Raw genomic sequence first — 41,806 nt, 5'->3', positions numbered from 1 at the left:
GTAATGAAGTTTGCTTACGGGCAAGTACTTTAAAATCTGTCTTTTTTATATGCTCCATCTTTGAGTCACTTTAATCGCAATAGATAACTCAATTAGATCATATTTTTACTTAGATTGGTATGACACCTTTCGAGAGGTTAACTTCGTTAACCCTCTATCGGCAGTAGTAAGTAAAACAGTTTAATACTTTAATGGCTGTTCCCTTTAGGGCATCTAAAAAATAAAAGTCTAATGAAGAAGTGAGCTGTTTTAGACAATAAAATAGATAAGCTATTTATCGTGATTGGTATTAGCAATATCAACGTAGTTGATAGCCTAACATTCGTTAGTAGGAGAGTATCGCGGTAGCAATGTACGACGACTTTTAAGTGGGTCTTATCTCTATGCTAGAGAGAGCTTTGTATTAAATAGTAAGTATATTTTGATATTGGTCTCTCCACAGGGACTCGAACCCCGATCATCCGCTTAGGAGGCGGGTGCTCTATCCTGTTGAGCTATGGAGAGATCGTTGCCACTATTTAATGAAAAATAGTAGCTTCCATATTATATCGTTATTGTAGTGGTTTAATAAGAGCAACATCATCGATTTGAATATTACTTAATGGATAATCGTTTAAAGTTGAAAGAATGGCACTATTCTCATGTACTTGCGTTACTTTCATCTCTTGCTCTGATAATGAAAACGAGCTGCGATCTATTCCAAATTGATCCTTAAAATTACTTGAATAAGACAAGTTAAGCATAGTGCCTACTGTTAATCCATTTTTTCTACCCAGATTAATTTGAATTTTGTTGCTATCTACCGCAATGATCCTAGCTCTAGGAATAATACATTCCATTTTTTGTGCAATATCGATATTTGCTTGATCTAAGCTTTCAATAATTGCTTCACCATAAGGTGATTCCCAAAACTGCTTGCTATTGGTATTAACATGCTCCGTTATACCATATTTCCATGGTGCTTTTTGGCGATATTGTTTACTAAAAACTAGATGACCTTGGAAAGCATCGTATAAGTAGATAGTTAAATAGAAGTAGCGATCTGTATTATCTGCTTGAAAATTAACTGATAGATCGTTTACTTCACCATAGATAACGAATTGGCTGTCTTTTTCAACAGAAAGACTACGTAAACTGTCTGATAAGTTTTTGTCATTATATTTTTCACCTAGTTGTAATGGAGTGTCAATATAACCACGCACATTAAATAAATAAGGATTCAGTGATAACTCATTAAAAAAGATACGACTAATTTCTTTATGTAAATTATATATTTGCCCGTGTACAGTCTGCTCTGGCACATTCATCGCAAAACGGCTTATTACCATTGATTTAGGAAATTGGTAACCAATACATTGTTGTACATTAGGAACAATATCAACTTTGATATTGACTGTTAACCTTTGTTCTTCTTGTTTTTCACTGCTTATTTGTATTGCTTTTATTTCACCATTTGAACTTAACGTTAATTGTTTTCCTATTACCTTACTATTACTAAGTTGCTGTAAATTAGCGATAGACATGCCAGAAAAAAGTAGCGTATCTTTGACTGCCTTTTTAATTGCCTGTTTACGAGCCTTATCGATGTTGCCATCTGTAATTGAAGCCGTTGCAGTGGCCTGGAACCATTGTGCATGAAGGTTACTTGATAGCAGTAAAAATATAAAAATCGCGACTATTCTCATTCATTATCCCGTTCGTTAACATTATAAATAAAATTGTATATTGAATATTTTTATAAATGCGTAATTAGCGTTATGAGTATAAAGCAAAATTTAAACCAACTTTAATTTATATTTTTTTACCTTGTTTATTAAAATAGTATTAAAGTTTTTATCGTATTGACCGATAACGTTTTTAGGATAAAAAATTTATTACGAAGGCAGGTTTCTATGAAAGCTCTATTTATTGTTTCTACACTAATTCTTATGCTGCAAGGGTGTGTTGTTATGACTCCTCAAGAAGCACAAGGTTCTCGAAATTCTTGGGCTAGTAATAAAAGTCCTTCATCTGCAAGCTCTTGGACTAGAAATACAAGTTCTGCAAGAACTGGGTATGAAAATACTAATCGCAGAGGTGATGATTACCTTTATTATTATGTTGCTCATTCTTTTAGTCGAGCAAATTTAAATAATGAAGGGACTAGCCAATATGGTAATAGTTCAGAAGTACAAACTGAGTCTAGTGGTTTTGGACATAGATACGAATTTAATGGTGAAAAATCACTTATTTTGTCGGATGTTGTCAGTAAAATGGCAGAGCAATTACTTTTTAACTATGCGGCACAGTATCACAATGAAGCGATCGCATTAACTTCTCTTGTTGATTTAAATGATCATAAAACAACAAGCTGGTTAGGTCAGACTATCTCTGAGCAATTTATTCATGAATTGCATATTAGAAATCTACGCGTAGTTGACTACAAGTTAATGGGCAGTATTCAAGTTACTGAAAAAGGGGAGTTTGGTATGTCGAGAGATTGGACTAAGCTCAACAAGAATGTAGATGTAACACGCATTTTAACTGGTACTATGTCTCGCAATGAAGAAGGTCTGATTTTAAATGTTCGTATTGTAAATGCGAATAACAATATCGTTGAGTCAACAAGTAGCGCATTTATTCCACACACATTATTTGTCGGTGGCATTTATGATTACAATCAGAAGAAATATGTTTCTCGTACTACTAGCGTTAAAAATAAATCATTAGTTCGTTTGGTAAAATAATATTCGAGTACTAAATTTGATTGAAAATTATTGACAAAAAAACAGGCTTTGCCTGTTTTTTTATATCTAAAATAAAATATTTTTTCATATTCTGTTTCTTTTAACTATTTTGGTGTACTTATTGCTTGTATTAAATTTTAGAATCAATATTTATAAAAAGGCATATATTTGCCTCTTTTAAACTATCAATCATCAAGGAGCGCCTGATGCTTAAATTAAATCAGTATGGATACAGGGCTAAAATGGGTACCATGTTGCTGCTAGGGTTATTCATCTTATCGGGTTGTTCACAGAGACTAATGCAGAAAACGCAAGAGAAAGCCGAAGAGAAGGCAATAAGTAAAGAATATCATGAATTTGTTGCCGTTGGTTATGCCGCTGTTGCCGCTCAAAAGGGAGACTCTGATGATATTAAAATGCTTAACGCGATAAAAGCGTCAAAAATTGATGCTTATAAAGAGTTAGCTGAGCAAGTTTATGGTGTTATGTTAACTTCTGAAAACTCAGTCGAAAGGCATCAGTTACAAGATGAAGTACTAGAAGTGAAAGTGGTAGGGTTAGTTCGAGGTGCCAAGGTGTTAAGAACTTATCATGAAGGTGATTTATATATTACTGAATTAGGGTTAAAGCTAAAAACATTGCCTAACACTGATTATGCAGACTTCTCTTCCACAGAAACTGGCATACATGTGCAACCACAAATTTATTATTAAGGAATAGGCTGAAATATTTCTTACTGAGAGAGTGTTGGTAAAACTGATAATGCAGATTGAATATCTGCATTTTTTTATGCTTCTATATCCTTACCTAATAAGCTGCCTCTATTTAATACTCCTTTCTGATCATAAGTCACTGTGTTTTGACCTTTTGTTTGGGTTAATATTTGCATTAAATGCTTATTACTTTTCATGCTCATTTCAATTAATTGACCATTAATTTCATTGTTCTTTTTACATTCTCGTAGGCGATCTTCAATATCTTCTTTTAAATGAGATAAAGTTTGGTCACTTTCAATAATGGTTAGATTTTCTTCGGTGCTAATAGTCTTGTCACTAGCACCTATTTTTTGCAATAACTTTTGTTTGTTAAATAGAAGAGTATTTAATTGGCCGAATGACTTTACCGTTAAGCATTGCTTTTCTTCCTCTAGCAATGCTTGTAATGCTTGAGTTGTTTCTAATAATTCTGATAGCTTTTCTAATAGCATTTTTTACTCTTTAGGTTGTTAATCTAACTTGCAAATGTTTTATTGAAGTCAGATTCAAACTTCCCTATTTTCTCTGCTAGTTGTTCGCTATTGATTTTGTAATCTCCATTTAATATTGCCGCTTTGATCGACTCAACGCGCTTCGTATTAACTTGAGATTCACCTGCATTTGTTTTTTGCATTTTATTTAAGTTCATTGCTTGTTCAGTTAGCTGTACAGAGTCGCTATTTGAACTTGCTGCCTTAGTATTATTACTTTTCCCTGCATCTTCTTGTTTTTGAACTTTATTTTGTTCAATAACTAGGTTGCTTTTAGTCGTTGGGCGGTTGACATTTATACTCATAATCGTATTCCAATTAATCTACATAATAATGTATCGGCAGATACTTTAATAACTTTAATAAAAAATAATGACTTTTAGAAAGTCACATAAACTTCATTTAATGCATGTACTGTACCTATCACAACGCGATCTGTACGTGAATTTTTAACTTTTACACTGCTACCTATATTACCATCTGTTAATGCAATTCCTGAAGCTTTTATTACAAGTCCATTTTGGTTTGCGCTAAGCGTCACTTTATCACCTTCGCAGACATAACAAATGTCCCTATGTCGTATGCTTTTTTTTGATGTGACATTTTTTTTCAATCTAGCGCCCTTTAATACTTCTGCGTTAGCAAAAACTCTACCTCTTACCTGTGACTTCGGTTTATAAATTAGTTTGATGTTATTTTCATTCAGTACTTCGCCTTTATTTAATGATTTTTCTGCTATCACGACGGGGATTAATACTTGTACCTTTACCCTAATATAAATATCCCATTTATCAATATCTTCACAAGAAACTTTCACAGATGTTTTACTTTTTATTTTATCGCCTACAATATAACCTTGTAATGGAGTTGTGCACTGTTTGAATTTTAGCCTATCTGATATTGGAGTCGCTTTAATATCTAACTTTTGTTCTGCTCTTAACTCGAAATCTTGGTTATATTTATCAAAAACTAGAGTTTCAGCAAACTTTTCTATATCTTTTGAGTAATTAGACTCTGCAAAAGTGTAAGAAGCGCCTAAACTTATTAAAAATAAAATAAATCTAATCAATTTGATCACCTTGTTTAAATGCATGTTTTTTCATTGTGATGTAAGCTAACAATAACAGAACGGTTTACTAAATAATAACCATAAAAAAAGGAATAGGATATGGCAGGTGTTTTAGACTCAGTTAATCAGCGTACTCAATTAGTAGGCCAGAATAGACTTGAGTTACTGCTTTTTAAATTAGGTGGTATCCAACGCTATGGGATCAATGTATTTAAAGTAAAAGAAGTTTTACAATGTCCTCCGTTAACAGCTATTCCTAAATTGCACCCTGCAGTTAGAGGCATTGCTCATGTTCGTGGAGAAACTATTTCAATTATAGATTTAAATTTAGCGACGGGTAGTAGTCGACCGATTGATAATATTGAAGAGCGTTTTATTATCATTACCGAATACAACCGATCCATTCAAGGCTTTTTAGTCGGCTCTGTTGAGCGAATTATCAATATTAACTGGGAAGATATTCTTCCTCCGCCAAATGGTGTTGGTCGTTATAACTATTTAACGGCTGTAACTGAAATTGATGGTGATCTTGTTGAAATACTAGATGTAGAGAAAATCCTTGATGAGATTGCGCCCGTTAACACTGAAGTTGCAGCAGAGGTTATTGCACAAGTTCCTGCTGAAAAAATGGCGAATAAACGTATATTAATCGCCGATGATTCATCTGTAGCACGTAAACAAATTCAACGTGCTATTACCGCTTTGGGTATTGAATGTGATGTTGTGAAAGATGGTAAAGAAGCGCTTGACGTATTACTTGAGTTATCTAAAACCCAGCCGGTTATAGAAAAATACGCATTAATGATTTCTGACGTAGAAATGCCTGAAATGGATGGTTATACATTAACGGCAGAAGTTAGAGCGAATCAAGATTTGAAAGATTTACATATTATTTTACATACTTCTTTAAGTGGTATTTTTAATCAGGCCATGATTGAAAAAGTAGGCGCGGATGATTTTATTGCGAAATTTAATCCTGATGAATTAGCAACAGCAGTTCAAAAAGTGATTAATTTACAAGGTTAATGTCAGTTTAGCGAGAAGCATTATTTTATATGAGTAATACTTTATAGTGATTGGTATAACGATCAATTCACTATAAAATATACTCAATTTTTTATCTTTATATAATTATAAGTGAGTAACGATTAGTGAGAACTCTTTCTGATGACATTTACAAGCAATTTTCAAGCTTTCTCGAAGCACAATGCGGCATTGTGCTAGGTGAGAATAAACAATACCTTGTAAAAAGTCGTTTGATCCCTTTAATTGCTCAATTCAAATTAGAAAGTTTAGCTGAATTAATCGAGCAAGCGATGGGAAACCGAAATCGTCAATTGCGAACAATGGTTATTGATGCGATGACTACTAATGAAACATTATGGTTCCGAGATAGATATCCATTTGAGTTATTAGGTAGCAAGTTATTTCCTGAATTATTACAAGCGAAAAAGAGTATTAAAATATGGTCTGCTGCTAGTTCATCAGGTCAAGAAGCTTATTCTATTGCCATGAGTGCATTGGAATATAAAAAGTCCAAATTGAATGATTTAAATGTTCAAATTGTGGGGACTGATATTTCAGATACCATGCTTGAACAATGTAAAGCTGGAGAGTATGACTTATTAGCTTTATCTCGTGGTTTATCTGATGAGCGTAAAAAACAGTTTTTTACTGCAATGCCTGATGGCAATAAAATGCAAGTTAAACCGGAAGTCAAAAAGTTGACTAGCTTTAGAAATCTAAATTTATTAGATAGCTACGGCTCTGTTGGAAAGTTTGATATTATTTTTTGCCGTAATGTACTTATCTATTTTTCTAATGATGTTAAGTCAAAAATATTAAATCAATTTGCAGGCGCGCTTAATCCTGGTGGCTATCTTATTTTAGGGGCTTCGGAATCATTAAGCGGTTTAACGGATAAATTTGATATGGTACGTTGTAACCCTGGTATTATTTACAAACTAAAATAACGGTTTGATCACCTCCTTAGAGGCTGTATTCATAAAAGAGGCAATACTTGCCTCTTTTTTTATTTCTTACTCTTTTAATGGGTATTATTGATCCATTTTTGTTTATCTCCTTTTCACTTTAACGCTTCGTAACCTCCTCAAGCCTTTAATCCATTTGTTTTTATATTAAAAATTCCATTATTAATTTTTCTGGCACATGCTTTGCATTGTTTATACAAAGGAGAAAATTATGGCAATTAACTTTGAAAAAGCATTAGGCATACACCAGCATACTATAGGTGTTCGCTCTCGCCGTACTGAGATATTAGCGTCTAATATTGCAAACGCTGATACACCTTATTACAAAGCCAAAGATCTTGTATTTAAAGATGCTTTAAATGCGGCGAAGTCTGGTTCAAATATATCGCTTTCTCGAACGGATCGTCAGCACAATTATGGCGAATCAACTTCAATGGCACAAAGTGGCCTGCTATATCGTAATACTAATCAACCAGATACGGGTGATGCTAATACAGTTGATGTGGAAGTTGAACGTAATTTATTCATGAAAAACAATTTAGAATATCAAGCTAGCTTAGATTTTTTAAACAGTAAAATATCAGGGCTTCGCACTGCGATTAAAGGCCAATAATAGACTGTCAGGGGAACGATTATGAGTTTATTAAAAGTATTAGATATATCAGGGACAGGCATGAGCGCACAATCTGTGCGCTTGAATACAACTGCCAGTAACTTAGCTAATGCAAACAATGTAAGTAGCAACTTAGAAAAAACTTACAAGTCTCGTCAACCTGTATTTGCGGCAGAGTTAAATCGCGCAAGAGGTGGTCTAGATAGTAGCGTTGGAGTTAAGGTATTAGGGATCGTTGAAAGTACTGCTGAATTAAAAAACGAATATGCACCCAATCATCCAAAAGCAGATAAAGACGGTTTTATTTATCACTCAAATGTGAATGTGATGGAAGAGATGGCCAATATGATCAGTGCATCTCGTTCATATCAAACAAATGTTCAAATCGCAGATGCAGCTAAACAAATGCTAAGTCGTACACTACAAATGGGCAAAGGATAAGGATACTTAAATGACTACTATCAATGCAGCATCACTTAACTTAACCAAGCCATTGACGCCTGAGCAAGTTGAAGCGAATAAAAAAATAGATGAAGAGCAACAGCTGACACAAGATGACTTTTTCTCATTGTTATCTCAACAGCTTGCTTATCAAGACCCTTTCTCTCCGGTTGATAATTCAGAAATGATTGCACAAATGGCATCATTTACAACGGCTGAAGGTATTTCTACTTTAGGCAATGAATTTTCCGGTATTAAAGAAGTGTTAAATTCAAGTCAAGCATTAGAGGCATCATCTTTAGTGGGTAAAAAGGTATTAATTCCAAGCAGTGACACTTATTTGACAGAAGGTGGTACCGCTTCAGGTTCATTAACAACTGATACTGGTGCTTACAATGCAACGGTTTCAATTGAAAATGAAAATGGTAGCGTTATCCGTACACTTACCTTAGGTGATATCGGTGTAGGTAATCAACGTTTTGATTGGGATGGATTGGATTCAAACGGAGAACCAGTACCTGAAGGTAAATATACTTTTAATGCAAATGGTACGGTTAACGGATCTGGCGAAAGATTGGCAACAGCTACTTATGCTCATGTACAGAGTGTGAGCTTAGGTGGGGGAACTGCAAGTGTTCACCTTAACTTAAAAGGCTTAGGTGGAATTGAACTTACTGATGCAATTGAAGTTGCAGAGAACATATAAATAAGAGGGCGTTATTATGTCATTTAATATAGCATTAAGCGGAATCGCAGCTGCGCAAACTGATTTAAACACAACGGCAAATAACATTGCCAATGTAGCAACTGTTGGCTTTAAAGAGTCTAGAGCTGAGTTTGATAGTGTTTACGCTAACTCATTGTTTTCTAATGTCGCAACTAAGGTTGGTGACGGTGTGGCTGTCTCTGCTGTTGCGCAACAATTTCATCAAGGTAGTTTGAAGTTTACTGAAAATCCATTGGATTTAGCTATTACAGGAAGTGGTTTCTTTGCCACTGTTGATAATATCGGTGATCAAAACTTAAGTTATACACGCGCAGGTACATTTAAACTAAATAACGAAGGCTATATTGTTGATAATGGCGGCAACTTTTTACAAGGTTTCCCTGTTAATGTAGACGGGACTTCTGCATCAGTAAGTTTAAGTACAACTGAAGCAATCCAAATTCCAGAAGTCGCCGGTACTCCTCAATCAACTGAAGAAGTTACCATCAGTATGAATTTACCTTCAAGTGATGAGCCATTAGACCCCGCTGAATTTGATCCTAAAGATCCTGAAACATACAACAATGCTACATCAGTAACAATTTATGACTCACTGGGTGAATCTCATATATTAACAACTTATTATGTGAAACCTGAAAATGCGGCTGCTGATACAAAAAGCCAGTGGTTATCTTTTGCCACGATTGATGGTGAACCTGTTGACCCATGGAGCGAAGATTTAGTTACCGATACAACGACTGGCGAAATTAGTGTGAGCTATGATGTCGATAATGATGGCGATGGTGTATTTGAAGCAACACGTGATGCAAGTTATACGGATGAAGATGGTAATGTTCACCGCGGTATTTTATTAGAATTTAATAATACAGGTGCATTTACAGGTACAGTTCCGGCAGAATTAACCTTTGAACCTTTAGGTAACACTGGGGCTAATGTATTAGGTCCTGGAACTGATGGCTCTCAAGCTTTAACCATTAAATATGAAAATCCTACACAATATTCATCTTCATTTGAAGTGACAACATTAGAGCAAAATGGCTTAACAGTTGGCCGTGTAACCGGGATTCAAATTGATGAGACAGGCTTAGTAGAAGCAACTTATAGTAATGGTACAACTGACGCATTATCACGAGTGACTATGGTACGTTTTAAAAATGAACAAGGCCTACGTCAACAAGGATCTGATTGGGAAGCAACCAAACAATCTGGTGAAGCGATTGCTGGTGAAGCCTCTGCGGGTTCATTTGGTAGTATACGTTCAGCGGCTTTAGAGCAGGCAAATGTAGATTTAACAACTGAGTTAGTTGACTTAATAAGCGCGCAACGTAATTTCCAAGCGAACTCCCGAGCATTAGAAATTAATAACACCTTACAACAAACTATTTTACAAATTCGATAATATTTAGTTTTAAAGTAGTACCTTTAACGCACCTATTTAGGTGCGTTTTTTTATATTTAAATTTTTATCCCTATTCAAAATCCTTCTTTTTAGTTTCTTGGCACAGCACTTGCAAATATTTACTTACTTATTAATTAAAAATATCAGCCATTATCGTTCAGTTATTTAATATCTGTAATTAAACGGTTAATAGTTAAGGAAGTAAAAATGGATAATTTTCTTTATATATCAATGTCAGGTGCTAAAGAGACAATGAATGCGTTGGCTATCCACAGTAATAACCTTGCTAATGCCAATAAAACAGGTTTTAAATCAGACTTTGAACAAGCTCGCAGTATGCAGGTGCATGGGCATGGTTTGCCAACCCGTGTGTTCTCTTTAGCTGAGTCACCAGGACAAAATTTTGACAGTGGCATTGTTTATAGTACTGGACGAGATCTTGACGTCGCCATTGAAGGTGAAGGTTGGTTTGTTGTCAAATCTGAAGCAGGTGATGAAGGGCTTTCACGTAGTGGTAATTTTAAAATTGATGTTGATGGTTTTTTAATTGATCCTAAAGGTCAAAGAATTGTCGATGACCAAGGTGAAGATATTTTTATACCTATGCCTATTGAAAAATTTAATATTCGTAAAGATGGTGTGATTGAAATTCGACCTGAAGGAGCTCCTGCAGATGGTATGGAAGAAATCGCGCAATTAAAGTTAGTGAATCCTGATGTTAGAGACATCATGCGTGGAGCCGATGGTTTATTTCGACGTATTGATGGCCAACCAACACAGTTTTCCGATGATGTCGTTGTCAGTAACGGTACATTAGAAGCTTCAAACGTAAATTTAAGTAGTGAGTTAACCAGTTTAATTAACTTACAACGTGGTTTTGAAATGCAAATTAAAATGATGAAAAACGCCGAAGAAATCGATAAGAGTGCAGAAACACTTCTGCGGATGTCTTAAGTTATTTTCTACCATATTATTAAAAATATTTAAGGAGAAGGGTTATGCATTCCGCTTTATGGATTAGTAAAACAGGGTTAGATGCGCAGCAAACGAACGTATCAACGATTTCAAATAACTTAGCTAATGCAAGTACTGTTGGCTTTAAAAAGAGCCGTGCTATTTTTGAAGATCTACTTTATCAAAATGTTAACCAACCTGGTGCGAATGAAACACAGAACACTAAATTACCTTCAGGTTTAATGACAGGATCTGGTGCTAAAGTGGTCGCTGTACAAAAGAACTTTACTCAAGGTAGTGTATTAACAACAAACAACTCTTTAGATGTAATGATTGACGGTAGTGGTTTCTTTGAAATTGAAATGCCAGATGGTACTTCATCTTATACACGTAATGGTCAATTCATGCTAAATGAAGAAGGTATTATGGTAACGCCTGGTTCAGGTTACCCATTATTGCCGCAAACCCAAATTCCACCTGAAGCCTTATCTATTAGTATTGGAGCTGAAGGTGAAGTCTCTGTTAGAATTGCAGGTCAGGCTGAAAACCAAGTAGTAGGTCAGTTAAATGTAAGTGGCTTTATTAATCCATCTGGTTTAGAGCCTTTAGGACAAAATTTATATGCTGAAACTGGTGCTTCTGGTGCGCCTATTGAAGGAGTTCCGGGTGCAGATGGTTTAGGCTTTATACGACAAGGTATGCTTGAAACATCAAATGTTAATGTAACAGAAGAGCTGGTTAATCTGATTGAAAGCCAACGAGTTTACGAAATGAATTCAAAAGTAATTTCAGCGGTAGATGAAATGCTATCTTACATTAGTCAACAACTTTAATCGGTGATTGATATGAAAAAAATTCTTATATTGCTTTCGATTTTTAGTATTACCGGGTGTACCTCTTTAATTAACCCGAATTTAGCTCAAGGTGAAAACTCAACTAATCCGTTACTTTCTTTGTTGGCAGGTACTGCTGGTGCAGCCGTCGCAAATGAAGTGTTAGCTGATGAAGATGGCGAAACTAACCCTATTGTCCCAATTGTTGCCGGCATTGCCACTGCTGCTGCTGTCGATAGTATCCTAGCGCCAAAAGAGTGTACTGGAGAAGGGTGTAGAAAAGACGATGAGCAAGTTAAAAATGATCCTGTTTTTGCGCCTATTGAGCCTGTTGAGCCAGCTGTAAATGTGATCCCAACGGGGTCGTTATTCCAAGATAGTTATGCTAATAACCTATACTCGGATATTAAAGCACACCGTGTTGGCGATATTATTACTGTATATCTAGAAGAATCAACTTCAGCATCGAAGCAAGCTGGGACAACTTTTGATAAAAATAATAACTATAGTATTGAAATTGCAGATATTACTTTACCAAGCGTTACTGAAAATGGTGTCACTGTATATGGTGGCGGTGGTGAAGGCAGTCAAACAAGTAGTTTCTCCGGTGACTCTGGTGCTGATCAAAGTAATAGTCTTCAAGGAAGCATCACTGTTAATGTGACACGAGTATTAAGTAATGGAAATTTAGAAATTCGTGGTGAAAAATGGTTGATGTTAAATAACGGCGAAGAATTTATCCGAATTAAAGGTGTTATCCGCTCACAAGATGTCGGTGCTGATAATTCAATTTCATCAACACATATTGCTAACTCTCGAATTCAATACGGTGGTACTGGTGATTTCGCAAGTACACAAAAACAAGGTTGGTTAACGTCATTCTTCAGTCAGAATTGGCCGTTATAGCTTTTGCTAACTAGCTAAGGAAATACATATGCTATTTATATCGAAGAAAAAACATTCCATTATACTAAGCCTCTCATTGGGGGTGTTATTCACTCTTTTTGCTAATGTTGCTGATGCTGCTCGAATTAAAGATTTAGCAAGTGTGCAGGGGGTTCGTAGTAACCAATTAATTGGTTATGGTTTAGTCGTTGGTTTACCCGGAACAGGTGAAAAAAGTAGCAAGTTCACTGAACAAGCTTTTGCGACTATGCTCAGAAATTTTGGTATTAACACTGAACAAGGGCAAGCATTAAAAATAAAAAATGTTGCGCCTGTTGCCATTACTGCAGAACTAAAGCCGTTTACTAAGCGCGGTCAGAAAATTGACATTACGGTTTCTGCTATTGGTGAAGCTAAAAGCTTACGTGGCGGGCAGTTATTACAGTCCTTCTTAAAAGGGGTTGATGGTGAAGTTTATGCTCTTGCACAAGGCAGTTTAGTGGTTGGTGGTCTAGGTGCTGAAGGCGCAGATGGCTCTAAAGTCGTTATTAATACACCTACCGTTGGTCGAATATCTAATGGTGCGATCGTTGAGCGTGAAGTTGCGTCACCGTTTTCTCAAGGTGATTATATTACTTTTAACTTATACGAATCAGATTTCAGTACTTCTAAAATATTAGCTGATACCATTAATAATTTAGTCGGGCCGAATACTGCCACTATGGTTGATGCGACATCTGTAAAAGTATTAGCGCCACGCAATATTTCACAACGCGTTTCTTATTTAGCAACGTTAGAGAATTTAGAGTTTGAACCAGCTAGAGCAAGCGCTAAAATTATTGTTAATTCACGTACTGGTACCATAGTGGTAGGTCAAGATGTGCGATTATTACCAACAGCCATAACTCATGGTGGAATTAGTGTCACCATCGGTGAGAATGCAGATGTAACACAGCCTAATCCATTTGCTCCTGGTGAGACTGCTGTCGTTCCAAATACAACGATTAATATCACTCAAGAAGACAGTCGTATGTTTAAATTTGACCCAGGTGTTAGCTTAAATGATTTGGTTAGAGCGGTTAATGAAGTCGGGTTAGCACCTGGTGATTTAATGGCGATATTGGAAGCACTTAAGCAAGCAGGTGCTTTACAAGGTCAGTTGATTATTATTTAAGTTCTATTATCAGATTATGGCTCAGATAAGTATTTCAAGACAATAAAAAGGGAAAGCATAATGCTTTCCCTTTTGTTTTTCATTTAAATGAAAAGTACTCGTAATAAAATTAAGTGACGTTTTATTGCCGCTTATAAAGTCATCGCCGCAATCCAACCAAACACAATTAACGGTAAGTTATAGTGTAAGAAAGTAGGTATTACAGTATCTTTAATATGATCGTGATTACCATCAGCATTAAGACCAGATGTAGGGCCTAATGTTGAATCAGATGCAGGAGAACCCGCATCACCTAAGGCTGCCGCTGTACCCACTAAAGCAATAATCGCCATTGGTGAGAAACCAAAGTTAATCGCTAATGGTACATAAATCGTTGCAATAATAGGAATAGTAGAGAAAGAAGAGCCAATACCCATAGTCACTAGTAATCCGATTACCAACATTAAAATGGCTGCTAGCGCTTTGCTTTCACCTATACCTGATGATAACGCTTCAACTAAGGTTTCAACACTACCAGTTGCTTTCATTACCGCTGCAAAACCTGCTGCTGCAATCATAATAAAACCAATCATCGCCATCATATGAACGCCTTTAGTAAATACATCGTGTGTTTCTTTCCAAGCGATAACACCACCTAAAGTAAATACACTGAAACCGATTAGCGCGCCTGCAATCATTGAGCCTGTTATTAATTGTGCTGTTAGCGTTGCAACAATAGCGATTAATGCGACAACAATATGACGTTTATTAATTGTTTTAAATTGTTTAACTTCAACTGTTTCTAACTTCTCTTGGTAAACACGTGGTTTGCGGTAGCTAACGAAAATAGCAATCAATAAACCGACTATCATACCTACCGCTGGCAATATCATTGCACTCGGAACTTGGTTTGCTGTTACATCTAAACCGTTATCATGAAGGTTTTTTAGTAAAATATTATTTAAGAAAATACCACCAAAACCGATTGGTAATATCATGTATGGAGTAACCAACCCAAAGGTTAAAATACAAGCGGTTAAACGTCTATCAACTTGTAGTTTATTAAACACGCCTAATAGAGGTGGAATTAAAATAGGGATAAATGCGATATGTACAGGAATCACGTTTTGAGATGAAATTGTCATTAATAAAATAACTGAAAATACAGAATATTTTATTGCACTTGATACTTGATCCGGATGCTCACCATGTAAGCGCTTAATAATAGCTTGAGATAATAAATCGGTAATACCTGATTTAGAAACGGCAACAGCAAAAGCGCCAAGCATTGCATAACTTAATGCAATCGTCGCACCGCCGCCTAAACCACTTTCGAATGCTGAAATGGTATCGGCAAGAGATAGTCCTGCGGTTAAACCACCAATTAGCGCACTTAATGTTAATGCAATAACCACATTAATACGCATCATCGATAGGATCAGCATAATACATACGGCCAGTAAAACTGGGTTAGTCATAATTATTCCTTTTGAGTGGGGTAAAAATCGTAGGCATTCTACTTGATGCTCATATCTTTTAAAGAACAAATCGTTAGCTCTCTTATTATGAATCAGTAAATGCTTGGTTATTGATTTGTTTTTGTTTGTTGGCACCTATTTTGCTTTATCTAAAGTAGGAACATAAATGGAGGTTGTTAATGGACAATCGAACAGTAACAGAGGCGAGTAATTACTTTGATCTACAAGGGTTGGAGAGGTTGCGTCAAAAAACCAAAACAAATGATAAAGAAACGATCCGTGAAGTCGCGAATCAGTTTGAATCAATGTTTGCAGCGATGTTAATCAAATCGATGCGCCAAGCCAATGAAGCGTTTGAAACAGAAAGTCCTTTTAATAATCAACAAACCAAATTCTATACCGATATGCAGGATAAACAACTTGCATTAGATATCAGTCGTCATGGCACGTTAGGCTTAGCAGATGCATTGGTGAGACAATTAGATCCTACGTCAATTCAGCGTCCTCAAGCGATTCCTGAAGACCAATTAATGATGCCAAATGCTGATAAATCTAAAGATTTTTCTCTAAAAGAAGAAGTGAAAATTCAAGAGTTTAATAAACCGGATCAGTTGCAAGTTTCTGTGAAGGGAAGCAAGCAAGAAACAGATATGCTTGAAAAAGCCACAAAAGCCGATTTCAGTTCGCCAAGCTCGTTTATTCAAACCTTGTTACCGTATGCTAAAAAGGCCGCTCAGGCACTTGGTGTTTCTCCTGAAGTTATTATCGCTCAATCTGCTTTAGAGACTGGTTGGGGACAAAAAATAATAAAAAAATCAGATCAAGAAAGTAGCTTCAACTTATTTAATATTAAGTCTCATCAAGATTGGCAAGGTGAAAGTGTTAATAAAAGCAGTTTGGAAGTAGAAGATGGCGTTGGTGTAAAACGTAACTCGAACTTTCGTGTCTATCAAAACCTACAAGAAAGCTTTAAAGATTACATCGATTTTATCACTAATAACCAACGTTACGATCAAGCTTTACAGCAAAGCGATAATGCTGAGCGTTATATTGAAGAGTTGCAACAAGCTGGTTATGCAACAGATCCTCAATATGCAGAAAAAGTAAAAACAATCATGAACAGCGATAGCTTTAAATCAGTTATAGCTGGGGAGAATAATAATGGCTGATTTAATGCAAATAGGGCTTTCGGGAGTTCACACCTCGCAAGCGCATTTATCAACAACGGGTCATAACATTAGTAATGTTAATACCGAAGGTTATTCTCGCCAAGAAGTTGACACGGCTAGTATTGCAGGACAAAAGCACGGTACTTATTTTGTCGGTCAAGGTGCAATGATTGCGAGCTTAGATAGAGCTTACGATCAATTTGCTTTTAGCGATAACATTATGAATACCTCAATTAATGCCTATAGTGCAGAATCTTATACGCAAGAAAAACAACTAGATATGTTGTTATCTAATGAAAGTACAGCTGCTACAAGCACTGTGCTTAGTACTTTTTCATCGTTGAATAACGTTGTTGATAACCCGAATTCGTTAGAGGCGCGAGCCGTATTTTTAGAAACTGCATCCAATATGGTGAGTCAATACAATAGTTTATATAAACATTTAGAAGTGCAATACAACAGTATAAATGTTGATATCGAAAACTCAGCAGCTTCAATTACCGAGTTAGCGGAAAGTATTGCGCAATTAAACTTAAAAATATCATATCTAACGGACAAAAAAGGAATTGATAACCCTAATGACTTATTGGACAAACGTAACGAAGCTATCACTAAACTAAGTGAGCTGGTTGATGTTTCTGTCATTGGTACAAAAAATGACATGGTTAATGTTTATATTGGTAGCGGCCAAGGCCTGGTTATGGGGGATTATGCTCAGAAAGTTGTCGCTGTTAATGGAGAGCCAGATCCTTCTCGTAAAGAGCTTGCATTAAGCATTAAAGATAAAAATATCGTTATCAATGGTAGTAAGTTAGGCGGTAAAGTTTCTGCTTTATTAGATGTTCGTGAAAAAGATATCGAATTAGCTTTTAATCAATTAGGGCAAAATGTAATTGGTTTAACGCATGCGATTAATGAACAGCATGGACAAGGTGAAACATTAAGCGGTGAAATCGGAGAAGTAATATTCAATGATATTAATAGTCTCGAGACAATGCAGAGTCGCGTTTTAAGTCATTCTGATGGCAAAGGTACAGCTCAACTTAGCTTACAAATAGACGATCTTGCTGAATTGAGTGCTGATGAATACAACTTAGTGATTGATCAGTATGATGCCGTTGAAGGAACTTTAGCATTTACTGTGACCAACCAAAGAACAGGTGAAAAAGAAAGTGTTGCACTGAGTGATTTATCAATCAGTAAACGTATTGATATTCCCAATACAGGTTTTAGCATTGGTTTTGACTCAATATCAACAACCGATCCTATGGTAGCTGGCAAAGAATTTACATTACGCCCAACTCGTTTAGCCGCTCAACAAATGACATTAGAAGAGAGAGACCCAACAAGAGTTGCAGCCGCTGACGCTGAAATTAAAGCTATAACTGATCCTAATAATACAGGTGGCGCAAAATTTCGTATTACCGAAATTAATGATAAATTAGATCCTCTTTATATGGACGAAGAAAATCCATTAACGATAAAAGTCACTAATGTAACAGGCAATATTATTACTTATGATATTGTCGATAGTAACGGCATTGTGGTCACAGACCCTTCTAACAATAATACATTGGGTGGTTTAACTGTCACTATTGATCCGTTAACTGGCAAAGCTCAGTTTAATATTGGCGGTGTTGTGATGGATTTAGAAAAAGGGATCCCTGCCGTTGGTGACCAAGTTTCATTAAATTACAATGAAACGGGAGAAGGTGATAACCGTAATATGCTTGCAATGGCTGATTTGCAAAATGCTAAAATAATGAAAAACAACAAAGCAACTATTCAAGATATTTATAGTGGGATGGTATCAGAGTTAGGTACTAAAACTGAAAATTCAGATATCGCGATGCAATCTTCTGCTATTTTGCTAAACCAATCATTTGAGCGTATTCAAGAAGTAAGTGGTGTAAATATGGATGAAGAAGCCGCTAATTTATTACTTTATCAACAACACTATAGTGCTGCTGCACGTGTTATTACAGTTGCAGGTGAACTATTTAATACTATTTTACAATCAGCCCGTTAACCAAAGCCCTTGTTACAGGGCTCTATTTTTACTTTTTTAAAAATCCTAGTAAGTTATCTTCTTTCTTTTTCTCCTTCTCTAGTTACTTTTTGGTTATTCTTAGTTACTTTTACTAACTTGGCTTAATTATTGCATTTTTATTTCTAGCAAGCTTAGGCTTAAAAGAATAAAGGAGACCGTATGCGAATTTCATCACCAACATTTCATGCACGTAATACTACTGTATTGATGGATAAACAATCAGATCTCAGTCAAAAAAATATCCATTTAGCAGCTAGTAAGCGTGTTATACATGGTAGTGATGATCCGGTTGCTATCGCAACTATTCAGCGCTTGAAGCAAGACTTATCAGTGGGTGAGCAATTCATTAAAAATGGTGAAATGGCCGAGTCTGCTAACCGATTATCTGACGTTTCTTTAACGCAAAGTACAAATATATTACAACGAATTCGAGAGTTATTAGTGAGTGGTAGTAATGGAACGTTAAGTGAAAAAGATCGTGAAATAGTCTCCGTTGAATTAAAAGCATTACGTGAAGGGTTAATCGGGGCTGCTAATACTCGAGATGGTAATAGTCAGTATATTTATTCAGGCTTCAGTGTTGATACTCTACCTTTTCAACAAAATGAATTTGGTGAAGTTGAATACCATGGTGATAGCGGTGAACGTGAATATCGAGTTGGTAGTAGTTTGACAGTAAAAGGTAATGATGCGGGATCTAAAGTGTTTATGGGGATCCCTGAAGGTAACGGTATCTTTGTCTCTGAATTAGGATCTAACAATAGAGGGTCTGCAGTTATAACAGAAGGTATTGTTACTGATAAAGTCGCTGCACGTGATTTTTTAAAAGAAGACTATGTGGTTGCTATCAGCAAACCTAATGAAATAGATAAGCCTACCTATTCTGTGTACGGTTTAAAAGAAGATACTGTGGCAGGTAATGCCGATGTTAAAATTGCTAATATAGATTTATCTGATTTTAGTATTAATAATGTTAACCCTTCTGGGGTTTATCCTGCTGATGGAAGCAATGTTAAAATTGAATTTGTAGAAACTGGAGGAAATCAATTTACAGTAAAAGTAAATGGGGTTTCTTCTTCTAATGCTTATGATGCTAATAATACTAATAGTCAAGAAATTAACGTCGGTGGCATTACTTTAGAAGTTGATGGATTACCTGCAAATGGTGATAGCTATGATTTTATTAAATACATTCCTCCAACGGCTTATGAAGAAGAGGGGCAAGGAATTTCCTTCAATGGGATTAAAACTGAAATAAAAGGGGAAGTAGAAAATAAAGATACTTTCACACTACGCCAAAGTGGAGAAAAAGATATTTTTGCTACTATCCAAAGTGCCATTGATGCTTTATTAATTGGAGATAAGGAAAACGAAGCAAGTGCAAAACGAGTGATTGCTTTTAATATGTCACTATTGCAAGTTGATGCCGCAATGGAAAATATAACGAAAATACAAACAGATACAGGTTCTCGTTTAAGAACAATTGATAATCAGCGTGAATCGATTTTAGATTTTAATTTAACCTCAAAAACAACACTATCAAATTTAGAAGATTTAGATATGGCTGCTGCTATTAGTGATTTTCAACAGCAGAAAGGCATGTTAGAGGTTTCACAAAAAGCCTTTGTTCAATTACAACAACTTAGCTTATTTAACCTGTTATAAAAATAAAGCGGCAAGTTTTAGCCATGATTAACTAAATCATGAATTAAATCATTAAAAAAAAAGAGGTAATTTATTACCTCTTTTTTTTTTGTCTAAAAAACAGTCAGTAAAAAAACAATGTCATTTTTTTGATGATCTTGCTTGGATCTTTTCTTAACTAGTTGATTATTATGTCTTATATGGCTTTTCTAAAAGTTGGCATGTTAATCGCATTAATAACTCTGAGAGTAAAAAATTGACGGCAATATTTTATTTTTAATACAAATTTTGCCGATCTTCCCTAACCGGGGTAGCCAAGAAATGAGGAGTAGATCATGGCTCAAGTTATTAATACAAATATCATGTCGCTAAACTCGCAGCGTCAGTTGAGTAAAAGTCAGAGCGTACAAAATGAAGCGATGGAACGTTTATCATCAGGCCTTCGTATAAATAGTGCAAAAGATGATGCTGCAGGTCTTGCTATTTCAACGGCAATGCAATCACAGATCAGAGGTATTAACCAAGCGGTTCGTAACTCAAATGATGGTATCTCAATGTCGCAAACAGCTGAGGGGTCAATGGATGAAATGACCAATATCTTACAGCGTATGCGTGAACTAGCGGTACAAGCAGCTAATGATACAAACTCGGCGGGCAATAAAGCTTCTATTCAACAAGAAGTTAATCAACTTTATGATGAATTAGATCGTATTGCTGGTACAACACAGTTTAATGGATTAAATTTACTAGATGGATCAAATGGATCTACAACATTACAAATTGGCGCAAATGCTGGCCAAACATTAACTTTTGCTGTCGATTCAGTAACAACTGCTACATTAGGGTTAGATGGCGGCGTTAATAAAGGTGATTTAAATGGTGGGCGAGTAACCTCTAGCGGTTTACCTGCTGGCTCAGTAAGTATCAATGGTATTGATATTTCTACGATTGAAGTAGGCGAAGGTGCTCTTGCAATGGAAAGAGCCATTAATGTTGAAACCGCTTTAACGGGGGTTGTGGCAGATGCTTATAACGTCGTTAAGGGTAAAGCTTTTGATGCAACAGGTAGAGCATTAACAGGTATTACTACGGGTTTGCAATTCTCTGTTGGTGAAGAAGATCCTATTACTTTGGGTGCTACTTCTTCAATGGAAAACCTTGCAGAATCGATTAATCGTGATGTTCCTGGGTTAACTGCCGTTGTTGGTGAAGAAGGTGGGTTAATCTTAAGTAATGACACTGGTTTGGCAATTACTGTTGCTGGAGCTAATGTTGCTGATGCAGGTTTAACGGCAACAACTTATGAAGGTTATTTAGGCTTAACAAGTCAGGTAGATAGCCCTGTAAAAATAGGAGCTGGTAGCAAAGGTGTTGAAGCTGATACGAAAACGATAGGTTTTATGCTTACAAATGGATCTGCGGTAACTGGTGAAGCTATTTCTGGATTTGCCATTGAAGAAACAGATGCTATTACAATTAATGGTGTAGAATTAGAGTTATCAGCAACGGAAACACTTGAAGATAAGATTTTTGCTATTAATCGATTAACTGAGGAAACAGGCGTTGTTGCTTCTGAAGGTGCAGCGGAAGGTACTATCTTATTTTCTAATCCAAATGGTGGCGATATTCTTATTGCCAGTGATGCAGATACAGAAGATCTTAAAATGGCTGCATTAGCTAAATTAGGTGTGATTGATATTGGTGGTACGACAGTTAACGAACTAGGTTTAGGCGTTGCAACAACTAAAACTGCTGTGCGCAGCCTTAATAAAATCGATAATGCGCTACAACAGATTTCAGCAACACGAGCAAGTCTAGGTGCGATACAAAACCGTTTAGGTTCAACGATTTCAAATCTTGAAAACGTATCGCAAAACTTATCAGCATCGAATTCTCGAATTCAAGATGCAGATTTTGCGGCAGAAACATCGAAATTGAGTAAAGCACAAATCCTGCAACAAGCTGGTACATCAATGCTTACTCAAGCGAATGCGAGTACACAAAACGTTTTATCCCTATTACAGGGATAACGTTACCTAACAGTCGTTATAACATAAATTATGTTTTAACTGCTTAAGGCAAAATGGGTGAAACAGTCTTGGTTTTTACTCTCATTCTCTCCTTTGTTTCCACCCATTTAAAGGCAGCCTCGGCTGTCTTTTCCGATTTCTGAATACAAGAAAAGCAGTTTACCTCTTAACTTTCATCAAATAATCTACTTTAATATCCGATCTCTTTTATTAATATGTTTTATTAATTCATTCTTCTTTTGAGAGGGAACAAACGGCAAGTTTTTGCCGTTAATGTATAAGCGACGTTTTTTATAAAGCACTATGATAATATCTGCCGCAAGTTTAAATATGCTATTTATGCGAACGGTTAAACTTTCTGTCAAAATAATAGCGCTAGCCGCCAATTAAACAGTACGTGTCAAAAGTAAAAGAAGTTGAAGTAATCAATGAGTAAAAGACCTTTTTGCCAGCAATGTAATAAAGCATTATCAGCCTGTATTTGTGGATTTATTCAGCCACTTGAGAATCAATATTTTTTATATGTTTTACAGGATCCGAGTGAACAGAACAAAGCGATAGGCACCGCTCGTATTTTAGGTTTGTCACTGTCTCAAGTAAAAGTGACTGTGGGTGACCATTTTAATCAATCAGATTTTGATTTGGATAATACATTTTTAGTTTTTCCCGATGAGCAAGCTGAATCCATTGATGAATTAAGGAGCAAACAAAAAATTAACCGTGGATCTCAATTTATAATTTTGGATGGTAGTTGGAAAAAAGCTTATAAGTTATTAATGAGTAATCCTTTTTTACAGGCTTTACCAAAAGTGATGATTAATGTAAGCGATAAAAGTGAATATCGGATCCGTAAGTCTCCAAGAGAAGATGGTTTATCAACGGTTGAAGCAGGCTATTATTTATTATCTGAACTTGAAAATAATAACGACAAATTTCTTCCCTTATTAGATGTATTTAATAAAATGATTGATTTTCAAATTAAGCGTATGCCTGCTGACATCTATAATAAAAACTACCTAAATAAACAGCAATCAAGCTTATCCGCTACAGATGAGGAAAAAAAATAATGGCATTGCAAATATCTGCAGGAGTGGAGATTGCTGACTGGCAAATACAATTAACAGCAATTCGATCGCAAGGGCCTGGTGGGCAGAATGTCAATAAAGTGAACTCTGCGATTCATTTACGCTTTGATATTAAAAGTTCGACCTTACCTGATTTTTATAAACAACGATTATTAGGTTTATCTGATCACCGTATAACTGAAGATGGCGTGATCATACTAAAAGCTCAAATACATAGAACACAAGAAAAAAATCGAGATGAAGCGTTAGCTCGATTAAAGGAATTGATTTTAAATGCAGTTAAAATCCAGAAATCGAGGAAAGCAACAAGACCAACACGTAACTCTCAAAAACGCAGAGTGGATAATAAAAAACGTAATGGCAACACCAAAGCATTAAGAGGAAAAGTAACCGATTAATTAAGGTGAAATTATTTTAAATACTGTTTCTAGATTAAAGGATTTCTAGGCTAGAATTACGGTAAGTGAATGCTGCATTAAATGATAAAGGCTTTTTCTTATCCATTTAAAAACAATAATAGATAACATTGTTGCTAGCATAGACTGTTTAATTTGGATTATTAATAAGTGAAAAAGAGGTAGTTATGGCGTTAATGGGTTTTTATTCTATGCGTAATGAAGAAACGGAAGAAGAATATACATTAGATGCGGATGATTTTATTTGGGAAGATGCAAGCCAATCCGGTGAGCAATATCGATTTATACACATGGGAACGGATGAATTACCAGAAGTGGTTGCCACTTTTAATATCGATTTAGAAGAGTTCGAAATACAAATGCCGCCAGACTTTGAAGAGCTAGAAAATGGCTTGGATATTAACTCTGATGGCGACGATTATGATTCAGATATTGACTACGGTTATGGTGATGACTACGAAGACTAGGCTTTAATTATTTATGATTTGATAGAATGACAAAGCAAGATGCTTTGTCATTCTTAATGCTTTTTCTATTAACTAATACGTATAAACGAATGTGTATTTTCATCTAAAGCACATAATTCAGAGCTATAAAGATCGTAACGCCAGCCATGAAGTTTTAGCGTCCCTGATTCAACACGTTCTTTGATCCAAGGGAAAGTCATTAGATTATCTAATGATTGCTGTACTCCTTTCTTTTCGCAGCAACTATATCGGCTTTTTTGATCGGTAAGGCGCTTATCGGCAATAATCTCATCACGCACGCTCTCAAGCTGCATCATCCACTTTGAAATAAAGCTTTTATCTACTTTTTTATTTGCATTATCAATCAGTGATTTAATACCGCCACATTGGGTGTGGCCTAGGACAATAATGCTTTCAACTTCTAATGATGTTACTGCAAATTCTAATGCCGCGCTGGTGCCGTGATAATTTTCAGTATCTTCACATGGCGGTACTAAGTTCGCTACATTACGAATAACAAATAGGTCTCCCGGTTCACAATCTAAAATAACAGTGGGATCAACACGTGAATCTGAACAGCTAACAATGGCTATTTTAGGAGATTGCCCTTCTTTGGCTAGTTTAAATAATTGCTCTTGATTCTTTTGGTAATATCCTTCGCGAAAGCGCTGATAGCCAGCAAGTAACTTATCTGTAGCAGACATGGGGTTTCCCTTATTATTGACATACAACAGATAATATAGGATAAAAAGCATTAATAAAAATTAATATAATTTATTTTTACTATAAACAAAGGTTAATGCCAAGTTATGCGCGCAACGTTACACCAACTCAAGGTTTTCCGCCAAGTGGCGATCTCAATGAATTATACCAAAGCAGCCGATAAACTGGGATTATCACAACCAGCTGTTAGCATTCAATTGAAACAATTAGAAAATAATTTAGATCTTTTCTTATTTGAAAAAATCGGTAAAACACTTTATCTCACCAACGCTGGTAAAGCGTTAAAGCAGTTTTGCGACGAATTATTTGTCAGTTTCGATAATATTGATATGACTTTAAGTGGTTTAAAAGGCGAACTAACGGGGGATTTCTGTTTATCAGCGGTCACCAGTGCCAAATATTTTACCCCGCATTTACTCGGGGCTTTTCATAAACGACACCCCAAAGTGAACTTACATCTTGATATTGTCAATCGAGAACAAATCATAGAGCGCTTACATGAAAATAAAGATGACCTCGTGATCATGGGGTTGCTGCCTGAAAATATACCGTTAACTAAACATCCTTTTGTTGAGAATCCAATTATTTTGATAGCAAGCCCGCAGCATGCTTTAGCAAAGCGTGACAATATAGCGCTGACTGAATTATCTCAACATGCTTTTATTCATAGGGAAAAAGGCTCTGGCACTCGAAAAGCAATAGAAGAGGTGGTGAAAGCCGGTGGGGTAGAATTATCTGTCAATATGACCTTAGGAAATAGTGAAACCATTAAGCAAGCGGTGATGGCTGATTTGGGGATCTCTGCTGTGTCTCGTCATAGTGTTGCACTTGAATTAGCGACGAATACGCTGGTGGAGTTAAAGGTGGAAGGTTTTCCATTAGTAAAAACATGGTACGTCGTGCATCATGAAAGTAAGCATTTATCGCCTATTGCTAAAGCCTTTGTTGAATTTGTATTATCAGAGGAAGAAAATGTTGCTGCATTATGTAACCGTTTTTTAGAGCATCATTTTGTATCAAAGAAACACTCAGTTTAAACGCTAAAGGTAGCTTTTTATTAAATCCTAAGCCACACTAGCGACTTTATTTTTATTGTAACTTATGCGATTGACTCAATGACTTAATTTATTAAATGTCATTGTTGATCGCTTTTTAACATAGTGGATACTATTTGAGCATTATATTAGGCATTGACCCTGGATCTCGTATTACTGGATATGGCGTTATTCAACAAAAAGGCAGCCAATGTATTTATTTGGCGAGCGGTTGTATTCGAACAAAAGGGGATACGTTAGCACCTAAGTTGAATATGATTTTTAACGGTATCGCAGAGATAATTCAGCAATACCAACCAAGTGAATTTGCTATCGAACAAGTGTTTATGGCTAAAAATCCAGATTCAGCATTAAAGTTAGGTCAAGCAAGAGGTGCTGCAATGGTCGCTGCCACACAATCTGATTTATATGTTTGTGAATATTCTGCAAGGCAGATTAAACAAGCCGTTGTTGGTACCGGTGCTGCAACCAAAGAGCAAGTACAATCCATGGTAATGCAAATATTAAACTTATCTGGTCGTCCACAAGCTGATGCTGCTGATGGGTTAGCAGTCGCAATTTGCCATGCTCATACCGCACAATCATTGGTTGCTATGGCTGGACAAGTTAAAAAAACAGTAAGAGGGCGCTTTCGCTAACTCTATTTTTATTCACTTTCATATCGACCTTTATCTCTCATGGATGAGTCTTAATCGGGTGGAGATAAAATGTACAAATTACCAGATTCACAGCTCGGTATCTTTTATGCTTTAGGTGCTTATTTAATGTGGGGTATTGCTCCACTTTATTTTAAATATCTGGAAGCGATTCCTGTTTACGAAATTTTGGCGCATCGAGTTATTTGGTCTACTTTAGTGACCGCGCTTTTTATTAGTTATTTAAAAGATTGGCCTAATGTATTGCAAGTGCTCCGATCTTTTAAAAACTTGTTCATGTTAACAATTACTTCGTTGTTGATTAGCGGTAACTGGCTAGTTTTTATTTGGGCTGTTAATAATGATCGGATGTTAGAAACGAGTCTAGGCTACTTTATTAACCCATTATTTAATGTTTTACTCGGTTTTGTTTTTTTAAATGAACGTCTTTCTCGTTTAAAATGGTTCGCCGTGAGCCTTGCTTTTATTGGGGTTGCAGCGCAAGCATGGCAACTAGGTGAATTGCCTTGGGTCTCATTAGTTTTACCATTAAGTTTCGCTTGTTATGGTTTGTTACGAAAAAAAGTGAAAGTAAAAGCGATTACCGGTTTATTCCTTGAAACGCTGGTGGTGCTGCCCATTGCCCTTGTTTACGTATTAGCCTTTGCTGAGAGTAGCACTTCTAATTTTTTAAATAATGATTTGTCGTTAGATCTATGGCTAATGTTTGCTGGTGTTGTGACAGCATTACCACTTATCTTTTTTGGTCAAGCCGCTTTAAGATTATCACTTTCAACTTTAGGTTTTTTTCAATACCTTGCACCTTCCATCGTATTTTTTATTGCGGTGTTAGTTTATAAGGAGCCGATTTCTTTTATTAAACTATTTACCTTTGCCTGTATTTGGACTGGGATATTAGTATTTGTTTTCGAAAATAAAATTAAAAAATGGCTTAGATAAATATTTGCGCTTCAAAAAAGGACTGGATATTTAATCAGTTGTTTCTTATGCTTAGCATCATTAATTTTTAGTTTGTTTAAATTTTGTGCCTAAGTGGAAAAAATAGGAAGTGATATGATTGGATTGTTACGCGGTATTTTATTAGAAAAGCAACCTCCAGAGATTCTATTGGATGTGTCTGGTGTGGGTTATGAAATTCAATTACCTATGAGCTCTTTTTATCCTTTGCCGGCAGTCGGTGAGGAAGCCATTGTTTATACGCATTTTGTTGTACGTGAAGATGCACAGTTACTATATGGCTTTGCTGATAAACATGAGCGAGCAATGTTTCGTGAACTAATTAAAGTGAATGGGGTTGGGCCTAAGCTTGCCTTAGCTATTTTATCAGGTATGTCTGCGAATCAATTTGTACAATGTATCAATAATGATGCCGTAACAACTCTAGTAAAATTACCAGGCGTAGGTAAAAAAACAGCTGAACGTCTCGTCGTTGAAATGAAAGATCGTCTTAAAAATTGGGGGGGCTCTGATCTATTAACACCAGAATCAGATAGACTTTCATTAATCAATGATTTTGAAAGCACTTTTGTGAGTGGTAATGCAAAAGATGAAGCAATTAGTGCTTTGATCGCATTAGGCTACAAACCTGCTATTGCAGAAAAAACAATCCAACAAGTTTATCAAGAAGGCATGGACTGTGAAGCGCTTATCCGCAGTTCCTTAAAAAATATGATATAAATATTAATCATAAAAACACTTATTTTAGTAATTAACAGAGTCGCTAATGATTGAAGAAGATCGCCTTATTTCAGGCACCCAAAAAGTTGATGATAGTTTTATTGATAGAGCCATTCGGCCTAAATTATTAGCTGATTATGAAGGGCAGCCTCAAGTAAATGCACAAATGGAAATCTTTATTGAAGCAGCTCGACAGCGTTCAGAAGCCTTAGACCATTTGCTTATTTTTGGACCTCCCGGTTTAGGTAAAACAACGTTATCGCATATTGTGGCTAACGAACTTGAAGTGAATATTAAAACAACTTCTGGACCAATCTTAGAAAAAGCTGGAGATTTAGCGGCTTTATTAACCAACCTTGAAGAAAATGATGTTTTATTTATCGATGAAATACATCGCCTAAGTCCGATAGTTGAAGAAATCTTATATCCCGCAATGGAAGATTATCAGCTTGATATCATGATTGGTGAAGGCCCTGCTGCGCGTTCTATTAAACTAGATCTACCGCCTTTTACCTTAATTGGTGCAACGACACGCGCAGGCTCATTAACCTCTCCGTTACGTGACCGTTTTGGTATTGTTCAACGTTTAGAATATTATGATTTAAAGTCATTAACTAAAATCGTCATGCGTAGCGCCACGCACTTAGAACTAGAAATGGATGAATCAGGTGCCATTGAAGTTGCTCGACGTTCTCGTGGTACGCCACGTATTGCGAATCGCCTGCTGCGAAGGGTGCGTGATTTTGCTCAGGTGAAAAAAGCGAACGTAATTAACGATGATATCGCAAAACAAGCACTTGATATGTTAGAAGTGGATCAAGAAGGCTTTGATTATATGGATCGTAAATTATTAATGGCAATTTTAGATACTTTTCAAGGCGGGCCTGTTGGTTTAGATAATTTAGCCGCAGCCATTGGTGAAGAAAAAGAAACCATTGAAGACGTACTTGAGCCTTATTTAATTCAACAGGGTTTTTTACAACGTACACCTCGAGGGCGTATTGCCACTAATCGTACTTATCTACATTTTGGGTTCGATAAACCTGCTATCTGATCGATTTGTTTGTTAACTTATTGAGTCATTTAAAGATAAGTTAACAACTTCGTTCCTCGCTTTACAACATCTTTTCTGTTTACATTTTTTAATTTAACTTTTTAATTTAACTTTTTAATTTAACTTTTTAATTTCCATCATTTTTAACAAAGAGTATAAAAACATTTTTTTAATGCCTTTTTATTCTTGATCAAGATCAAGATTAGCAGTATAAATAAACAACAACTGGCCTGTAAGTTACTGATGTTAAAGGTTAGTTAAGTGTCTGTTAATGATCGGTTAACTGTGAATTGTTGTTTCAGGGTTATTGTTACATCGAGTTAACACTTGTGTCTTTTCATTGTTTTTTAGTTCATTTATTTTAAGGAAGTGAAAAATGCCTCAAAAATTATTAGCAATTAAAGGCATCTTTTTTACTCCTCTAGTGAACATTATTTTTTGCTGATTGTGAAAACTATTTAGGCTGCTTATCCGTATATTTTACATAGCTTCAACCTATGACTCTTTTTAACAATTTAAGCTAACAGCGAATACTAAGTAATAAGAAATATGATCGTTTTGATTTTTACCATTTTGTAACTTTAGGAGAATACAATGGAAGAGATTGTTGATTTATCGCGGTTCCAGTTTGCTATGACTGCAATGTATCACTTTTTATTTGTTCCTTTAACATTAGGCCTCGCTTGGATCCTTGTGATAATGGAATCACTTTATGTAATGACAAGTAAAGAAATTTATAAGGACATGACTAAGTTCTGGGGTAAATTATTTGCGATCAACTTTGCCATTGGTGTTGCCACAGGCCTAACCATGGAATTTCAATTTGGTACAAACTGGTCATATTATTCTCATTATGTAGGCGACGTATTTGGTGCTCCTTTAGCCATTGAGGGCATGATGGCCTTCTTTTTAGAATCTACTTTTGTTGGGTTATTCTTTTTCGGTTGGGATAGGCTTTCAAAACTACAGCATCTTATGGCGACATTTTTCGTCGCATTCGGCTCAAGTATGTCGGCTCTATGGATATTAGTCGCTAATGCATGGATGCAGAATCCTGTCGGCGCAGAGTTTAATTACGAAACGATGCGTATGGAAATGACAAGCTTTGCTGAGTTAGTGCTTAATCCGGTTGCACAAGTTAAATTTGTTCACACTGTTGCCTCTGGTTATGTCGCTGGTGCAATGTTCGTCTTAGCTATTAGTTCATATTACTTATTAAAAGGGCGCGATCTTGCTTTTGCTAAACGTTCTTTTGCGATTGCCGCTGCTTTTGGTACAGCAGGTATTCTATGTACTATTATTTTAGGAGATGAAAGTGGTTATGAAATCGGTGATGTACAAAAAGTAAAACTAGCTGCAATAGAGTCTGAATGGGAAACGCATCCAGCTCCTGCATCTTTTACTCTTATTGGTATCCCGAATCAAGAAGAGCAAACAACAGATTATGCAGTAAAAATACCTTACGCATTAGGTTTAATAGCAACACGCTCTCTTGATAAAGAAGTGAAAGGCTTAAAACAGTTAATGGATGAGCACGAAGTGCGTATTCGCAACGGTATGCTAGCTTATGGATTACTCAATCAATTAAAAGCTGGTGAGCAAACCCCTGAAAACATCGCTGCCTTTGAAGAAGTAAAACAAGACCTTGGTTATGGGTTGTTGTTAAAGGTTTATGCTCCGAATGTTGTTGATGCAACTGAAGAGCAAATTCAATTAGCCGTTGACGATAGTATTCCTAGCGTTGCACCTTTATTTTGGTCATTCCGCTTAATGGTTGGCTCTGGTGTGGCAATGCTGTTTATTTTTGTGTTTGCTTTTTATCAATCAGCTAAAAATAAAATTGGAAGCAATAAACTATTCCTTAAAATATGCCTTTATAGTTTACCGTTACCATGGATAGCAATAGAAGCAGGCTGGTTCATTGCTGAATTTGGACGTCAACCTTGGGCGATTGCAGAAGTCCTACCTACTCATATAGGCGTGTCTTCTGTTTCGGTTGAGCAGCTATTATTTAGTATTGTTTCAATTGTTGTTTTCTACACCGTATTACTCGCTGTAGAAATGTTCTTGATGTTCCGTTTTGCTCGCTTGGGTCCAAGTAGTTTAAAAACAGGTAGATATCACTTTGAACAACTTGAAAATAAACAAGGATAAGGACTAATTATGTTTGATTACGAAGTATTAAAAGTCATTTGGTGGGTCTTAATCTGCGTTTTACTTATCGGATTTGTTGTTACTGACGGCTTCGATATGGGAGTGGGTGCGTTATTGCCTGTGATTGGAAAAACTGACGATGATCGTCGTATTATGATAAATAGTATTGCGCCGCATTGGGAAGGCAACCAAGTTTGGTTAGTATTAGCTGCGGGAGCTATTTTTGCAGCTTGGCCAGCGGTTTATGCCACTGCATTTTCAGGTTTTTATGTTGCGATGATGCTTACCCTATTCGCCTTATTCTTTAGACCTGTTGGTTTTGATTATCGTAGTAAAATTGCAGATCCTCGCTGGCGTAAAAGTTGGGATTGGGGAATTTTTGCAGGAAGCACTGTTCCGCCGCTTATTATTGGCGTTGCCTTTGGTAATTTACTGCAAGGTGTTCCATTTCAACTTGATGAATTTTTACGTTCAACTTATGAAGGCAGCTTCTTCGAGTTATTAAACCCATTTGGTTTGCTCGTAGGCATTTTTACTGTTCTCTTATTTGTATTGCAAGGGTCCACTTGGTTACAGATGAAAACAGAAGGTGAAGTAAGAGAGCGTGCTCGTAAGGTTTCGCTTATTCTTGCGCCTATCGTTGTTGCCATTTTTGCTATTGCGGGTATTTGGATAGCAAAGGGTATTGATGGTTATGTCTTAACTTCGGTTATTGATACTAACGGTCCTTCTAATCCATTATTAAAAACTGCGGAATTACAAACGGGGGCGTGGTTAGTTAATTACGATAAATATCCATTATCTATAATTGCACCGGCAATCGGTTTGCTATTTCCTTTATTCGCTTGGGTTGCGAGTAAAAAGAACTGTAGTGCATTGGCTTTTACCAGTACGAGTATTGCGATTGTAGGTGTGTTGATGACATGTGCATTTAGTATGTTTCCTTTTATTATGCCATCAAGCCTTAACCCAAATGCGAGCTTTACGGTTTGGGATGCAGTATCGAGTGAAATGACGTTAAATATTATGACTTTTACTGCGGTTATCTTTATTCCATTAATTTTGTTATATACAAGTTGGGCTTATTTCAAAATGTTTGGTCGAATTGGCAAAGTGTTTATGGATAAATATAAACATTCTGCGTATTAATTAAGGAGTTTTATATGTGGTATTTTGCGTGGATTTTAGGCATTTTGTTAGCTTGCTCATTGGGTATTATTAATAGCCTTTGGTTAGAGCAAGTGGAAACAAATGAGCTTGAAGATAAACAAGAGAACGAAGAATAAGGTTATAGAAGGACGATAATGAAAGTATTAAATGAAACAATTGATTTGTTACATCGTCCTTTTTCTTATTTTTTGGCGCGTCTAGTTTCTTTATTTGCAGGAATCTCCATAAGTTGCATGTTGTTGTTTAACTTTCAACGTGTTTCAGATGACGCTGTAACATTAGGATTAGGGTATTTAAGCTTACTTATGTTGGCCTTAAGTACCTCTTTTATTCACGGTTTAGGCTTTTACCCTCGTTTCTGGTTATGGAAACTGTTGTTTTCCCCTTATTTTTTCTGGTTAATATTATTGACTTTTACTGTTTTTATTTTTAGATAAAAAAGATATAGTAGAATTATTAAGCAAAAAGGAGCGATGCTCCTTTTTTTTGTGATTGAAAAATAGCAATTACAAGGACATTATCGACAATCATAGAGACTTGTAGTAGCGTTTAATTAATAATTAACTGATGGAAAGCAATGTGTTAAGTTCAATTTTACCCGTTCGTATATATTATGAAGATACAGATGCTGGAGGCGTGGTATATTACGCCAACTATTTGAAGTTTTTTGAACGAGGTCGTACTGAGTTTTTGCGTGAAGGTAATATTCAACAAGATACTCTGTTAGAGCAAGGCATTGCTTTTATGGTAAAAAAAGTCGATATGGATTGCATTAAGTCCGCTCGATTTAATCAATTATTATCTGTTAAAACCGAAATCCTTTCGCAACGAAAAGCGAGTTTGACATTTAGACAGAAAATATTTGATGAAAATAAGGAACTTCTTTGCCAAGCGGATACTCTAATCGCTTGCGTAAATTTACAAAAAATGAAACCAACCGCTATTCCAACTGAAATAATTGAGGTAATAACCTGTGCAAGCTGATATGTCATTTTTAGGATTATTTCTACAAGCAAGTTTGCTTGTAAAATTTGTTATGTTGTTACTGTTAGGCATGTCTATTTATTCATGGACTATTATTTTGTCTCGTTCAAGAATGCTTAAAGCGGCTAAAAACGCGTTAAGCCATTTTGAAGAGCGCTTTTGGTCTGGTCATGACTTAAGTCGTTTATTTAAAGAAACGGCTGCTCGTAGTGAGCGAGTTAATGGCGGTGAAAAAATATTCTATATGGGATTCAAAGAATTTTCTCGTTTACATCGTATGCCTGGACGTAATGTTGAAGGTGTGATTGATGGTGCTCATCGCTCTATGCGTGTTTCATTATCTCGTGAAATTGATGATTTAGAGCGTGGGCTGCCAGCGTTAGCTACAATTGGTTCAATCAGTCCATACATTGGTTTATTTGGTACAGTGTGGGGGATTATGAATTCCTTTATTGCACTAGGTGAAGTTCAACAAGCCACTTTATCTATGGTTGCACCTGGTATTGCCGAAGCATTAATCGCAACTGCAATGGGTTTATTTGCAGCGATCCCTGCCGTAATGGCTTATAACAAATTCTCGACGCAAGTAGGGCATTTAGAAAACTCTTACATTAATTTAATGGAAGAATTTACTTCAATATTGCACCGTAAAGCCATGAATGAGAGTGAGTAATTATTATGCAGCGTTCTTATCGTACACCTAGACGCAAACGTGTGATCGCAGAAATCAATGTAGTACCTTATATCGATGTTATGCTGGTGCTGTTAATTATCTTTATGGTAACGGCTCCCCTTATCACACAAGGTGTTAAAGTTGATTTGCCGCAAGCCGCTGCCGAGTCACTTGCTGCGGATACGAAACCACCAATGATTGCTTCTATTGATAAAGAAGGGCGTTATTATTTGAATGTGGGCGAAAGTGTAAAAACACCATTGAGCGCTACTGAAATGTCAACGCTTGTAAAAGAGCAAATAAGATTGGATCCTACAGCTCAATTTGTTGTTAAAGGTGATGGTGATGTTAACTATAAAACCGTTGTTAATTTAATGGTACTTTTGCAGCAAGCGGGTGTGCCTTCATTAGGATTAATGACTGAGCCAGAAAAATAGATGAAGAATAGTCCAGATTTAATCGCGTTTATCAGTGCCACTTCTTTACACCTTATAATTGGAGGTGTGTTATTGATGAACGTTGATTTCGATCTTCCTAAAGATAAACCTAAAGAAGCCGTTACTATTATCGAAGCATCTGTCGTTAGCCAAAAAATGTTTGATGATTTAGCACAACTTAAAGCGGATAAGTTAAAAGAAGAACAGCGTTTAAGAGATGAAGCTCGTAGAAAAAAAGAACGTGAAGAAGCAGAGAAAGCACGTCAAGCCGCTTTATTGAAAAAACAGGCTGATGACCGAATCAAAGCTGAGAAAGCAGAAATACTACGTAAAAAATTAGAAGCTGAGCGTGTCGCTGCTGAAAAAGCACTTGCAGAAAAAGCATTAAGAGAGAAAAAAGAAGCGGCTGAAGCCTTAAAACGAAAACAAGCTGCCGAGAAAAAAGCCTTAGAAGAAAAACAAGCATTAGAAAAAATTAAAGCTGAAAAGTTAGCAAAAAAGAAAGCAGCGAAAGCGAAGGCCGCTAAAGAAAAAGCGATAGAAGAAGCAAGATTAAAAGCCATTGAAGACGCAAAAATCAAAGCTGAGCAAGAAGCTAAGCGTAAAGCAGAAGAAGCAGCGGCGGAAGCAGAAAGATTAAGACAAGCTGAATTAGACAGACAAATGGAAGCTGAATTTTCAGATGACTTTTCAAGTGCAAGAAATGCAAAACAGCTTTCTGAAATTGCAAAATATGAAGCGTTAATTAGAGGTAAAATTAGTCGAAATTGGACTGTTGACCCGACCATGAAGGGCACTACTTGTACACTCGCAATTAGATTGGCACCAGATGGTCTAGTGATCAGTGCTGAAATGAGCAGTGGCGACAGAAGATTGTGTGATTCAGCTCGTCGTGCAACATTAAAAGCAAGAACGCTACCTATTCCTAAAGATCCTGAAATTGCCCCTCAATTTCGTGATTTTGATATTACTTTAGAACCGGATGTATAAACAATGAAGATGTTTTCTCGTTTAACCATAATGCTTATGTTGGTGACTATTTCTAGTACAGCATCAGCTCGATTAGAAATTTTAATCACAGAAGGTGTCAATACTGCACGCCCGATCGCTGTTGTTCCTTTTAAATGGTTAGGTGAAGGTAAAAAGCCTGAAAATTTTGCAGAAATCGTTGCCAATGATTTACAGCGTAGTGGTCAATTTAGCCCTTTATCAGTAGATAAAATGCCAAAAACACCTTCAAGTAGTCAGTTTATTGATTATGGTGTGTGGGCAAAGCTAGGCGTCGAAGCCATTGTCATGGGAGAAGTTAAACCAGGTACAACCGCTGGTCGTTACACAGTGACTTTTGAGCTTTTAGATGTATTAACAGGCAACGTGAATATGGCGGATTATAATCCTGTTATGGAAAAACGTCGTAATACCGTATTAACCAAACAATTACGCCAATATGGGCATCGTATTAGTGATATCGTTTATGAAAAACTAACTGGTGAAAGAGGGGCGTTTTTAACGCGTATCGCTTATGTGGCTGTTGATAGAGAAAGCACGCATCCTTATCAACTGCGTATTTCTGATTACGATGGTGAAGGTGAAAAATTAGTATTACGTTCAAAACAGCCGATTATGTCTCCGTCTTGGTCACCTGATGGACGTAAATTAGCTTATGTTAGCTTTGAAAAACGTCGTTCAGAAATTTATATTCAAGATTTATATACGCAAAAACGTGAACTGATCACTTCGTTTCCTAAGATAAACGGCTCTCCATCTTGGTCTCCCGATGGCTCTCAACTTGCCTTAGTGTTATCAAAGGATGGACAGCCAGAAATTTACACTTTGAATGTCACAACAAAAGCATTGAAACGTTTGACAAGAAATCGTGTCATAGATACAGAACCGAGCTGGACACCAGACGGTCGTTCGATTATATTTTCTTCTGAGCGTGGCGGAAGACCACAAATTTATCAAATGTCGCTCACATCTGGAAGAACAAAACGCCTAACTTGGGAAGGTGATATGAATTTAGGTGGCACTATTACCCCTGATGGTGGTAGTCTTGTCGTCGTGAGTCGTCAAAATGGGAACTTTATGATTTCGGCGCAAGATCTTGATTCTGGAGAGTTGAGAACTTTAACAAAAACACAGCTAGACGAATCTCCAAGTGTTGCACCCAATGGCAGTATGATTATGTATAGTACTGTTTATCAAGGTAAGCAAGGTTTAGCGTTAGTCTCAATGGATGGCCGTTTCAAAGCGAATATTCCTGCGAGTAATGGTGAGGTTAAATCACCAGCATGGTCACCATTTTTACAATAATTTTAATTAAACTAAACGTACTAAGGATATAAAATGAACCTTTCAAAAATTTCAAAAAGCTTATTGATCGCATTACCGATGATTGCATTAGGTGCTTGTAGTTCAAATTCTGCAACTGAGACTGAATCTGCAGAGCAAACGAATGCTCCAGCAACAACTCAAGCAGAAACAACAACTACAGCAAACGATACAGTTCAAACTGATGCAATCGAAGCAATTGAATTAACAGAAGAAGAAAAATTAATTGAGCAATACAGCTCAGCTATTTTAGAAACAACTATTCAATTTGAATTCGATAAATCTACAATTTTACCAGAATTCGCTTTAATCCTAGATGCACATGCAAAATTCTTAATCGATAATGCATCTAAATCAGTAACAGTTGAAGGACATGCCGATGAAAAAGGTACTCCTGAGTACAACATCGCACTAGGCGAGCGTCGTGCGATTGCTGTTTCTAACTACCTACAAAACATGGGTGTTGCTGAAAGCCAAATCAAAGTTGTTAGTTACGGTGAAGAAAAACCAGCTAACTTCGCTCATAACGAAGCAGCATGGGCTGAAAACCGTCGTGCAGTATTAGTTTACTAATACGCTTATGAGAATACGTAATACAGCGGCCATTGTTTTGGCCGCCTTTTTCTCTTTACCTGCTCATGCAGAAGCGCCTGTTACAGATGCCACGAATTATGCTGCGAGTAATACAGAGTTATTACAGCGCATTGATGAGTTAACTCGTGTAATGACGATCCGCAATAAAATGCAAGTTCGTTTCCAATCTCAACTTGATGGTTTAGGCCAAGAGTTAAATGAGATGAGAGGCTCATTAGAAGTATTTTCAAATCAATTAGAGCAGATAGAAGATCGACAGCGTAATCTATATCAAATGTTAGATGAACGTACGGTTACTTCTGCACCTGCATCTACTGCTGCTGTGAACGCTCCTACTGAAAATTCAAATGCAGGATCAGACGATAAAGCTGCTTATGAAGCTGCGCTTGCCTTAGTACTTAATGAAAAGCGTTATGCTCAAGCTATTACTGCCTTTGAGGCCTTTGTTATTGACCACCCTGAATCGGAAAGTGTGCCTAATGCACAATACTGGTTAGGGCAGCTGTTATACAGAGAAAAAAAACGTAATGAAGCTAGAGCGGCATTTTTAGTCGTTATAGACAAATACCCCGATTCAAATAAACGAGCTGACTCATTATTCAAAATTGGTATCATTGATGAATATTCTGGTTCTTTAGACTCTGCTAAATCGTTCTATCAAAAAACCATTTCTGAATACCCAAGCTCTTCTGCAGCAGGTTTAGCTGCTAAGCGTTTGAAAGGGTTATAATCTCCGCTTAAAATTCAATTTAATAGCGCTTAAATACTATATTGTTTAATTTCTCAGCATATGAATTAAAAGAAGTAGTTTTTTGTTGCGCTATTAAAATATTTCTATATTATACGCCGCAGTTGAGAGCAACATGCAGTTTTAATTAATGTAGTTATTCTTAAACTAAGCTCAGTTGGTAGAGCTTTTTTCTATTTTAATTTAAAAAATAGATCTTAAATTAAAACCAAACCGTATGAGTTACATACGAAATCTAGTTCAGTTAGTAGGGCTATTGATGCACTTTTAATTTAAAAGTTGATATCAAAAACTAAAACTAAACCATATAGTTTATATATGGATTGTAGTTCAGTTAGTAGAGCTATTGATGCACTTTTAATTTAAAAGTTGATATCAAAAACTAAAACTAAACCATATGATTTATATATGGGCCGTTAGCTCAGTTGGTAGAGCAGTGGACTTTTAATCCATTTGTCGAAGGTTCAAATCCTTCACGGCCCACCACTTTTAGTGATTTATATAAATTAGCTCAGTTGGTAGAGCGATTGATACACTTTTAATTTAAAAGTTGTTATTCAAAAATTAAAACCAAAACCATATTTATATATGGGCCGTTAGCTCAGTTGGTAGAGCAGTGGACTTTTAATCCATTTGTCGAAGGTTCAAATCCTTCACGGCCCACCACTTCTAGTGATTTATATAAATTAGCTCAGTTGGTAGAGCGATTGATACACTTTTAATTTAAAAGTTGTTATTAAAAAATTAAAACCAAAACCATATTTATATATGGGCCGTTAGCTCAGTTGGTAGAGCGATCGATACACTTTTAATTTAAAAGTTGTTATTCAAAAATTAAAACCAAAACCATATTTATATATGGGCCGTTAGCTCAGTTGGTAGAGCAGTGGACTTTTAATCCATTTGTCGAAGGTTCAAATCCTTCACGGCCCACCACTTTTAGTGATTTATATAAATTAGCTCAGTTGGTAGAGCCATTGATGCACTTTTAATTTATAAGTTGTTATTCAAAAATTAAAACCAAAACCATATTTATATATGGGCCGTTAGCTCAGTTGGTAGAGAGATTGATACACTTTTAATTTAAAAGTTGATATCAAAAACTAAACCATAGAGTTTATATATGGATTGTAGTTCAGTTAGTAGAGCTATTGATGCACTTTTAATTTAAAAGTTGATATCAAAAACTAAAACTAAACCATATAGTTTATATATGGGCCGTTAGCTCAGTTGGTAGAGCAGTGGACTTTTAATCCATTTGTCGAAGGTTCAAATCCTTCACGGCCCACCACTTCTTTGTTTTATCTCCCTTTGTTATACAATCAAAATATTTCATTACATTTTAGTTTATGAATTGCTATAATTTGCCACCCCTTTTTTATATCTAAGAGTTTAGAATGAGTAAATTTTCACCGATCATAGGATCAGATTATCCGTTTCCAGGTAAACCTGCTGTATTATCGGAACAAGAACAAATTGACTACAAAGCAAAAATAAAAAAACTGCTTGTTGAGAAAGATGCTGTTCTTGTTGCTCATTATTACACCGACCCTGAAATTCAAGCTCTAGCTGAAGAAACGGGCGGCTACGTTGCTGACTCATTAGAAATGGCACGTTTTGGGCGTGACCATAAAGCAAAAACATTGATTATTGCTGGTGTACGTTTTATGGGTGAAACCGCTAAAATATTAACACCTCATAAAACCGTATTAATGCCTGAACTTGAAGCAACCTGTTCTCTTGATGTCGGTTGTCCTGTTGACGAATTCTCTGCCTTTTGCGATCAACATCCTGATCGTGTTGTTGTTGTCTATGCAAATACTTCAGCCGCAGTAAAAGCCCGCGCGGATTGGGTTGTGACTTCCAGTATTGCGTTGGAAATTGTCGAACATTTAGATAGTGAAGGCAAAAAAATCATTTGGGGACCAGATCGTCATTTAGGCAGCTACATCGAACGTAAAACTAAAGCCGATATGATCATGTGGCAAGGTGACTGTATTGTACATGATGAATTTAAAGCGAGTGCGTTACGTGATATGAAAGCGATCCATCCGGATGCTGCTGTACTCGTACACCCAGAATCACCTGAAAGTGTTGTTAAAATCGCAGATGCAGTAGGCTCTACAAGTCAGCTTATTAAAGCGGCACAAACACTGCCTAATAAAAAACTGATTGTAGCTACTGATACTGGTATTTTTTATAAAATGCAGCAGGCTTGTCCAGATAAAGAAATGATGGCTGCACCAACGGCTGGTAATGGGGCAACTTGTCGTAGTTGTGCTCATTGTCCTTGGATGGCAATGAACGGCTTAAAATCAATTTATAACGCATTGGTAGACGCATCTGGACATGAGATAGATGTTGACCCAACAGTTGCTAAAGGTGCACTAGTATCTTTAGATAGAATGTTAGACTTTGCTGCAGAGCAACAGTTAAAAGTACAAGGTAACGCGTAAGCGTTTTATTAATAGCACTATTTACAGTGCTTATTTTCACTCAAACAATTGAGATTATATGATTACTAATGATGTTTTACGTCGAGTTCGATTTGCATTGCAGTTAAATGATACAAAGATGTTAGCTATTTTTGCTTCTGTCGATAATGAAATAAGTGTCGATTTTTTACATAGCATTATGGAGAAAGAAGGTGAAGAAGGTTTTGTGTTCTGCCGTGACAGTTTATTATCACTTTTCTTAGATGGATTAATCTATGAAAAACGTGGTCGTAAAGAAGGAGCTATGCCTGTTATTTTACCTGCTAAAGCCATTTTATCTAATAACGATATTCTTCGTAAACTTCGGATCGCTTTAAACTTTAAAGATGAAGATATGCTAAATGCATTAACGTTAGCTAACTTCCCTGTGTCAAAAGGTGAATTATCAGCGTTATTTAGAAAAGCAGATCATCGTAACTTTAAACCTTGTGGTGATCAGTTATTACGTCGTTTTATCGATGGTATTACCGTGCAGTTCCGTGGAACCAAGCCAAGTACGGATGCTGTTGAAGCTAAGTAATGATTCTTTGGATCATTAATAAAAAACGAGCAATTAGCTTAATGCCGTTCACTTAAGGTGAACGGCATATTTACTTTTCGCCACTGGATATCGATTTTTAGACGCTTTTAAACACCTCGGATAACTTCGCTCACGTTTTCCCTCCAACTTAAATTGTGC

General features: G+C 36.3%; 43 protein-coding genes and 5 tRNA genes. 41 read left to right on the top strand and 7 right to left on the bottom strand.

Features of this window, described 5'->3' with window-relative positions; translation table 11 throughout:
• Positions 1–428: 428 nt before the first annotated feature.
• Positions 429–504: transfer RNA gene (locus E2R67_RS13685), tRNA-Arg, on the bottom strand.
• Between the two features lie 47 nt (positions 505–551).
• A complete protein-coding gene (locus E2R67_RS13680; RefSeq protein WP_134291520.1) occupies positions 552–1,685 on the bottom strand; it encodes a flagellar assembly protein T N-terminal domain-containing protein in 1,134 nt (377 codons plus the stop codon).
• 207 nt (positions 1,686–1,892) lie between these two features.
• Between E2R67_RS13680 and E2R67_RS13675 the strand changes: the two genes are divergently transcribed.
• Positions 1,893–2,726, top strand: coding sequence for a FlgO family outer membrane protein (locus E2R67_RS13675; RefSeq protein WP_134291519.1), 834 nt, complete (start codon positions 1,893–1,895; stop codon positions 2,724–2,726).
• Positions 2,727–2,932: 206 nt separating this feature from the next.
• Positions 2,933–3,439, top strand: a complete 507-nt coding sequence (locus tag E2R67_RS13670) for a hypothetical protein (RefSeq protein ID WP_134291518.1) — start codon at positions 2,933–2,935, stop codon at positions 3,437–3,439.
• Positions 3,440–3,513: 74 nt separating this feature from the next.
• On the opposite strand, the gene E2R67_RS13665 is transcribed toward E2R67_RS13670, so the two are convergent.
• From E2R67_RS13665 to flgA, 3 genes are all read right to left on the bottom strand, one after another.
• Positions 3,514–3,933, bottom strand: a complete 420-nt coding sequence (locus E2R67_RS13665) for a flagella synthesis protein FlgN (protein ID WP_134291517.1) — start codon at positions 3,931–3,933, stop codon at positions 3,514–3,516.
• 23 nt (positions 3,934–3,956) lie between these two features.
• The gene (flgM, locus tag E2R67_RS13660) at positions 3,957–4,277 is read right to left on the bottom strand and encodes a flagellar biosynthesis anti-sigma factor FlgM (protein ID WP_134291516.1); all 321 of its coding nucleotides are present in this window, start codon (positions 4,275–4,277) and stop codon (positions 3,957–3,959) included.
• A 74-nt stretch (positions 4,278–4,351) separates the two neighbouring features.
• Positions 4,352–5,050 carry a flagellar basal body P-ring formation chaperone FlgA gene (flgA, locus tag E2R67_RS13655; RefSeq protein ID WP_243837031.1) on the bottom strand — a complete coding sequence of 233 codons (699 nt, stop codon included), beginning with the start codon at positions 5,048–5,050 and terminating at the stop codon, positions 4,352–4,354.
• Between the two features lie 90 nt (positions 5,051–5,140).
• Between flgA and E2R67_RS13650 the strand changes: the two genes are divergently transcribed.
• The 10 genes from E2R67_RS13650 to E2R67_RS13605 all read left to right on the top strand — a co-directional run bounded on the left by E2R67_RS13650 (position 5,141) and on the right by E2R67_RS13605 (position 14,058).
• Positions 5,141–6,067 (top strand): chemotaxis protein, encoded by a 927-nt coding sequence (locus E2R67_RS13650; RefSeq protein ID WP_134291514.1) that lies wholly within the window; start codon positions 5,141–5,143, stop codon positions 6,065–6,067.
• A gap of 125 nt (positions 6,068–6,192) precedes the next feature.
• On the top strand, positions 6,193–7,014 hold the full coding sequence (locus E2R67_RS13645; RefSeq protein ID WP_134291513.1) for a CheR family methyltransferase: 822 nt from the start codon (positions 6,193–6,195) through the stop codon (positions 7,012–7,014).
• A 229-nt stretch (positions 7,015–7,243) separates the two neighbouring features.
• Positions 7,244–7,645, top strand: coding sequence for a flagellar basal body rod protein FlgB (flgB, locus tag E2R67_RS13640; protein WP_134291512.1), 402 nt, complete (start codon positions 7,244–7,246; stop codon positions 7,643–7,645).
• Positions 7,646–7,666: 21 nt separating this feature from the next.
• The gene (flgC, locus tag E2R67_RS13635; protein ID WP_134291511.1) at positions 7,667–8,086 is read left to right on the top strand and encodes a flagellar basal body rod protein FlgC; all 420 of its coding nucleotides are present in this window, start codon (positions 7,667–7,669) and stop codon (positions 8,084–8,086) included.
• A gap of 10 nt (positions 8,087–8,096) precedes the next feature.
• The gene (locus E2R67_RS13630; protein WP_134291510.1) at positions 8,097–8,792 is read left to right on the top strand and encodes a flagellar hook assembly protein FlgD; all 696 of its coding nucleotides are present in this window, start codon (positions 8,097–8,099) and stop codon (positions 8,790–8,792) included.
• 16 nt (positions 8,793–8,808) lie between these two features.
• Positions 8,809–10,212 carry a flagellar hook protein FlgE gene (gene flgE / locus E2R67_RS13625; protein WP_134291509.1) on the top strand — a complete coding sequence of 468 codons (1,404 nt, stop codon included), beginning with the start codon at positions 8,809–8,811 and terminating at the stop codon, positions 10,210–10,212.
• 207 nt (positions 10,213–10,419) lie between these two features.
• A complete protein-coding gene (locus E2R67_RS13620) occupies positions 10,420–11,166 on the top strand; it encodes a flagellar basal body rod protein FlgF (protein WP_134291508.1) in 747 nt (248 codons plus the stop codon).
• A 44-nt stretch (positions 11,167–11,210) separates the two neighbouring features.
• Positions 11,211–11,999, top strand: a complete 789-nt coding sequence (flgG, locus tag E2R67_RS13615; RefSeq protein WP_134291507.1) for a flagellar basal-body rod protein FlgG — start codon at positions 11,211–11,213, stop codon at positions 11,997–11,999.
• A 240-nt stretch (positions 12,000–12,239) separates the two neighbouring features.
• Positions 12,240–12,905: a flagellar basal body L-ring protein FlgH gene (locus E2R67_RS13610; protein ID WP_445177047.1), complete on the top strand. Its 666-nt coding sequence runs from the start codon at positions 12,240–12,242 to the stop codon at positions 12,903–12,905.
• A gap of 28 nt (positions 12,906–12,933) precedes the next feature.
• Positions 12,934–14,058 (top strand): flagellar basal body P-ring protein FlgI, encoded by a 1,125-nt coding sequence (locus E2R67_RS13605; protein ID WP_134291505.1) that lies wholly within the window; start codon positions 12,934–12,936, stop codon positions 14,056–14,058.
• Positions 14,059–14,189: 131 nt separating this feature from the next.
• Here E2R67_RS13605 and E2R67_RS13600 read toward each other — a convergent pair whose 3' ends face one another.
• Positions 14,190–15,515: a Na+/H+ antiporter family protein gene (locus E2R67_RS13600; protein WP_134291504.1), complete on the bottom strand. Its 1,326-nt coding sequence runs from the start codon at positions 15,513–15,515 to the stop codon at positions 14,190–14,192.
• Positions 15,516–15,694: 179 nt separating this feature from the next.
• Between E2R67_RS13600 and flgJ the strand changes: the two genes are divergently transcribed.
• The 7 genes from flgJ (at position 15,695) to E2R67_RS13565 (ending at position 24,376) form a co-directional block, all read left to right on the top strand.
• The gene (gene flgJ, locus E2R67_RS13595; protein WP_134291503.1) at positions 15,695–16,684 is read left to right on the top strand and encodes a flagellar assembly peptidoglycan hydrolase FlgJ; all 990 of its coding nucleotides are present in this window, start codon (positions 15,695–15,697) and stop codon (positions 16,682–16,684) included.
• Entirely contained in the window at positions 16,677–18,713 is a 2,037-nt protein-coding gene (gene flgK / locus E2R67_RS13590; RefSeq protein WP_134291502.1) for a flagellar hook-associated protein FlgK, read from the top strand. Before flgJ ends, flgK begins: the two co-directional genes overlap by 8 nt.
• Before the next feature lie 180 nt (positions 18,714–18,893).
• Positions 18,894–20,399 carry a flagellar hook-associated protein FlgL gene (flgL, locus tag E2R67_RS13585; protein ID WP_134291501.1) on the top strand — a complete coding sequence of 502 codons (1,506 nt, stop codon included), beginning with the start codon at positions 18,894–18,896 and terminating at the stop codon, positions 20,397–20,399.
• Between the two features lie 314 nt (positions 20,400–20,713).
• Positions 20,714–22,408 (top strand): flagellin N-terminal helical domain-containing protein, encoded by a 1,695-nt coding sequence (locus E2R67_RS13580; protein ID WP_134291500.1) that lies wholly within the window; start codon positions 20,714–20,716, stop codon positions 22,406–22,408.
• A gap of 428 nt (positions 22,409–22,836) precedes the next feature.
• On the top strand, positions 22,837–23,475 hold the full coding sequence (locus E2R67_RS13575; RefSeq protein WP_134291499.1) for a tRNA-uridine aminocarboxypropyltransferase: 639 nt from the start codon (positions 22,837–22,839) through the stop codon (positions 23,473–23,475).
• Positions 23,475–23,891: an alternative ribosome rescue aminoacyl-tRNA hydrolase ArfB gene (arfB, locus tag E2R67_RS13570; RefSeq protein ID WP_134291498.1), complete on the top strand. Its 417-nt coding sequence runs from the start codon at positions 23,475–23,477 to the stop codon at positions 23,889–23,891. Before E2R67_RS13575 ends, arfB begins: the two co-directional genes overlap by 1 nt.
• Before the next feature lie 185 nt (positions 23,892–24,076).
• Complete coding sequence (locus E2R67_RS13565; protein ID WP_134291497.1) at positions 24,077–24,376, top strand: hypothetical protein; 300 nt, start codon at positions 24,077–24,079, stop codon at positions 24,374–24,376.
• Positions 24,377–24,444: 68 nt separating this feature from the next.
• On the opposite strand, the gene E2R67_RS13560 is transcribed toward E2R67_RS13565, so the two are convergent.
• Positions 24,445–25,080, bottom strand: coding sequence for a carbonic anhydrase (locus tag E2R67_RS13560; protein WP_134291496.1), 636 nt, complete (start codon positions 25,078–25,080; stop codon positions 24,445–24,447).
• A 105-nt stretch (positions 25,081–25,185) separates the two neighbouring features.
• Here E2R67_RS13560 and E2R67_RS13555 point away from each other — a divergent pair, with 105 nt between their 5' ends.
• The 22 genes from E2R67_RS13555 (at position 25,186) to E2R67_RS13450 (ending at position 41,647) form a co-directional block, all read left to right on the top strand.
• On the top strand, positions 25,186–26,136 hold the full coding sequence (locus tag E2R67_RS13555; RefSeq protein ID WP_134291495.1) for a LysR family transcriptional regulator: 951 nt from the start codon (positions 25,186–25,188) through the stop codon (positions 26,134–26,136).
• A gap of 134 nt (positions 26,137–26,270) precedes the next feature.
• A complete protein-coding gene (ruvC, locus tag E2R67_RS13550; protein ID WP_134291494.1) occupies positions 26,271–26,792 on the top strand; it encodes a crossover junction endodeoxyribonuclease RuvC in 522 nt (173 codons plus the stop codon).
• Between the two features lie 69 nt (positions 26,793–26,861).
• Positions 26,862–27,749 carry an EamA family transporter RarD gene (gene rarD, locus E2R67_RS13545; protein WP_134291493.1) on the top strand — a complete coding sequence of 296 codons (888 nt, stop codon included), beginning with the start codon at positions 26,862–26,864 and terminating at the stop codon, positions 27,747–27,749.
• A gap of 114 nt (positions 27,750–27,863) precedes the next feature.
• On the top strand, positions 27,864–28,487 hold the full coding sequence (gene ruvA, locus E2R67_RS13540) for a Holliday junction branch migration protein RuvA (protein WP_134291492.1): 624 nt from the start codon (positions 27,864–27,866) through the stop codon (positions 28,485–28,487).
• A 46-nt stretch (positions 28,488–28,533) separates the two neighbouring features.
• Complete coding sequence (gene ruvB, locus E2R67_RS13535) at positions 28,534–29,541, top strand: Holliday junction branch migration DNA helicase RuvB (protein WP_134291491.1); 1,008 nt, start codon at positions 28,534–28,536, stop codon at positions 29,539–29,541.
• 594 nt (positions 29,542–30,135) lie between these two features.
• A complete protein-coding gene (locus E2R67_RS13530) occupies positions 30,136–31,695 on the top strand; it encodes a cytochrome ubiquinol oxidase subunit I (protein ID WP_134291490.1) in 1,560 nt (519 codons plus the stop codon).
• A 9-nt stretch (positions 31,696–31,704) separates the two neighbouring features.
• On the top strand, positions 31,705–32,844 hold the full coding sequence (cydB, locus tag E2R67_RS13525; protein ID WP_134291489.1) for a cytochrome d ubiquinol oxidase subunit II: 1,140 nt from the start codon (positions 31,705–31,707) through the stop codon (positions 32,842–32,844).
• Positions 32,845–32,858: 14 nt separating this feature from the next.
• A complete protein-coding gene (gene cydX / locus E2R67_RS13520; RefSeq protein ID WP_134291488.1) occupies positions 32,859–32,981 on the top strand; it encodes a cytochrome bd-I oxidase subunit CydX in 123 nt (40 codons plus the stop codon).
• A gap of 18 nt (positions 32,982–32,999) precedes the next feature.
• Complete coding sequence (locus E2R67_RS13515; RefSeq protein WP_134291487.1) at positions 33,000–33,302, top strand: cyd operon YbgE family protein; 303 nt, start codon at positions 33,000–33,002, stop codon at positions 33,300–33,302.
• Positions 33,303–33,444: 142 nt separating this feature from the next.
• Complete coding sequence (ybgC, locus tag E2R67_RS13510; RefSeq protein WP_243837029.1) at positions 33,445–33,849, top strand: tol-pal system-associated acyl-CoA thioesterase; 405 nt, start codon at positions 33,445–33,447, stop codon at positions 33,847–33,849.
• Positions 33,839–34,522, top strand: a complete 684-nt coding sequence (tolQ, locus tag E2R67_RS13505; RefSeq protein ID WP_134291485.1) for a protein TolQ — start codon at positions 33,839–33,841, stop codon at positions 34,520–34,522. Before ybgC ends, tolQ begins: the two co-directional genes overlap by 11 nt.
• Positions 34,523–34,527: 5 nt before the next feature.
• Entirely contained in the window at positions 34,528–34,959 is a 432-nt protein-coding gene (tolR, locus tag E2R67_RS13500; protein ID WP_134291484.1) for a protein TolR, read from the top strand.
• Positions 34,960–35,949, top strand: a complete 990-nt coding sequence (gene tolA / locus E2R67_RS13495; RefSeq protein ID WP_134291483.1) for a cell envelope integrity protein TolA — start codon at positions 34,960–34,962, stop codon at positions 35,947–35,949.
• Between the two features lie 3 nt (positions 35,950–35,952).
• Complete coding sequence (gene tolB, locus E2R67_RS13490) at positions 35,953–37,272, top strand: Tol-Pal system beta propeller repeat protein TolB (RefSeq protein WP_445177046.1); 1,320 nt, start codon at positions 35,953–35,955, stop codon at positions 37,270–37,272.
• 33 nt (positions 37,273–37,305) lie between these two features.
• A complete protein-coding gene (pal, locus tag E2R67_RS13485; RefSeq protein ID WP_134291482.1) occupies positions 37,306–37,863 on the top strand; it encodes a peptidoglycan-associated lipoprotein Pal in 558 nt (185 codons plus the stop codon).
• 7 nt (positions 37,864–37,870) lie between these two features.
• Entirely contained in the window at positions 37,871–38,614 is a 744-nt protein-coding gene (ybgF, locus tag E2R67_RS13480) for a tol-pal system protein YbgF (RefSeq protein WP_134291481.1), read from the top strand.
• Between the two features lie 428 nt (positions 38,615–39,042).
• Positions 39,043–39,118 (top strand) — tRNA-Lys (locus E2R67_RS13475).
• A gap of 104 nt (positions 39,119–39,222) precedes the next feature.
• Positions 39,223–39,298, top strand: a tRNA-Lys gene (locus tag E2R67_RS13470).
• 194 nt (positions 39,299–39,492) lie between these two features.
• Positions 39,493–39,568, top strand: a tRNA-Lys gene (locus tag E2R67_RS13465).
• A gap of 279 nt (positions 39,569–39,847) precedes the next feature.
• Positions 39,848–39,923 (top strand) — tRNA-Lys (locus tag E2R67_RS13460).
• 106 nt (positions 39,924–40,029) lie between these two features.
• Positions 40,030–41,088: a quinolinate synthase NadA gene (nadA, locus tag E2R67_RS13455; protein ID WP_134291480.1), complete on the top strand. Its 1,059-nt coding sequence runs from the start codon at positions 40,030–40,032 to the stop codon at positions 41,086–41,088.
• Positions 41,089–41,146: 58 nt separating this feature from the next.
• Positions 41,147–41,647 carry a YehS family protein gene (locus tag E2R67_RS13450; protein ID WP_134291479.1) on the top strand — a complete coding sequence of 167 codons (501 nt, stop codon included), beginning with the start codon at positions 41,147–41,149 and terminating at the stop codon, positions 41,645–41,647.
• Positions 41,648–41,806: the final 159 nt, after the last annotated feature.

This window comes from Psychromonas algicola, assembly GCF_004378355.1.
GTDB lineage: Bacteria > Pseudomonadota > Gammaproteobacteria > Enterobacterales > Psychromonadaceae > Psychromonas.
The sequence above is the reverse complement of the archived record's forward strand: the minus strand, read 5'-3'. Positions and strand labels throughout refer to the sequence as shown.

Bases quoted from the DNA above. Each gene is read 5' to 3' on its own strand.
- flgB (WP_134291512.1), top strand. From the start codon at position 7,244: ATGGCAATTAACTTTGAAAAAGCATTAGGCATACACCAGCATACTATA.
- E2R67_RS13665 (WP_134291517.1), bottom strand. From the start codon at position 3,933: ATGCTATTAGAAAAGCTATCAGAATTATTAGAAACAACTCAAGCATTA.
- E2R67_RS13580 (WP_134291500.1), top strand. From the start codon at position 20,714: ATGGCTCAAGTTATTAATACAAATATCATGTCGCTAAACTCGCAGCGT.
- flgE (WP_134291509.1), top strand. From the start codon at position 8,809: ATGTCATTTAATATAGCATTAAGCGGAATCGCAGCTGCGCAAACTGAT.
- tolB (WP_445177046.1), top strand. From the start codon at position 35,953: ATGAAGATGTTTTCTCGTTTAACCATAATGCTTATGTTGGTGACTATT.
- tolR (WP_134291484.1), top strand. From the start codon at position 34,528: ATGCAGCGTTCTTATCGTACACCTAGACGCAAACGTGTGATCGCAGAA.
- E2R67_RS13560 (WP_134291496.1), bottom strand. From the start codon at position 25,080: ATGTCTGCTACAGATAAGTTACTTGCTGGCTATCAGCGCTTTCGCGAA.
- ybgF (WP_134291481.1), top strand. From the start codon at position 37,871: ATGAGAATACGTAATACAGCGGCCATTGTTTTGGCCGCCTTTTTCTCT.
- flgL (WP_134291501.1), top strand. From the start codon at position 18,894: ATGCGAATTTCATCACCAACATTTCATGCACGTAATACTACTGTATTG.
- E2R67_RS13650 (WP_134291514.1), top strand. From the start codon at position 5,141: ATGGCAGGTGTTTTAGACTCAGTTAATCAGCGTACTCAATTAGTAGGC.
- tolA (WP_134291483.1), top strand. From the start codon at position 34,960: ATGAAGAATAGTCCAGATTTAATCGCGTTTATCAGTGCCACTTCTTTA.
- pal (WP_134291482.1), top strand. From the start codon at position 37,306: ATGAACCTTTCAAAAATTTCAAAAAGCTTATTGATCGCATTACCGATG.
- E2R67_RS13530 (WP_134291490.1), top strand. From the start codon at position 30,136: ATGGAAGAGATTGTTGATTTATCGCGGTTCCAGTTTGCTATGACTGCA.
- E2R67_RS13670 (WP_134291518.1), top strand. From the start codon at position 2,933: ATGCTTAAATTAAATCAGTATGGATACAGGGCTAAAATGGGTACCATG.
- E2R67_RS13605 (WP_134291505.1), top strand. From the start codon at position 12,934: ATGCTATTTATATCGAAGAAAAAACATTCCATTATACTAAGCCTCTCA.
- E2R67_RS13555 (WP_134291495.1), top strand. From the start codon at position 25,186: ATGCGCGCAACGTTACACCAACTCAAGGTTTTCCGCCAAGTGGCGATC.
- E2R67_RS13675 (WP_134291519.1), top strand. From the start codon at position 1,893: ATGAAAGCTCTATTTATTGTTTCTACACTAATTCTTATGCTGCAAGGG.
- cydX (WP_134291488.1), top strand. From the start codon at position 32,859: ATGTGGTATTTTGCGTGGATTTTAGGCATTTTGTTAGCTTGCTCATTG.
- cydB (WP_134291489.1), top strand. From the start codon at position 31,705: ATGTTTGATTACGAAGTATTAAAAGTCATTTGGTGGGTCTTAATCTGC.
- flgG (WP_134291507.1), top strand. From the start codon at position 11,211: ATGCATTCCGCTTTATGGATTAGTAAAACAGGGTTAGATGCGCAGCAA.
- E2R67_RS13630 (WP_134291510.1), top strand. From the start codon at position 8,097: ATGACTACTATCAATGCAGCATCACTTAACTTAACCAAGCCATTGACG.
- flgC (WP_134291511.1), top strand. From the start codon at position 7,667: ATGAGTTTATTAAAAGTATTAGATATATCAGGGACAGGCATGAGCGCA.
- flgM (WP_134291516.1), bottom strand. From the start codon at position 4,277: ATGAGTATAAATGTCAACCGCCCAACGACTAAAAGCAACCTAGTTATT.
- E2R67_RS13620 (WP_134291508.1), top strand. From the start codon at position 10,420: ATGGATAATTTTCTTTATATATCAATGTCAGGTGCTAAAGAGACAATG.
- E2R67_RS13680 (WP_134291520.1), bottom strand. From the start codon at position 1,685: ATGAGAATAGTCGCGATTTTTATATTTTTACTGCTATCAAGTAACCTT.
- E2R67_RS13515 (WP_134291487.1), top strand. From the start codon at position 33,000: ATGAAAGTATTAAATGAAACAATTGATTTGTTACATCGTCCTTTTTCT.
- nadA (WP_134291480.1), top strand. From the start codon at position 40,030: ATGAGTAAATTTTCACCGATCATAGGATCAGATTATCCGTTTCCAGGT.
- E2R67_RS13450 (WP_134291479.1), top strand. From the start codon at position 41,147: ATGATTACTAATGATGTTTTACGTCGAGTTCGATTTGCATTGCAGTTA.
- flgK (WP_134291502.1), top strand. From the start codon at position 16,677: ATGGCTGATTTAATGCAAATAGGGCTTTCGGGAGTTCACACCTCGCAA.
- ruvA (WP_134291492.1), top strand. From the start codon at position 27,864: ATGATTGGATTGTTACGCGGTATTTTATTAGAAAAGCAACCTCCAGAG.
- E2R67_RS13575 (WP_134291499.1), top strand. From the start codon at position 22,837: ATGAGTAAAAGACCTTTTTGCCAGCAATGTAATAAAGCATTATCAGCC.
- E2R67_RS13600 (WP_134291504.1), bottom strand. From the start codon at position 15,515: ATGACTAACCCAGTTTTACTGGCCGTATGTATTATGCTGATCCTATCG.
- ruvB (WP_134291491.1), top strand. From the start codon at position 28,534: ATGATTGAAGAAGATCGCCTTATTTCAGGCACCCAAAAAGTTGATGAT.
- flgJ (WP_134291503.1), top strand. From the start codon at position 15,695: ATGGACAATCGAACAGTAACAGAGGCGAGTAATTACTTTGATCTACAA.
- rarD (WP_134291493.1), top strand. From the start codon at position 26,862: ATGTACAAATTACCAGATTCACAGCTCGGTATCTTTTATGCTTTAGGT.
- arfB (WP_134291498.1), top strand. From the start codon at position 23,475: ATGGCATTGCAAATATCTGCAGGAGTGGAGATTGCTGACTGGCAAATA.
- E2R67_RS13565 (WP_134291497.1), top strand. From the start codon at position 24,077: ATGGCGTTAATGGGTTTTTATTCTATGCGTAATGAAGAAACGGAAGAA.